Annotated in this window: 50 protein-coding genes, 1 tRNA gene, 1 rRNA gene and 1 pseudogene (1 of these 53 running past the window's edge); 35 read left to right on the forward strand and 18 right to left on the reverse strand. The window is 34.1% G+C overall.

The features are described from left to right. Positions 1–19 precede the first annotated feature (19 nt). Positions 20–129, forward strand: a 5S ribosomal RNA gene (gene rrf / locus A4F88_RS09375). A 107-nt stretch (positions 130–236) separates the two neighbouring features. On the opposite strand, the gene A4F88_RS09380 is transcribed toward rrf, so the two are convergent. Together A4F88_RS09380 and A4F88_RS09385 are read right to left on the reverse strand one after the other, a co-directional pair. Next, the gene (locus A4F88_RS09380; RefSeq protein WP_068842353.1) at positions 237–1,355 is read right to left on the reverse strand and encodes a hypothetical protein; all 1,119 of its coding nucleotides are present in this window, start codon (positions 1,353–1,355) and stop codon (positions 237–239) included. A 144-nt stretch (positions 1,356–1,499) separates the two neighbouring features. After that, positions 1,500–3,491 carry a glycosyl hydrolase family 18 protein gene (locus tag A4F88_RS09385; RefSeq protein WP_082815737.1) on the reverse strand — a complete coding sequence of 664 codons (1,992 nt, stop codon included), beginning with the start codon at positions 3,489–3,491 and terminating at the stop codon, positions 1,500–1,502. 296 nt (positions 3,492–3,787) lie between these two features. Between A4F88_RS09385 and A4F88_RS09390 the strand changes: the two genes are divergently transcribed. The 16 genes from A4F88_RS09390 to A4F88_RS09460 are packed head-to-tail and all read left to right on the forward strand — an operon-like array spanning position 3,788 to position 25,199. Continuing rightward, complete coding sequence (locus tag A4F88_RS09390; RefSeq protein WP_068842355.1) at positions 3,788–4,360, forward strand: Pvc16 family protein; 573 nt, start codon at positions 3,788–3,790, stop codon at positions 4,358–4,360. 8 nt (positions 4,361–4,368) lie between these two features. After that, complete coding sequence (locus A4F88_RS09395; RefSeq protein WP_068842356.1) at positions 4,369–5,199, forward strand: hypothetical protein; 831 nt, start codon at positions 4,369–4,371, stop codon at positions 5,197–5,199. A 17-nt stretch (positions 5,200–5,216) separates the two neighbouring features. Next, positions 5,217–7,157, forward strand: coding sequence for a phage tail sheath C-terminal domain-containing protein (locus tag A4F88_RS25665; protein WP_073075435.1), 1,941 nt, complete (start codon positions 5,217–5,219; stop codon positions 7,155–7,157). A gap of 33 nt (positions 7,158–7,190) precedes the next feature. Continuing rightward, positions 7,191–7,646, forward strand: a complete 456-nt coding sequence (locus A4F88_RS09405) for a phage tail protein (protein ID WP_068842357.1) — start codon at positions 7,191–7,193, stop codon at positions 7,644–7,646. Positions 7,647–7,650: 4 nt separating this feature from the next. Then, a complete protein-coding gene (locus A4F88_RS09410) occupies positions 7,651–8,106 on the forward strand; it encodes a phage tail protein (RefSeq protein ID WP_068842358.1) in 456 nt (151 codons plus the stop codon). Positions 8,107–8,128: 22 nt separating this feature from the next. Then, a complete protein-coding gene (locus A4F88_RS25400) occupies positions 8,129–8,293 on the forward strand; it encodes a DUF5908 family protein (RefSeq protein WP_156062657.1) in 165 nt (54 codons plus the stop codon). A 1-nt stretch (position 8,294) separates the two neighbouring features. Beyond that, positions 8,295–8,960, forward strand: coding sequence for a CIS tube protein (locus tag A4F88_RS09415; protein ID WP_068842359.1), 666 nt, complete (start codon positions 8,295–8,297; stop codon positions 8,958–8,960). Positions 8,961–8,966: 6 nt separating this feature from the next. Continuing rightward, positions 8,967–10,763: a type VI secretion system tip protein VgrG gene (gene vgrG, locus A4F88_RS09420; protein ID WP_068842360.1), complete on the forward strand. Its 1,797-nt coding sequence runs from the start codon at positions 8,967–8,969 to the stop codon at positions 10,761–10,763. A gap of 17 nt (positions 10,764–10,780) precedes the next feature. Next, complete coding sequence (locus A4F88_RS09425; protein WP_068842361.1) at positions 10,781–11,080, forward strand: PAAR domain-containing protein; 300 nt, start codon at positions 10,781–10,783, stop codon at positions 11,078–11,080. Positions 11,081–11,083: 3 nt separating this feature from the next. Then, a complete protein-coding gene (locus tag A4F88_RS09430; RefSeq protein WP_068842362.1) occupies positions 11,084–11,491 on the forward strand; it encodes a GPW/gp25 family protein in 408 nt (135 codons plus the stop codon). Positions 11,492–11,499: 8 nt separating this feature from the next. Beyond that, positions 11,500–15,357 carry a hypothetical protein gene (locus A4F88_RS09435; RefSeq protein WP_143155038.1) on the forward strand — a complete coding sequence of 1,286 codons (3,858 nt, stop codon included), beginning with the start codon at positions 11,500–11,502 and terminating at the stop codon, positions 15,355–15,357. Between the two features lie 5 nt (positions 15,358–15,362). Then, positions 15,363–16,208: a hypothetical protein gene (locus tag A4F88_RS09440; protein WP_068842364.1), complete on the forward strand. Its 846-nt coding sequence runs from the start codon at positions 15,363–15,365 to the stop codon at positions 16,206–16,208. A gap of 30 nt (positions 16,209–16,238) precedes the next feature. Beyond that, positions 16,239–19,211: a hypothetical protein gene (locus A4F88_RS09445; protein ID WP_068842365.1), complete on the forward strand. Its 2,973-nt coding sequence runs from the start codon at positions 16,239–16,241 to the stop codon at positions 19,209–19,211. A gap of 16 nt (positions 19,212–19,227) precedes the next feature. Next, positions 19,228–22,971: a contractile injection system tape measure protein gene (locus tag A4F88_RS09450; RefSeq protein ID WP_068842366.1), complete on the forward strand. Its 3,744-nt coding sequence runs from the start codon at positions 19,228–19,230 to the stop codon at positions 22,969–22,971. After that, positions 22,962–24,317 carry an ATP-binding protein gene (locus A4F88_RS09455; RefSeq protein ID WP_068842367.1) on the forward strand — a complete coding sequence of 452 codons (1,356 nt, stop codon included), beginning with the start codon at positions 22,962–22,964 and terminating at the stop codon, positions 24,315–24,317. Before A4F88_RS09450 ends, A4F88_RS09455 begins: the two co-directional genes overlap by 10 nt. A 30-nt stretch (positions 24,318–24,347) precedes the next feature. Then, positions 24,348–25,199, forward strand: coding sequence for a bestrophin-like domain (locus tag A4F88_RS09460; protein ID WP_068842368.1), 852 nt, complete (start codon positions 24,348–24,350; stop codon positions 25,197–25,199). Between the two features lie 324 nt (positions 25,200–25,523). On the opposite strand, the gene A4F88_RS09465 is transcribed toward A4F88_RS09460, so the two are convergent. Further along, a complete protein-coding gene (locus tag A4F88_RS09465; RefSeq protein ID WP_068842369.1) occupies positions 25,524–27,137 on the reverse strand; it encodes an eCIS core domain-containing protein in 1,614 nt (537 codons plus the stop codon). A gap of 235 nt (positions 27,138–27,372) precedes the next feature. On the opposite strand from A4F88_RS09465, the gene A4F88_RS09470 reads away from it, so the two are divergent. The 4 genes from A4F88_RS09470 (at position 27,373) to A4F88_RS09485 (ending at position 32,134) form a co-directional block, all read left to right on the forward strand. After that, positions 27,373–28,239 carry a helix-turn-helix domain-containing protein gene (locus tag A4F88_RS09470; protein ID WP_068842370.1) on the forward strand — a complete coding sequence of 289 codons (867 nt, stop codon included), beginning with the start codon at positions 27,373–27,375 and terminating at the stop codon, positions 28,237–28,239. 70 nt (positions 28,240–28,309) lie between these two features. Then, positions 28,310–29,362, forward strand: a complete 1,053-nt coding sequence (locus A4F88_RS09475; protein ID WP_068842371.1) for a hypothetical protein — start codon at positions 28,310–28,312, stop codon at positions 29,360–29,362. Between the two features lie 182 nt (positions 29,363–29,544). Then, complete coding sequence (locus A4F88_RS09480; RefSeq protein ID WP_068842372.1) at positions 29,545–30,264, forward strand: hypothetical protein; 720 nt, start codon at positions 29,545–29,547, stop codon at positions 30,262–30,264. A 118-nt stretch (positions 30,265–30,382) separates the two neighbouring features. Next, complete coding sequence (locus tag A4F88_RS09485) at positions 30,383–32,134, forward strand: alkaline phosphatase D family protein (protein WP_068842373.1); 1,752 nt, start codon at positions 30,383–30,385, stop codon at positions 32,132–32,134. 154 nt (positions 32,135–32,288) lie between these two features. Here the strand turns inward: A4F88_RS09485 and A4F88_RS09490 are convergent, their stop codons facing one another. From A4F88_RS09490 to A4F88_RS09540, 10 genes are all read right to left on the reverse strand, one after another. After that, positions 32,289–34,049, reverse strand: coding sequence for an alpha-keto acid decarboxylase family protein (locus A4F88_RS09490; RefSeq protein WP_068842374.1), 1,761 nt, complete (start codon positions 34,047–34,049; stop codon positions 32,289–32,291). A gap of 1 nt (position 34,050) precedes the next feature. Continuing rightward, positions 34,051–35,769 (reverse strand): flavin monoamine oxidase family protein, encoded by a 1,719-nt coding sequence (locus tag A4F88_RS09495; protein WP_068842375.1) that lies wholly within the window; start codon positions 35,767–35,769, stop codon positions 34,051–34,053. Between the two features lie 136 nt (positions 35,770–35,905). Beyond that, positions 35,906–36,700, reverse strand: a complete 795-nt coding sequence (locus tag A4F88_RS09500; RefSeq protein ID WP_162268792.1) for an HvfC/BufC N-terminal domain-containing protein — start codon at positions 36,698–36,700, stop codon at positions 35,906–35,908. A gap of 54 nt (positions 36,701–36,754) precedes the next feature. Further along, positions 36,755–37,669, reverse strand: coding sequence for an MNIO family bufferin maturase (bufB, locus tag A4F88_RS09505; protein WP_068842377.1), 915 nt, complete (start codon positions 37,667–37,669; stop codon positions 36,755–36,757). Further along, positions 37,659–38,246, reverse strand: coding sequence for a hypothetical protein (locus A4F88_RS09510; RefSeq protein WP_143155037.1), 588 nt, complete (start codon positions 38,244–38,246; stop codon positions 37,659–37,661). The genes bufB and A4F88_RS09510 overlap by 11 nt, the downstream gene beginning before the upstream one ends. An 11-nt stretch (positions 38,247–38,257) precedes the next feature. After that, positions 38,258–39,778: a ferritin-like domain-containing protein gene (locus A4F88_RS09515; protein WP_068842379.1), complete on the reverse strand. Its 1,521-nt coding sequence runs from the start codon at positions 39,776–39,778 to the stop codon at positions 38,258–38,260. 47 nt (positions 39,779–39,825) lie between these two features. Further along, positions 39,826–41,178 carry a heme-binding protein gene (locus A4F88_RS09520; protein WP_068842380.1) on the reverse strand — a complete coding sequence of 451 codons (1,353 nt, stop codon included), beginning with the start codon at positions 41,176–41,178 and terminating at the stop codon, positions 39,826–39,828. A gap of 681 nt (positions 41,179–41,859) precedes the next feature. After that, positions 41,860–42,513 carry a response regulator transcription factor gene (locus tag A4F88_RS09525; RefSeq protein WP_068842381.1) on the reverse strand — a complete coding sequence of 218 codons (654 nt, stop codon included), beginning with the start codon at positions 42,511–42,513 and terminating at the stop codon, positions 41,860–41,862. Positions 42,514–42,516: 3 nt separating this feature from the next. Beyond that, positions 42,517–43,290: a sensor histidine kinase gene (locus A4F88_RS09530; protein ID WP_068842382.1), complete on the reverse strand. Its 774-nt coding sequence runs from the start codon at positions 43,288–43,290 to the stop codon at positions 42,517–42,519. A 645-nt stretch (positions 43,291–43,935) separates the two neighbouring features. After that, entirely contained in the window at positions 43,936–44,571 is a 636-nt protein-coding gene (locus A4F88_RS09540; RefSeq protein WP_068842384.1) for a hypothetical protein, read from the reverse strand. Positions 44,572–44,886: 315 nt separating this feature from the next. Here A4F88_RS09540 and A4F88_RS09545 point away from each other — a divergent pair, with 315 nt between their 5' ends. Genes A4F88_RS09545 through A4F88_RS09565 form a run of 5 tightly spaced genes read left to right on the forward strand, consistent with a single transcriptional unit; the run spans position 44,887 to position 48,796 of the window. Then, the gene (locus A4F88_RS09545; protein ID WP_068842385.1) at positions 44,887–45,294 is read left to right on the forward strand and encodes a hypothetical protein; all 408 of its coding nucleotides are present in this window, start codon (positions 44,887–44,889) and stop codon (positions 45,292–45,294) included. A 60-nt stretch (positions 45,295–45,354) separates the two neighbouring features. Further along, the gene (locus A4F88_RS09550; protein WP_143155036.1) at positions 45,355–46,656 is read left to right on the forward strand and encodes a hypothetical protein; all 1,302 of its coding nucleotides are present in this window, start codon (positions 45,355–45,357) and stop codon (positions 46,654–46,656) included. A gap of 58 nt (positions 46,657–46,714) precedes the next feature. After that, the gene (locus A4F88_RS25405; RefSeq protein WP_068842387.1) at positions 46,715–47,830 is read left to right on the forward strand and encodes a matrixin family metalloprotease; all 1,116 of its coding nucleotides are present in this window, start codon (positions 46,715–46,717) and stop codon (positions 47,828–47,830) included. A 55-nt stretch (positions 47,831–47,885) separates the two neighbouring features. Beyond that, the gene (locus A4F88_RS09560; RefSeq protein ID WP_156062658.1) at positions 47,886–48,311 is read left to right on the forward strand and encodes a hypothetical protein; all 426 of its coding nucleotides are present in this window, start codon (positions 47,886–47,888) and stop codon (positions 48,309–48,311) included. Continuing rightward, entirely contained in the window at positions 48,308–48,796 is a 489-nt protein-coding gene (locus tag A4F88_RS09565; RefSeq protein ID WP_068842389.1) for a hypothetical protein, read from the forward strand. The genes A4F88_RS09560 and A4F88_RS09565 overlap by 4 nt, the downstream gene beginning before the upstream one ends. A 233-nt stretch (positions 48,797–49,029) precedes the next feature. On the opposite strand, the gene A4F88_RS09570 is transcribed toward A4F88_RS09565, so the two are convergent. From A4F88_RS09570 to A4F88_RS09585, 5 genes and pseudogenes are all read right to left on the reverse strand, one after another. Further along, positions 49,030–49,113 (reverse strand) — tRNA-Tyr (locus A4F88_RS09570). A 482-nt stretch (positions 49,114–49,595) separates the two neighbouring features. Continuing rightward, positions 49,596–49,982: pseudogene (locus tag A4F88_RS25170) on the reverse strand (peroxiredoxin family protein); the annotation flags it as partial. 18 nt (positions 49,983–50,000) lie between these two features. After that, positions 50,001–50,765: a DUF4369 domain-containing protein gene (locus A4F88_RS09575; protein WP_068842390.1), complete on the reverse strand. Its 765-nt coding sequence runs from the start codon at positions 50,763–50,765 to the stop codon at positions 50,001–50,003. Between the two features lie 259 nt (positions 50,766–51,024). Next, positions 51,025–51,465 carry a KTSC domain-containing protein gene (locus A4F88_RS09580; protein WP_068842391.1) on the reverse strand — a complete coding sequence of 147 codons (441 nt, stop codon included), beginning with the start codon at positions 51,463–51,465 and terminating at the stop codon, positions 51,025–51,027. A 316-nt stretch (positions 51,466–51,781) separates the two neighbouring features. Beyond that, positions 51,782–52,033: a hypothetical protein gene (locus tag A4F88_RS09585; protein WP_068842392.1), complete on the reverse strand. Its 252-nt coding sequence runs from the start codon at positions 52,031–52,033 to the stop codon at positions 51,782–51,784. A gap of 86 nt (positions 52,034–52,119) precedes the next feature. Here A4F88_RS09585 and A4F88_RS09590 point away from each other — a divergent pair, with 86 nt between their 5' ends. The 9 genes from A4F88_RS09590 to A4F88_RS09625 form a co-directional block, all read left to right on the forward strand. After that, positions 52,120–52,662, forward strand: a complete 543-nt coding sequence (locus A4F88_RS09590) for a hypothetical protein (protein ID WP_068842393.1) — start codon at positions 52,120–52,122, stop codon at positions 52,660–52,662. Next, positions 52,662–52,808, forward strand: a complete 147-nt coding sequence (locus A4F88_RS25625) for a hypothetical protein (RefSeq protein ID WP_089480430.1) — start codon at positions 52,662–52,664, stop codon at positions 52,806–52,808. The genes A4F88_RS09590 and A4F88_RS25625 overlap by 1 nt, the downstream gene beginning before the upstream one ends. A gap of 111 nt (positions 52,809–52,919) precedes the next feature. Further along, the gene (locus tag A4F88_RS09595) at positions 52,920–53,147 is read left to right on the forward strand and encodes a hypothetical protein (RefSeq protein ID WP_068842394.1); all 228 of its coding nucleotides are present in this window, start codon (positions 52,920–52,922) and stop codon (positions 53,145–53,147) included. Beyond that, complete coding sequence (locus A4F88_RS09600; protein ID WP_245179074.1) at positions 53,119–53,517, forward strand: YchJ family protein; 399 nt, start codon at positions 53,119–53,121, stop codon at positions 53,515–53,517. Before A4F88_RS09595 ends, A4F88_RS09600 begins: the two co-directional genes overlap by 29 nt. A 106-nt stretch (positions 53,518–53,623) precedes the next feature. Next, positions 53,624–54,742, forward strand: coding sequence for a vWA domain-containing protein (locus A4F88_RS09605; RefSeq protein ID WP_068842396.1), 1,119 nt, complete (start codon positions 53,624–53,626; stop codon positions 54,740–54,742). A gap of 168 nt (positions 54,743–54,910) precedes the next feature. Beyond that, positions 54,911–56,374 (forward strand): AAA family ATPase, encoded by a 1,464-nt coding sequence (locus A4F88_RS09610; RefSeq protein ID WP_068842651.1) that lies wholly within the window; start codon positions 54,911–54,913, stop codon positions 56,372–56,374. A 140-nt stretch (positions 56,375–56,514) separates the two neighbouring features. Further along, the gene (locus A4F88_RS09615) at positions 56,515–57,108 is read left to right on the forward strand and encodes a 2OG-Fe(II) oxygenase (protein WP_068842397.1); all 594 of its coding nucleotides are present in this window, start codon (positions 56,515–56,517) and stop codon (positions 57,106–57,108) included. 93 nt (positions 57,109–57,201) lie between these two features. Then, the gene (locus A4F88_RS09620; protein WP_068842398.1) at positions 57,202–57,639 is read left to right on the forward strand and encodes a MarR family winged helix-turn-helix transcriptional regulator; all 438 of its coding nucleotides are present in this window, start codon (positions 57,202–57,204) and stop codon (positions 57,637–57,639) included. Positions 57,640–57,644: 5 nt separating this feature from the next. Continuing rightward, positions 57,645–57,671: the start of a serine hydrolase gene (locus A4F88_RS09625; RefSeq protein ID WP_068842399.1), read on the forward strand. It continues 1,293 nt past the right edge of the window; the window shows 27 of its 1,320 coding nt (coding positions 1–27); the start codon lies at positions 57,645–57,647; its stop codon lies beyond the right edge, outside the window.

A 57,671-nucleotide genomic window follows, 5' to 3' on the forward strand; every position in this document is an offset into this window, starting at 1 on the left:
GACTTTAGACTAAAAACCTTAAGGTGGTTATTGCGGCGGGGCTCACCTCTTCCCATCCCGAACAGAGTAGTTAAGCCCGCCTGCGCAGATGGTACTGCAGTTATGTGGGAGAGTATGTCGTCGCCTTTCTTTTAAGAATCCTCATCATTTATTTGATGAGGATTTTTTTTTGTTTTCCTTTATCATGATTTTACATTCACTTTGTCTTTCATTTACAATGTTGGTTTTGCATTTCTTTATTTTTGTTTTACCATTTGATCTTCAACTAAAATAGGCAACTCTTTGTATTCATGATTGAACTCTTCTCTGTTTATTAATATATAGTTTTTAGTGTCGTTGTGTTGCATATCCTCTTTAATGTCCTTAACATGGTCAAAGCCTATTTTCCATACACCAATCCTATCATGTGCAAAATCGGCCGCATTATCCATTTCATAAGACCTTAATTTACTGGTATCTGTCCTGCTTGCACCACCTATTTGTGCGGCATATATATTTAGAATGTCAATATTAGAACCAAACACATTGAAAGAACTTAAGAACTTCTTTAAGATTAATTGTTCAAGGGTATAACTTTTCCAGGTTTCAACCAGTATAAGAAACAACTTTTCAGTTTCTGGCAATAACTTATACATTTGTACAATTTGGTCTGAAACGAATTCGGGAAGGGTTTTAAACTCTTCATTATACATATAGGCTTTGGCTAATTTGTTTGCTTCGAGTGTGTGGTTTTTACAGATTACCAACAAGGGTTGTAATTCGCCTTTTAAAATCGGCAATTCTTCTTTGTTCAGGTTTTGTGTAGTCCAATGTTTCCATTCTTTTTCAAAGTTATTTTTGGCTTCATAAACATATTGAATGCTTTCTACTATCCTTAAATATAAAGCATCCCCTAGGATTCTGGGATCTCCAGTAGTGTCTCTTACAGCATTTTCTCCAGGTGATTTTGTTTCTCTAATTCGAAAATTATTTTCTGTCCAATATTCCCCTCCAACTTCTCTTTCTGCTATATCAATTTCTTGCCCTCGTCTCTGGTTACTTTCAGAATGATGTTCACCAACTACATTCAATTTTCCTCGCTCTAGTTTTTGGAGCTGAAACACAGATTGAGTAGTAATCAAGTCTTTTTTTTGTATAGGAAGAGCTGCGTGAGCATTGGCTATTGCCTGCAGTTGAAAAGCTTGTTTTACTTGTGGGCTATTGTTGGCTATTTCTTGTAATTGCAATTGAGCAGCAACCGAGGACAGATGAGAATCTGTAACAGGCAAAGCAGTATCTCTGTTATCTTTTTTATGGATAGCAGAGGGTGTTTGTTGCTTTTTATTCTCTTTATTGTTGTCGGCGTAAGTATTCATCGTTTACATTTATTTTAAACTGCCATTACTTTTAACTCAAATCAATGAAGGTAAAAACGGCAGAATAATTATAACACAAATAATCTAACACATTAAAAAAATAAATAGGTTAGGAAGTAAATTCAAGTTTTACTGCCTTTAATCTTATGGAACTTCTCTGGGTTTTATGAGAGGAAAAATTAAAAATTTCATGGCAAGCAGACCAATGAGAAATCCTCCGCCTAATATCTTTAAAATAGTTATAAAACTGGTTTCGCATTTTCCTGATTTTGACAATCCAAATCCGGAAAATCCGGGATTAAGAAATAAACATAACACGACACAAATAGTAAGGAAAACGCTCAAGAAAGTTAATATACCATAAAACAACTTACTTTTTGTCCAGTCATCGCCTAATTGTTTTTTTTGTTTTAAACAATATAAGGCAACCAAAACTAATACTGTAAAGAGTATTTCTGTAATTATAATAATTAAATCATCAGAAAACATTTTTTTACTGTCTTCCTTAGTAAAATCACATGGGTGATTAAAAAGCTTCTTATACAATTCAATTTCTTGCATAATTCTTCTTTTCCAGGAAGCCATTCTTCCTTCTTTTACAGGTGGTTTCAATACTGTGGTTTTCACCTTAATATACATGGTTTTGTCTATAAGGGCATTCCACATTTCAGGCCTTCCATCATCAGAACCTAGTCCCCATATACCAATTCCTCCAACGCCTTTGTTTAAAATAAAATCATATTTTTCAGATATGGTCTGTACATCATCAAACCATAATTGGCTGATAGTGTCTTTTTTATTTTTTATAATGTTTATTAATGCCCCATTGTTTTTATTATACAACGGAGTATACTTATTTAAATAATCTTTTACTATTGTATTATAGAACTTAAATTCAGATTTTTTTGATTTATAATGCCAAAGTATTCCATCGTAGGTAAGGCAGGCGATAATTTTTTTTGGAGGTATGTTTTTGTTGAGATAACGATCAAGACCAGTACCCAAACTATAATCAGATCCTTTAAGAGGCACTATAGGACCATAGTTATTTTTCTTTGTAAAATCTATAATAAAACGATCTACTAATGGTTCTATTTCTTCTATATCATAATTATGATATTGATCCACTACAGGAAGTGTAATCGTTAGCTGATAGGAACGATTTGCCTCTTTTAGTTTGTAATGAAGCAGACTTATAAATTCAGTAAAATTATTACGGTTTCGATCTCCAAAATTTTCAAAGAATATATTGATTCCATCAGCATTTTTTTCTTTTAATAGAAATTTTGTTTCCTCAATCAGGCGTAATTGAGCATCTCTGTTATTCAGAAACTCATCTAAACTTTTTTGGCTTTTATCAAAGATACACAAAAACACTTTGCATCCTTCTTTTTTAGCTTTGGGTATTACTTCTGCCGTATCCCAGCCATTAAGCGTTTTGTAACTCCCTGTTTTTCCGTTTAATTCATAGCCATAATAAATTAAAGTATTTAAAGCTTTATAGTTGTAATTGAGATAATATTTATTCATCCAGTGAGGGTGAAATCCATATACTTCGCTGTTTCGGGCTACTTTTCTGTTTATGGTTTTAACGGGTATATTATTTACTCTTACAGTAGTGATAACACCATACGGATATTGAAGCAAATCGCGTATTTTCTTTATTTTAGCCTGTCTTTTTTCTTCTTCTTCTTCGAGGTCAATTTTTTTCTGGACCATCGGCAGCAGTTTATCTACTAAATTGTTGATATCAATATTTGAAATTTTGGTAGAATCTACAGAAGTTGTAAAATCCAGAAAGAGGCTGTCAATTTGTTTCTGTATTGTACTTATAGGAACAGTATTATGGTTGGTGATATAGGTATTATTTATTGTAGTATCTCTAGGCTGCTCTGGTTTTTGCAGTCTGTTAATAATGGCTATAATACGTTTTTCTTCGCCCTTTCTAAAATTGGCTCTAAACTTAAAAGCATCTGTAATTTTTTTAAGCAGTGATTTTTTTATTTTAACAGTATCTGCTGGAATCTCAGTACTTACATTTTTCTTACTTACAGGAGCATTGGTTTTTTCCTGTGCAAAAGAAATTGTACAGGTAAAGGAGCAAAACACGATAATTATTATATAAATAAGACGCATTGTTGGGGCAAAATAGTTGATTGTTTGTTATTGATGAATATTTAAAAATTTCTCAAAAATACACTTTAATATGCTTGTAAATTTGTAGTTATGTTATTTTTTTTATAATAAATTAACATTAAAATATTTAAATATCTGTAAATCAGTAAATTATGTATTTTTAATGTTATTTGTAAATAAAATATTATTTATTTTACCTGTAAAAATTTTTTTTTTGAAAAAGAAATACTACGTTTGTTAAAATTTGAATTGTATGTATTTGATTTGTAATATATTATAAATTACTAGAAATTGCTATGATTTACGAAGCTCTAACATGTCTGTCTGAAGAACTAAATGACTTCTTTAAGCTAAAATTGAGCATCGCCGAAGAGAAAGTGATACTATCCGGGTTAGTTAATGCCGATGGTACAGTTGCGATTCCGGGAGAAAATAAAATAGTAATTACACTTGTTAATTTAGAGAAAGAAACATTACAAATGTTACCCTCAAAAGCAGTAACAACAAACTCTTTTGGAAACCAGAATATACCCTTACAAATTAATATTTACGTTTTGTTCTCGGCTTATTTCAGCAGTAATAACTACGGAGAATCATTGCGTTTTATATCGTTTATAATAGCTTATTTTCAAGGTAAAAATGTTTTTACCAAAAGTAATACCCCCAATATGGACCCCAAAATGGAAAAGTTAAGCATTGAGATTGTAGATATGAGTATGGATGGATTAAGTAATTTATGGTCACTGCTGGGTGCAAAATATATGCCGTCAGTCTTGTATAAAATCCGCATGCTGCATTTTGATGAATCTGTAGTAAGAGAGTTTAGACCGGGCGTTTCAAAAATTGACAATCAAAGTAAAACTAATTAAGAGATATAGTGATTGCTGAATACGAAATATTAACACAAGTAGAATTTAAGCATCGCTATTTTTTAAGCAATAAGTTAGAATGTTTTAGTATACAGCCAGATCCTGAGACACATCATTTTTTTTTAAAGTCAGGGCTTCTGTTTAAACCATTTAATAATGGTTTTAAGCTGTTTTTTAATGCATTCAATAATCAGGAAACGATTAAAAGAAATGATATTCTGGATGATTTTGTTTTGCGATTTCATATCGTATTAAACGATCCGTATTTTTTTAATTATACAGATTGTGGAGCAAAAAATTGGGATTCAGACTTTTATCACTTCCATAATTTCGCAGGCAAAAAGGAAAGATTTAGTATTAAAAATTTACATAATGAAGAATTTGTATCAGTAGAAGATACTGTTGAGGAGCATACGTTTGGGCAAAAGTTTTTAAGAAAACCGTTTGGAATCATAGAGCTGCAATTGCGATATGATTTACAGACACAATATGTGGTACATTTTAGAGAGATAGAAAGTTATTGGCGTTATATAATTGTGGGTGATCATTTTAAAAATTTATCTCAATTAGCAATTATAGGAAAAGATGTTGCATTTGATGGTCCCGGAAATATTACACTTCCGGATAATCGGGAGGGAATAAGTTTTGTTTCTGTATTACCGATTGGTCATAAACAAAGACCTGACCAGTATTTTAAATTAGTTGATCATTATAAAGAGGACGAAAGCACATTTAATGTTTTAATTAAGGCGCTTCCGGTTCCGGACACAAAGCACATATCGTCAATAATAGAGAATAAAAACGATAAAAAGTATTATTCAGAAATTTTTATTTACTAAACAAACACATATATTTTATGATAAACAACCCTATGACCCCCGGTGTTTATATTGATGAAAAGAACGCGTTTCCTAGTTCTGCAGTATCAGTAGAAACTGCTATTCCTGTCTTTATCGGCTATACTGAAAAAGCCGAATGGAATGGTAAATCATTAGTAAATGTTCCAACCAGAGTTACCTCGTTTGCAGAATATGTAGAGCGCTTTGGAGGAGGATTTAAAGCAAAATTTAAAATTGTTGATGCGAATCCGGCTATCAAACAAGAAACATTTTCGCTTGACGGAAAAAACAAAGTAGTCGAAATAAACAAAGACAACACCCTGTATTTGTTTAATTCTATCCGCTTGTTTTATGCCAATGGCGGAGGCCCTTGTTATATCTTAACTGTCGATACCTATAAGGATAAAACAACATTAGAGATTAAGGCCGATGACTTTTTGGGCTCTACAACAAAATTAGATCCTTTTGAAATTCTGAAAAAAGAATTCGAACCTACACTTGTAGTGGTTCCGGATGCAATTGTATTAGGAGAAGCCTGCTACAATTCTATTTATACCAAAATTTTAAGTCACTGCGCTGCAATGCAAAGCCGTTTTGGACTTTTTGATTTGGTAAAACAACTGCCTTCTGAAGATACCACACCTATTGTTACAAGTTTCCGTGAAGGTATCGGAATGAACGATTTAAAATACGGAGCAGCTTATTATCCGTGGCTGAAATCAGGAGTAGTACAGCCAGGTGAAATAACTTTTGAAAACCTGGATGATTCTTTAGACCTTGCGACTATACTTCCTAAAAAAGAAGAAGCTGCTTTAAATATTATTAAAATATTCAAAACAGCAAAAGACTCGGCAGAAGATACTCCTCCTGCAGTATTCAAGGCTATAAAAGACGTTGAAAAAGCCGAAAAAGCATTGCAAGATGCCAAATTCGCAGAAGGCAACACCAAGAAAATAGCAATCGATAAAGCAAAAGCAGACTTAACAGCGGCACAAAGTGCAGATCCGGTTGATGATGCTAAAGTTAAAGAAGCCGAAAAAGCTGTAGCAGATTTAATCGCAGATACAGATCCAAGTGATGCTGTAAAAGCACTGGAGAAAGCAAAAACCGATGCTGATGAAGCTTTGGAAACAGCAAAAACAACTTCAGCAAAAGCCTTAGAAGCAGCAAAAGCAGAATTAGACGCAGCAAAAAATGCAGCTACAGTCGATGCTGATAAAGTGAAAGCTGCTGAGAAAAAAGTAGCAAAAGCAACTAATGATCTTTCAGAAAAAATACTTTTTCCTTCAGATAATGATAAACTAAATTTTCATCAATCCTTAAAAGCTACGAGCCCAACTTATACCAACATCCTCGAAGAAATCAGATCAAAATTAAACGAGTTGCCGCCAAGTGCAGCAATGGCAGGTATTTATACCGCTGTAGACAGCAGCCGAGGTGTTTGGAAATCTCCGGCAAACGTATCTGTAAGCATGGTAAATGCACCATCAATAAATATTTCAAGCGAGCAGCAAGAAAGTCTGAATGTTGATGTTGTGGCAGGAAAATCAATTAACGTTATTCGTTCATTTCAAGGGATTGGAACTCTGGTATGGGGTGCCAGAACTTTAGATGGTAATAGTCAGGATTGGCGCTACATTAACGTTAGAAGAACCTTAATCATGATTGAGCAATCTTTAAAATTAGCAACTCGATCTTATGTATTCGAACCTAACGATGCCAATACTTGGGTAACGGTAAAAAGTATGATGTCTAATTTCTTAACCAATTTATGGAAACAAGGCGCTTTAGCGGGAGCAGCTCCTGAGCAGGCATTTGACGTTCAGATTGGTTTAGGTTCTACGATGACACCTACCGATATCTTAGACGGAAAAATGCTAATTACTGTAAAAGTAGCAATTGTACGTCCTGCGGAGTTTATTATTATAACATTCCAGCAGCAAATGCAGCAATCTTAACTTATAACTATAATCAATTAAAATATATTTATTATGGCAGACGATGGTTCAACACAATCAGCGGCCACCTGGCCTTTAGTTAAATTTTCCTTTCAGGTAAAATGGGACGATGCAGAACTAATTTTTCAGGAGGTAACAGGTTTATCTTCTGAAACACAGGTGATAGAATATCGCGGAGGCAGCAGTAAAGTATACTCTACAGTAAAAATGCCCGGGATACAAAAATTTGGAAACGTAACGTTAAAAAAAGGGATGTTTTTAGGCGACAAAGCATTATGGGATAAGTACAATATTATTGCCATGAATACCTATAAAAGATCGACCATAACCATAAGCTTACTGGATGAAAAAAACGAAGTAGCAATGAGCTGGACTTTGGCCAATGCATTTCCGGTTAAGATTACCGTTACGGATATGAAATCTGACGGAAATGAAGTAGCAGTAGAATCAATAGAACTGGCACATGAAAAACTAACTATTGTGAAGTAATTAAATGGCATACGTTCCTAAAACACCACCATTTTTTCCTGCAGCATTTTCTTTTAAAGTAAATGTTGTAGGAATTACTGGTGTTTATGAAGGCAGTTTTCAGGAAGTAACCGGACTTGGAGCAAAATTGGGAGTAGAAACTATAAAAGAAGGCGGTGAGAACCGATTTGAACACCGTTTACCCAATCCTGTTAAATATGATAATTTAATTCTGAAAAGAGGAATGGTATTAAATTCAGGCCTCATTTTGTGGGCAAGAAGTTCTATCGAGTCTTTTAATTTTATTACAAAAACTGTAATAGTTAATTTATTAGATGAAACCGGTGCTCCAATTGCTTCATGGTCATTTAATGCCGCTTATCCTGTTGCTTTAAAAGTATCTGATTTAAAGGCTCAGGACAATGCTATTGTTATAGAAACACTCGAGTTATCTTATAGTTATTTTACGAGGATTTTTTAATTATAATTATAAAACTAAGGCCATGCCAATTGAAATTCGTGAATTAGTTATAAAAGTGAATATCGTTGAAGATCACAAAGCTACAGATACTGTAGATTCTCATAATTTATCAGATTTAAAAAGACAGATTATAAAGGAGTGTACAGAAAGAGTTATGGCTAAACTAGAGAAAAAATCAGAACGATAATATGGCATTACTTAAATTAAAAATTGAAGCTTTTTCTGATCCTGAATGCACCGCTTCTGTAGGCGATCCTATAGAAGCCATGTTTAATCCAAACACGTACACCCGTAAATATAAGGCGCAGTACAATGCCCCAAAAGTAATTGGGCAAAACGACAGAACCCTCATTTTTCAGGCGTTGGTAGGAAACGATATGACCTTAAAATTAATTGCCGATGGTACAGGTGTTGTGCCATTACCAAAAGGGATTTTAGATGTAGACGATTACATTAAAAAAATTAAGCAGCTTACGTATTCTTACAATGGATTAAAGCACAGACCTAATTACCTGACCATAGTTTGGGGAAGTTTATCTATGATTTGTGTTTGTAAAGCATTAAATGTAAGCTATAATTTATTTAAAGAAGATGGTACAGCGCTCCGGGCTTCAATTGAGCTTATGTTATCCGGAACATCTGATTTTGTTACCGTAGCCAAAGAAGCTAAAAAGAGTTCGCCAGACTTAACACATATTCGTACTGTAAAAGCCGGAGATACCTTGCCTTTAATGACTTTTAGAATATACGGAGACAGTTCTTATTATATGGAAGTAGCCAAAATAAATAACCTAACTAGTATAAATGCTATAAAACCTGGAGACCAATTGTATTTTCCCCCAATAAAAAAATAATAATAAATGCCAGCAAAATCACCATTAGATATTTCTGATCCTACTTTAAGGCTCACGATTAAAGCAAATGGAAGCCCTATAAAAGATTCGTACCCTGTAGAATCTGTAAATATTACCCATGAATTAAATAGAATATCATATGCCGAAATCAGTCTTATTGACGGAACTGTAGAATCTGCTGATTTTCCTATTAGCGAAAGCGCCGATTTGATTCCCGGAAATACAATTGAAATTACAGCAGGTTATGGATCTGATGCCGAAATATCCATTTTTAAAGGTGTAATTGTAAAACAAGCCATTCGTATTAATGATGGAGAGCCTTTTGCCTTAATTATTACCTGCAAACATAAAGCGGTTACCATGTGTTACAATAAAATGGAAGCACAATTTACCAGTAAAACCGATAGTGGTATTATGAATGTTATTGCCGGAAATTATGGTTTAAGTGCCACAATTGATGCGACTACACCAGTTTCTGAAGCCATGTTCCAAAAACTAGCTACAGATTGGGATTTTATCCTGGCACGTGCTGATTTTAATGGTTTTGTTATTTCATTAGATGGCGACGATATCACAATTGGAAAACCAAAAGTAGACGGATCTGCCGTATTGCGAATTGGTTTTGGAGAATCTATGTTTTCATTTGATGCCGAATTATCTGCAGAAAAACAACCTACATCTTTACAAGTAAGCAGTTGGGATATTAAACAGCAAAGCTTATTAGTATCGAGTGCAGCCGAGCCTGTTCTAAATGAGCAAGGCAATTTGAGTGCTAAAACATTATCAGGTAAACTCAATCAAAAAGAGTTAAAACTTACTTCAAATACACCTCTGACAAATGAAGATTTAACCGTTTGGGGAAATGCCAGTTTATTAAAAATCAGATTGGCTGCCATAAGAGGAATGGTTAGCTTTATGGGAAATGCAACGGTAAAACCCAATACTATAATCGAATTAGCAGGAGTAGGAGATCGTTTTAACGGAAATGCCTATGTAACGATGGTCAATCATGTTTTAGAAAGCGGAACCTGGACTACCAGAGTAAAATTTGGGCTTGATGAAAAGTTTGCTTACGAGAATAAAAATTTCTCTTATCCTAATGCTTCTGGTCAGCTGCCGCCCATTAATGGTTTACAGACCGCTACAGTAAAAAAAATATTTGGCGATCCGGATTCTCAATTTCGCATTTTAATAACATTACCCAGCAATGCCGAAAATCAAGACGGAATATGGGCAAGAATGGCCAATTTTCATGCTACAAATACAGCTGGGGCAGGTTTTTTGCCAGAAGTTGGAGATGAAGTTATCATAGGATTTTTAGAGAATGATCCGCGTTATCCTGTTATTTTGGGTTCATTGTACAGTACTGCTAAAGCAGCAGCAGCGACAGCTGCTGATAACAACAATTATATCAAAACAATTATCACAAAAAGTCAGCTCAAAATGACATTTGATGATGAGAAAAAGATACTCAAATTAGAAACACCAGCCGGAAATTACATCACGCTTAGTGATGATGCCAAATCTATAGAAATTAAAGACCAGCATACCAACTCGATTAAAATGGACTCCAATGGTATTTCTATTCAAAGTTTTAAGGACATTGTGCTGGATGCGAAAGGAAAAATTTCTTTAACCGCAGTACAAAATGTCGAGGTCGAAGCTAAAATGGATGTAAAAACAACGGGACTAAATATAAACAATAACGCCAGTATAGGGTTTGTTGCTAAAGGAGCTGCTACAGCAGAAATTTCTGCCAGCGGACAAACGACAGTAAAAGGCGCAATAGTAATGATAAACTAATTTAAAATATTAAAGATATGGGAGCCCCAGCCGCACGAATAACAGATATGCACACTTGTCCAATGGTAACACCGGGATTACCGCCAATACCACATGTAGGCGGCCCAATTGTAGCCGGTGCACCAACCGTTTTAATAGGTTCTCTGCCTGCTGCACGAGTAGGCGATATGCTCGTTTGTGTAGGACCGCCGGATAGTATTGTAAAAGGTTCTTCTACTGTACTTATCTGTGGAATGCCTGCTGCCAGAATGGGTGATACAACAGCACACGGAGGTTCAATTGTATTGGGCTTGCCAACGGTTTTGATAGGAGGATAAACAATGGAACTAAAATCATTTTTAGGAACAGGATGGAAATTTCCCCCTTCATTTAGCAAAGAAACTAAAAATGTAACATTGGTTTCGGATGAGACTGATATTGCAGAAAGTCTCCGTATTTTATTGAGTACAGATCCCGGCGAAAGATTAATGAGACCGGAATATGGCTGTAATCTTAGAAGATTTATGTTCGAGCGTCACGATACCTCTTTTGTTACAGGTTTAAACAATACCATTAGCAAGGCCATTTTAAATTTTGAAGCCCGTGTAGATTTTATTGATGCCAAAGTAGTAACCCGTAACGAGTTAGACGGAGTATTGCATATAGAAGTCAACTATAAAATCATTATAACAAACACAAGACACAATATCGTATTTCCTTTTTATCTTCTTGAGGGAACTAATTTATAATACTAAATATGAGCACCGAAATATTCATGACATCAAATCAAGGGCTTAGCCAGGCACAGCGCATGCTTGATACTTTGATGCCTGATTATTTTAAAATTGATTCAAGGGATATTCCGGAAATGATCAGCTATATTCATAAAATAGCACCTCAGTTTAATTATTATAATGCACAAACAAATGAAATAGATGGAACCTGGGAAGATTTTCTCTATAATGATCCTTATCTCGCCGCATTGTTAATCAGCAGAATAAATGTGGTAGATATCAGCGGTCAGTTCAGCACCCTGAAAAAAGCAATTGAACACGACAGTAATAGTAATCTGCTTTCTGAACGATTAGACAAATTGACTAAATTAATTGACTATCTATTTGATGTTATTGCCCAATTATCAAAACTACATTACTTATTAAATGCTTTGCCTTTGCCTAATGATATAGGAGAAGTATTAATGAATATTGAGCCAACAAATGATGAATCAGGTAAATTAAAAAATTATTGCGAAGAAGCTTCTTTAGTATTTATCAGCTTCAAAAATCCTGATCCGTCTCCAAAATTATCAGGGCATAAAAAAAAAGAAGACGTTGGTTTAGAAATACTATTGGAAAGTTCTAATAAGGAAAAAATAACGGGATCTATTCGTTATTTATCTGCTTTATTTGAATCTGTTATTGCAAAATTTAACGATTTAGTAAGAGCATCAAAATCGTATATTTCTAGAAAAAGCATAACAGAAGCTCAATTTTTACCACAGATCGCTTTATTAATCAGTTTTTTAGATTTATACAAATCGGCACAAGTAAAAATTAATGACTTTAACCGCAGGCATCTGGAGTATTATTATAAAGATGTTTTAGAATTAAAACCCAAAAAAGGATATAGAGATCAGCTCAACATAATTATTGAACCGGAAATAGGAATAAAGCGATTAGAAATTTCACCATCGGAATTATTAATTGCAGAAATTCCAAATGAAGAACAGCCTATAATTTATGAGTTAAATAATCCAATTACTTTATCGGCTGCCACAATAGCCGAGACCAAAACTATTTTTGTCAGTCAGTTTGCACAAGTAGCTTCTAAGAATATTGAAATTGATAATATTATTGAAAATCAGGTTTATCAGGCTTCTCCAAAAGTTTTTTCGGTAGCTGATTATCAAAAAAACAAAGACAATTATATTTCATGGCCTTGTCTTGGCGAAGATCAGCAGGGAAAGCTGGGCAATATGCGAACAATGGATAATGCTAATTTAGGAATATTCATTGCATCGCCTCTTTTGTATTTGCCGGAAGGAGAAAGAACCATCAGTATAAAAATCAAATTAGAACCTAAAAGTTTTGAAGCAGTACGGGATTATTTTTCTTCATATACAGATACTATAAATGAAAACAAATATCATTATGGCTATAAAACAGATGAATCTGAAAAAGGGGCAAAAACAATCGAAACGATTATTTATGAACTTTTATCAAGTGCATTTGTTATAACCTATACTTCAACAAAAGGCTGGGAAAACATAAAGAAATATTTTGTAAAATTTGATCCAACACCGGGCGGAGAAGAAGCAATTGAAATTATTTTGAAATTGAAAGCTATAGAAGAACCTATTGACAATTACAATAAGGGAATTCACAATCTCAATTTTGATTCTAAGTTTCCAATAGTTCGTATAGGGCTGAATAATTTCAGCAAACATTATGCGTACAGTTTTTTGCAGGACATCATAATAGAACGTATTACGATTAAAAGCGAGGCAAAAGGATTCCGTTCTTTACTCTTGCAAAATAGTATTGGTTTAGTAAGTCCTACAAGTCCGTTTCAGATATTTGGGCCGCAGCCTATCTTGGGTTCGTTTCTGGATATTAAGAATACCAATGTTTTTAATCGATACTTAACTGATTTCTCTATAAATATCAGCTGGTTGAATTTACCCAGAGAATACGGAGGTTTTGAAACCTATTATAAAGAATATCCGGAACCTTTTAGAAACAACTCTTTCGCCGTTAATCTTAAAGCATTAAAAACACAAAACTTATATTTAAATACCAAGAATGAACAGCAAAAAGAATTGTTCAGCATTAATAATAATGGTTTTTTAAGTGATTTTACGGTAATAGATAAAATAGATTTCAGCAAACTGGATTTTATTAATGAACCATCGCTGGTGCCTTCAGATAGTAATAATCCATTTGCTGTAGACGGAACTTTAAGGTTAGAACTTTCTTCTCCCGAAGAAACATTTGGACAAGAAGTATTTACTAAAATTTTTCCCGAAGCTGTTATGAGCCAGGCTAAAAAAAAAGTATTAAAACAAGCTTTGCCCAATCAGCCTATTATTCCCATTATAAAATCGATAGCATTAGATTATTCGCTTGAGTATTCAGAAATTCTTGATGGAGCTGCAAACCGCGAAAACTGTAAAATTCAGCTTATTCATGATTATCCGTTTGGGTATGATTACATCTATCCTAATAAGTATAAAAAGCAGACTAAATTTATGCCTGAGTTTTTAGACTACGACAACTTATGCATTGGTTTAAAAGATGTCGAACCTAAATCAGAATTGAATCTTTTGTTTAAGTTCGAAGATTCCAGTTTTCATTATACCTTAGAAAAAACAGAATTAATATGGAGTTATCTTAAAAACAATACCTGGATTCCCTTTTCAGACAAAGACATTATTTTTGATACGACCAATGATTTTATGGGCTCAGGCATTATCAGGCTTTTTGCTCCGTCCAGTATTCCATCAGGAAATACAATAATGAATCCGGATTTGTTTTGGATCAAAGCCACAACTTATAATGGCGTTGCAACGAAACCCAATTTATTAGGAATTGCATGTAACGGCGTTGTAGCGACAAGAAAATATTTACCCGAAAATCATTCAAAAAGAGGACTTTCTATTCCGCCATATTCCATTAAAGGATTTGAAAAAACAATAAAAGGCGTTAGTGCTTTATGGCAGTTGTTCAGCTCTATTAACGGAGAAGCGCCGGAAAGTACCGATAAGTTCTATACAAGAGTAAGCGAAAGATTAAGACACAAACAAAGACCAGTTCAAAACAGAGATATCGAACAAGTTGTATTAGAAAATTTTCCTGAAATAATGATGGTAAAAAGCTTTAATACAGAAATAGAAGGTTATGAAATTGTAGAAGGAACCAATTTACATTTAGTATTAATTCCTAAAGAATCCAGAAACAATCATCCCTTTAAAGATGTTCCCAGAGTAAGTTTATTAACGCTCTTTGATGTCAAATCATTTCTTGACAAGATCATTTCTCCTTTTATAACGATAGAAGTTGGAAATCCTATTTATGAAAGAGTCAAAGTAATTTGTGAAGTTGTTTTAACAGATAAAGCAAAAGAAGATTCCGGAAATTATTTACGCAAACTAACCAAAGATATTAATAATTATATAGCACCTTGGCTTTATGATAAATATGATGATTTTAAAATAGGAGATCGTATTTACAAATCAGATTTGTTATTGTTTATCAAAACACGTCCTTATATTGAGTATGTTACCGGATTTTCGCTGATTCATTTTTATAAAGAAAGACAATCATCAGATGATGTTTTGGTTTCAAAAATGACAGATAGTGCCTTGGGTGATATCAAATACATAGAATGTTCTTCTCCGGCTTCGGTATTTGTGCCTTCAGAATTTCATGTGCTAAAGGTGCTGGATAAACCCATTCATAAAACGGCGGTTCAGCTGGGTATTGCAGATTACATAGTAGGCGAAGAACTTTTGATAGAAGAAGATCCGGGTATAAGAATACCAAGCAGTGATGCTTCAGATTCTGAGTATGACGACGACGATGAACTTTTTAATTTTATTATTAATCCTAACATTTAAACGACATGGCCGACAACGAGATAAAAAAATTACATGGAAGAGCGGAGTTAATAGAATATTTTAGAAATGGAAGAATCCCTAACGAAACGCATTTTAAATCGCTTATAGATTCTGTAATTATTCAGCACGATGACGGAATATCTAAAGATGAAGAAAACGGGTACAGCATAACCTCTTTAGGAACATCATCCAGATTAATTACTTTTTACAAAAATATTGATCGTTTAGAACCTTTTTTCTTTGTAGAAAAGGATTTACTGGACAAACCAAGCCTAAAATTCCGCTCTGATACTGTCAAATCTACAGCAACAGAAGAAGAGAAAACATTTTTCTTTCATAACGACGGAAGTTTAGGAATAGGAAATAAAAGTAAAAACAATTTTAAACTGGATGTAAATGGTTTTACCGCTTCTAAAGGAAGAACCGGAACCTACAACACAAAAAAAGAAATTCCGGCCAATGGAGAATGGCACGATATAACTCCGGAATTAGATAACTGTCAGGCTTTTGAAATTGTAGCCCGCGCAGGGATAAAACATTCCGGAAAATTTTCTATGATGCATGCAACCGCATTGAGCACATTTGGAAAATCGCGATCAAAGATTAGAAAAACCCGAGCGTATTATGGATCATTCTGGTCGATTTGGAATAAACTGAATTTACGCTGGCATGGCACCACACATAATTACAAATTACAAATGCGTTCGAATTCCAATTTTGGTTCGGGAGCCATGATTTATTATACGATATGTGAACTTTGGGATGATGAACTTTTTGTACCCTTAAATTGTTATTATCCAAAAAAACAAGATGGTTTTGTTGATAAGGAAAGCCAGAATAAGAGAACTTAGTTACAACGTTAGAATAGAATACTTAACAATATGATTGAACCTCGGTTTATAAATAAAAACATAGACCCTACAGCTGATTTTGAAGTCATTTTAAAACAGGCAATTGATTTAGTTCAAAGGCTGACAGGACATCTATGGACAGACTATAATATTCATGATCCGGGCATTACCATTTTAGAACAATTATGTTTTGCATTAACCGACTTGCACTATAAAACAAAATTAAGTACCGAAGATATTTTAACCAATACAAGAGGGTTTATAAACAGAAATCAGCACTCTTTTTTCGAGAAAGAACATATCCTGACCTGTAATCCTGTAACGGTTAATGACTTTAGAAAAATTATTTTAGACAAAGTCAAAGAAGTAAACAATATCATGTTCAATCCAATTCTGTCTGTACACAGCAATCATTACATAAAAGGCTTGTATAGAATTGTAGTTAGAGCCAATGAAACCATAACCAACCAGTTTGTTACAGATAAAGAAGCAGAGGAGGAGTTTAAAGAAAAAATTAGAAAACTAACACTTTCTAAACGTAATATCTGCGAAGATATAATGGGAGATATTGTTATCCTGAAATGTCAGAAAATAGCAATTCATGCCAATATAAGTATCAAATACACCTCAGTTCCGGAGGAAATACTGCTTAGAATTTACAATAAGATAGAATCTCTGTTAAACCCAAAAATTCGATTTTATTCTAAATCCGAATTGCTGGATATGGGCTATACCATAGAGCAAATTTACGATGGTCCGTTATTAAACAACGGAATACTATTAGAAAGAGAGCTAAAACCAATTGCAACAGAAATAGATCCTATAGATGTTACCAATACCATTACGGTATTAGATGGCGTAAGCTATATTCAAAATTTAACAATAGAGAATATAGACAATTTTGATACTGAAGAAACAGCACTCAATGACGCTGATAAAGTAGAAAAAACAGATAGTTTTCCGTTTAAATTAAAGAAAGATCATTTTGCCTCTTTAGATAAAGATACTTTTCTGAAAAATGTAAAATTATATTCAGACGATTACCGTATTCCGATCAACGAAGCCCTTTTTTTAGAATTGTATGATCATAGAGAACCATTAAAAACGCAAGTCCGAAAAGATTCTGCAGGCAAGAAACAAGAGCGTAATATAAAAGCAGGTACTTACAAAGATGTAGGAACCTATTATTCGATACAAAACTATTTCCCTACCGTTTATGGCTTAAGAGAAAACGGATTATCTAAGTCGGAAACTAAAGAACGCAAAGCAGCGGCAAAACAACTCAAAGCTTATTTGCTTTTTTTTGAACAAATACTTGCCAATTATTCGGCGCAGTTAGCCAATCTGGGTAACCTTTATTCGACAGATTTAAGCACAAGCAATCAAAAATCATATTATACCCAAGATCTCTATAACGTTCCGGATATTCGCTATATATTAAAAGAATACAATCAAAATGGTGATAATCGCGCTTCGTTTGTAAATGAAATGAAATGGGAAAATTTTCAAAGCGACGAAGATAATGGTTATATGAAAGCATTACTAAGCGCTGTAGAAACTCCTGAAATCTATACCGACAGAAAGAATAAAATATTAGACCATTTGCTGGGACGCTTTAATCGCAAGCTAAGTATATATCCTATACTGCAGTATTTTAATAGTTATATTGGAGGAAGCAGTTTAGAGCGTGATACATTTGTGCTACAATGGAAAGCAAACGTTTTAAACCATTTACTCCATATAGACCAAGGCAAAATAAAAGGCTACGATTATTCTTCTCAAATAAACCTGATGTCTGGTTTTGAGTATAAAATATCAATATATCTCAACATTAATCACCTGGAATATCCAAGTCTGACAAAGTTTAAATCGAGAAAAGAAAGCCTGATGCGCCGAAGGCTGACAGATACTTTTAACAATACAGAAAAAAAGTATACCATTACACCAGTAAAACCAGCGCCTGCAGTTCAGGAAGAACAGGAAATAGATATTATCGAATTTAATGATGAAAATCTTGCCGTAATAACCAATTCAGCAGAAAATATAGAACTGGGCGAAAGCTTAGAGGCAGATACTATAGATCAATCGTATATATTCAATTCGCAGACAATATCGGTATTAGAATTTGGAATCCTGAGGGAGAACTATAAAATAATTCCCAAAGACGGTAAATACATTATTATATACAAACCGCCGCAAAAAGATATCATAACCCCAGAAGAAAAATGGCAGGTAATTGGCAGTTATCAAATAAAGAGTAAGGCTATTAATGCCCTGAATGAAGTAATAGAATCGCTGAAGAAACTAAGTGTAGAATCAGAAGGATTTCATTTGGTAGAACATTTATTGATGCGTCCTAAGCTCGATCAGCATAATTTCGGGTTCAGCTATTACGAAAGTGAAGACAGCATACTTTTTAAAAATGATGAATGGACCAGTTTTGAAGAAAGAGAAAACCGCCTGACAAAACTAAAAACCGCAGTACTGAATTTAGGAAAAAAAACGCCCGGAAACGATTTTGACTTTAAACTTAAATTTGCGGGCGACGATCAATTTAGTATTGTAAACACAGCGGTATTCAGTAAAAGAAAACAAGATTTAGATCCAAATCTTAAAAAAATAATAGCCGAAATTCATAAAATACAAGAAAACAAAATCTTTAGATATCCTCGTATTGAACTTTTGGCAAAACTATCCGGAAGAAAGGTTATTAATGAAAACTTTTACAGTCTGAAAGCAACAATAGTTTTACCTGCATGGCCAGCCCGTTTTCAGGACAAAGAATTTAAAATGTTTACCGAAGATTTAATAAAAGCGATTGCACCGGGTTATTTAACCTTAAACTTTAAATGGCTGGGAATTTCGAGAATGCAAAAGTTTGAAACGCTTTATTTTGAATGGCTGGAAGCAATTAAAACCAATTCTGATCCGAACGCAAGACTAGAATCATGTGAAGTTTTAACAAAATGGCTCCTGGAAACGGACATCAAAAATCAAAAATAAAAGAGCAAAATTTTAAATGAAAATCCAAAAACACATCATACAACAGCAGGTTGTTGAGGTAGAATTTTTTGATAAATCTGCCACACAAGATGTGTTTGCACAATTCAGCAGACTTTTTAAAACTAAATTAGGAGATATTACCAACACACTTTTAGATAATACCGTAAATGCTCATCATTTTATTAAGATAGACCAGTTAGAATTAAACATCGGTACATTGACCTATCCGTTTACCGATGATGAATTTGCTGAACTGTACGAGCAGGCATTAGAAAAAGCCTTATTTGATTATGCCACGCTGCACAGCATCAATAATACTGATGAAAAACCGGAAAACACTCAAGATTTCTTGGTAAGCTGTATCGAGTTACTGCATTTTTTTCTGAGCAATGGTGCACTGCCGTGGTGGGCGAGTGGTGACGTGTTTACAAATCCGGATAAAACTTTTTTAAAATTGTTTAGCGAAAACCCTGAACAGCTCAAAGATTTACTTTTTAAAACAGGAGCAGAGGAGCAGGTAAGAAAACGACTTTCGCAGCAATTTAATGATGAAATAATTACAAAAATCATCAAGCTTATAATACCGCTGCAAGTCAATTTTATCAGCCAGTATTTTGATAATGTATTGAAGATTCAGAAGCAGAAACAAATTATTAAAACACAGGAAAAAGTATTTGGACAAGCATTATGGTATTTTATTCTCACGTATTTGTTAGTAGATATGGGTGGACATTTTGAACGCAGGCTTTTTGTAAAAAGAACACTAACTCAAATGGCATCTCATTTTAATGTATCGTACGAAAGTATCTTAAAACTATTATCAGATGCTATTGAGACCCATCCTGATTTAATTCCGACAGATAAAAATTTTACGCTGTTTATAAAAGAGCTTACAGAAGAAACCAAAACAGGTTTAGAGACAAACGAATCTTTAAATGTTGAGGTTTATTTAGAAAAAGAAGTGACAAAAAATCATTTTGAAGCCCTTCATTATTACTTCTTCTTTGGATCATTGCCAGTTAAATATGATTATTATACGCCTCAAAAAATCAGTTTGCTGTTAGATACCATGATCAAAAAACATTCGGAGGAATTTATCCATGTATTTAGAAAACAGCAAAACATAACGCAATTTACAGAACGCTTAATGTTTATTGCACCAGAAACAGCTCTGTTGGACATCATTCGCATTATGGAACCTGCCAATTCTGATTTTATCATAAACTATTATAGAACTACGGTAAAAATTCAGAACAAAAAAAATGTTATTAAAACCAATGAGAAAGAATTAAAAAAAGCAATCCTTAAATTCATTTTTTCCTTTCTCTTTACTTCACATGGCAGTTTGTTTAGTGCTAAAATGTTTGTAGAAAATAATATTAAAAAACTGGCACAGCATTACAATATCGATTATCAGACCTTATTGCTGTTAATGGCGCAAGGTATGGCAGAAGCTCAGGCAATTGTAAAAGATCAGTCTTCGCTGTTTTTTATTTTCACCGAAATTCTGGGCGAAATACGAAACAGCACCATAAACAAACTTGATGTAGAAAATTTTCTATCAGAACATGAAGCGGTTCATAAAGACACAAAAAAAAGTACAAAAGAGAAAATAGATAAAACAGATACTGATAATCTTGTGTTACAAGATCTATTTCTGTTTTGGTTCACACAAGGCACTATACCTTGGTGGGCCAAAGAACAAAAATCAGCAGCTATAGCCGCATTATTTCAGGAACTGGTAATTGCAGAACCAGCTCTTGCTTTATTGGTTATGAAGCAAGCTGTTCAACTGGGTTTTAAAAAGCAGGAAATACTCAACAGCGTCTCAAAATCTGTATTACAGCTTTTGAATGTGTTGCCGCAAAACGAAAGCATTTTAAAAATATGGAACGAGTTGCAGCAATTAGGAGGAATATCGGAACTTGGTATTTCGGCAGACCGTTTACGTAGTCTTTTGCTAAAGTCAATATTAGAAACCTACCATCAATTACAATTTAATTCCTTTGATGTACTGCTTTTTTATGCCATTTTAATAAACTATCTGAAAAACGACATAGGAACATCAGAAACTAAATTAGAAAAATTCTTCGCAGTACAATTTAAAGAAAACAAATTACCTCATCTTAAAAGTTATATAAGCGACACTGTTAAGCAGAAAGATAGCCTTTTAGATATTTATAAATCGGTTTTGTTTCTGGATAGAAATGCATTGCTTACTGCCGACGATTTAGAAAGAAACGACCCATTTTCTTATGATGAATTTAAGCTGTTGACGAAATCAAACGATATGCTCAAAATGTCATTGGCTACCCTGATAGATAAGGCATATGACATTCTAAAATACTATCTACTTCATAACAAATTACCAGATGATATAAAGATTGACGATCAATCTGTAATGGCAAAAATTATAGAGAGATTGGTAATTGTAATTTTCGAAAAAGACCAGAATTTGCTGCATAACCTCATGCGTCAGGATAATGCATCGGCGACGGCCAAAATGACACTGCATACGAACTTCTCAAAACAAAGCAATCAGCAGGGACGAAATATTGCCAATCTGCTTAGCGAATATGAAGAGAAAGATTTTTTAGTTTATATAAAACAAATCTGGAAACAAGATCAGGCCTTTACAAACCTAAACGAAATTATCCATTTTATTAAACATCAGGGCAGTGATCTTGCAAAGCAGCAATTGCACAAACAAGTACTGCAATTAGCGAATACAACTTCACATTATGCCACTATTTACAAAGGCGCAGAATTTACTGCAATGATAAAATCATTGGCAGATAACACCTTACATGACCTCATCACCAGCCATATTTATATCCTGAATTTAGCCGTTAAAGATTCCTTTGAACGCGAAAAACTGTTATTGTATTTTAGAGAATTCAGCTTTTACTGGGCATCACAAAAAAATGCAGAAAATGTTAACCTGTTTTTTTATAGGTTTCTGGCATTTTTAAATTATAAAAAAAACTGGGATATAAAACACCTTTATCAACAGCTTACAAAAGTTTCTGATGCGATAAAACAGCTTAACAATATTTCATTAGAAAATAGAATAGCAGCTATGCAAAAAGATACACAAACCTATCTTACTCAGGATAAATACAAAAACGAAATCCTGTACCATGTTAAAGATGAGGTTTTAAAGAAGCTTGATTTTGAAGAATACGCAAAGCTAACCGAAGAAAAGAAAACCGAATCAGAAATAATCTACCAAGATGAAAACATAAAACTAAAAGAAGGGGAGAAGATCTATATCGAAAATGCCGGATTGGTCTTAGTACATCCGTTTTTAAGTACTTTGTTTGATCGTACCGGTTTAATAAAAAATGGTGAATTTGTTAATGATGAAGCCAAATTTAGAGCGCCGCATTTATTGCAATATCTGGTTAATTATGAGCAGGCAACTCCTGAACATGCTTTACTGCTTAATAAAATTTTATGCGGTATAGAATATCAGGAAGCTTTAACATTGGGCGTTATTTTAACCGAATTAGAAATGGAAACGGCAAATGAACTTCTTTATGTGGTAACACAACAATGGGAAAAATTAAAGAATACTTCGATTACCGGACTTCAGGAAAGTTTTTTACAGCGCAGCGGTTCTTTATGTTTATCGAGCGAAGGCTGGACATTAGTGGTAGAAAACAAAGCTTTTGATGTATTGCTTCAAACGCTTCCCTGGGGATTAAGTTTTATTAAAAATTCATGGATGACTGAACCAATATTTGTAGAATGGAGCTAGATATATTAAAACAAAACGCAGAGACACTTACTGCAGAATTGCAATGGTTAGAAGAAATAATCAATGTACGTATGAGATTATATTGGAACGAGGAGTGCAATTATAAAAGCATTGAAGAAATTCTTCCTCCTGATTTATCCAAAAATAATTCTCCATACGCCGGAATTTTAGACTATTATAAAATTAGTTTTTCAGAACGCATTATTTTATTGCTCGCCTTAGCAGTGCATATACAGCCCAAATTGCTGGATGTTTTCCTGATAAAAAATGCGGCTTACGATAAAGGTTTTACAGAATTTGGCGGTATAAAAGGCCAAAATTTTGGTGGTTTTATACCAACTGGAGAAACAGCAGTTTTCGTATTGGCGGCTAATAATCTTGAGAAACGTTTTAGAATTTCGGAGTTATTCTCGGATCATCATAAATTTAAAAAGTTTAATATTTTAAGCCTTGAATCCATTCCTGCAAACGAACCTTTTTTAAGCGGTGCGCTGACATTATCCTTGGAGTATTTGAGTTACTTTACAAAAGGAACTTCGCATAAACCCGATTTTAATGCCAATTTTCCGGCTAAACTCATTACAACTCAGGCCGTATGGGAAGACTTGGTTATCGAACAAAGCACGCTGACAGAAGTTAAGGAAATTGAAGACTGGATAATTTACGGACCAAAATTACTACACGAATGGGGTTTGCATAAAAAAATTAAACCAGGTTATCGATCTTTATTTTATGGTCCGCCCGGAACAGGAAAAACCATGACAGCCTCGTTATTAGGAAAATCAACGGAATTAGATGTTTACCGAATCGATTTATCTATGGTGGTGTCTAAATTTATTGGTGAAACCGAGAAAAACCTTTCCAATATTTTTGATCAGGCCGAACATAAAAACTGGATATTGTTTTTTGATGAAGCCGATGCACTTTTTGGTAAACGCACCCAAACCAGCAGTTCAAACGACAGATATGCCAATCAGGAAGTATCGTATTTACTGCAGCGTATCGAAGACTTTCCGGGAGTGGTAATTCTGGCAACCAATCTCAAAGCCAATCTGGATGAAGCCTTCAGCAGACGTTTTCAATCGATGATTCATTTTCCAATACCAAGCGCTCTGCAGCGAAAGAAATTATGGGAAAAAGCTTTTGCCGAAAATATTATTCTGGATAGCGATGTCAATCTTGATGAAATTGCTCAAAAATTTGAACTGGCAGGCGGCGCGATAATAAACGTACTGCGATACGTATCGTTAATAGCCATAAAACGAGGAGATAACAAGGTTACAAAAAAAGACATTATAAGCAGTATCAGGAGAGAATTTGGTAAAGAAGGAAAAATAGTCCAGTAAATAAATTATAAAATTTAAAATCATAAGAATATGAGTCTGACAAATTTATTGCTCAAAATGAATCCATTGTTAATGCTCACATTATTCATACTGTTATTTTCCGGAGCAGGAATAGTGGGAACTTATCTGGTACGGAAATACAGTAAACTGGGAGTTGGCAAATCGCATAACGAAGGCATTGCAAATGGTTTTGCAATGACCGGCGGATTGTACGGATTAATCCTGGCATTTGTTGTTTTTCTGGTTTGGGACCAGTACGACGATGCCCAGCAAAACGCCGACATGGAAGCAAGTTTGTGTAAAGGACTTTACAGAGATATTAAATTTTATCCCGCAGATAACAATCAGGAGGCACTTTTGCAAAAGAAAAAACTAACAGCGTCTTATATGTTTTACTTAAAAAATGTCATTACAGAAGATTCATTGCTAAATAACAAAGGGAAAGAATCTCCGGAATACATAGATTATCGATATACTAAAACGGTTAAATCATTTAATACTTTTTACAAAACGCTGGAGCAGATGCGCGACACCGTAACTTATAGAAATGAAAGAATAGAAGCGATGTTCAAACAGCTTAATGACTTGGGAACGTACAGAAATTTAAGAAGCCTGGCCGTCGACTCCGAAATTGATTTTTATATCTGGGTACCGCTTTGGCTTGGCGGTTTTATCATCATGTTGTTTGCTTATTTAATGAACATTGAAAACAAAACACTGCACATTATCATAAATGGATTAATAGGCGCCTTTATCGCACTAGTTTTTTATATTATTGTACTCTCAGATCATCCATTTAACGGCAGAATGCGAATCGACATTGGTAAAACTATAAACCAGATTATCGAATGGGAGAAAACCGGTATGATGGATGAGAAATGATAAAGAAATTTTACTAAACCTTTGTAGTTGGACTGGCGGTCATAAGGATTTGCTGTTTCAGTTTCAGGGTTGCGCTTTTGCGATTATTTGCAAACTGCGCGGTTGCAGTTTGCTGGTTCGTATTATTGTTCTACTCTAAAATATTGTTGCGAGTTTTGTAAGCCACAACTGACTCGATGATAATACCTTGTAAATTTATTTTCTTCATCGAGCGCTGTTTGCTAAATGACTCTAACCTCTTTAATTTTATTTGCGTAAAAATTAATTGAGAATCTGGTGCGATTAATTTCTCTTAAATAACTCTGAACCATTTAATTACTTTAATTAGTAATTTATTATCAAACTACCCAACGCATATTGCTCCCCCTCAAATTCTGCATACAAAAAGCCCTTATTATTAGCAGTATTAACTAACTCCTCATAAAATGGCCTGGTAATACGAGACATATGTCTAGCCTTTTCTTCAAGATTCATTTCTTTTGGATCTTTCGCATACAGTCCAGGGTTCTTTGCGTAATCCTCTTGAAGAATGAGATTGGCAGATTTAAGTTTTGTAACTATTTTTTCACCATATTTAGGAATATGATGCTTATAGCCGGGCTTCGTTAAATCCATTATTTCCGCATCAAAACCATACTTAATAACTATCTGATGCTGTAGTTTCATGTAGTTGTCTTTCTCATCAGGTTTCACAGCTCTTTCACCAGTAGATGGCGATGTCAGAGCCAAGCCCTTTTTCCCATCAACAACCAAGTCCAATCCTTTCGCACTTAAACCTTTCGCAATCGCTGCTACCAATGATGTGCTTTCATCCCCTGTGGTTTCAGGCAATCCGGCACTACAAGCAAGCACAGTGATTCCAGCGATGTGCGCTGGAACTGCTTTTCCATCAGCAGTCAATATATCAACTATTTGGCTTGCTGTAAAATTTTTAATTTTACCCGGTGCCCCATGTTCAAGAAGCATAAGGTCTTCATTAGATTCCATAGTACTAAAGTCCGCATTAACTCCAAAATCAACTACTGGTCCGCCAGCGTAGTCAAGAGCATATTTTAAATTAGTCATGATTACCAAATCATCCTCGGTATCTTTATCATCAAGAGCAAGGGCAACCATTCGCTGTACAGATCGTCCAGCTACCTCAGTCCTACTAGTATTGGTTTTGATAGTGTTATCCCCCGAATAACCTAGCGCTTTTGTCCCCATAACATCAGCTTCATTCTCTAATTCAGCGTCATCATTCACATTAATATTACCTTTCATCTGCAAAGTAGGTTGCACACGGCCTTGTTTTTGCTGCACGACATGCCAGGCTTCATGAGGCAAATGCTTTTCTTGCCCAGATGCGATATGAATATCAGTTCCCTGAGCATAAGCATGAGCCTGTAATTGGGCTGGTTTGTCGGAATTATAATGCACTTTTACATCATCCATTGCATAACCTGAAAGATTTTCAATACCAGATTTTAGATTATCAGGCAAGCCCGTGTTATTTTCTTTTTTTTGTATGGGTAAAGCAAATTTGCCTTGTAAAGGTTCTTCTTCCTCAATACCTTTTTTTTGAACAGGAATAGCTTTCATTTGGAGTTCTTCTTCCTCAACACCTTTTTTCTGAATAGGAATGGCTTTCATTTGCAGTTCTTCTTCTTCAATACCTTGTTTTTGAATTGGAATAGATTTCATTTGCAGTTCTTCTTCTTTAACACCTTTTTTCTGAATTGGCATCGAAAAATTAGCATTTGCCATTGTTTGCAGCTGCATGGCTTGTTTTACCTGCAGACTATTGTTGGCTATTTTTTGTAATTGCATTTGGGTAACAGCAGTTGAAGAAATATTTTTATAAGATAAAGCAGCGGTGCTGTTATTCTTCTTTTGAGTAACCGTATTTGGTGTGGTTTGTTTTTTGTTTTGCTGTATTTTGTCGGTATAAGAATTCATAGTCTGGTTTTTTAACTTTAAATATTTCTTTAACCAATTTCAATGCTTATAGAAGTTGTAGAAATAGGGGTTAACTGTGTCAAATATAATACATTACAATTGATTTTAACAATTGTAAGGTATTTTTTATTTGTTAGATTTTGTCACTTACGGAAATTTGTTTTTTGTGGATATTACAGACAATGGAAATTTGTATTTTTAACCCATCTGCAAAGCAACAAGAAATTATAAAGGAATGGCATTAGTCACAAAAATTAAAACCTATCATTTTCTTCCATACAAATATGGTTCAGAATTGTTGTTAGATATTGGACGCATCGAAACATTGGAAAATTATGTATTAGATAATACGTTACATCAACTTAGTTTTTACGAAGTCCTTTTCATTGAAGAAGGAGCGGGGACTATTACATTAAACGAAAATAAGATGTTAATAAGTCCACAAACGATTATTTTCACAAGTCCGGGACAAGTCCGTTGTTGGGAGATTGAGGAAGAAGTAAGAGGCTATACACTTTTCTTTGAAAAAGATTTTCTTCATCTTTTTTTTTCGGATGAACTATTTTTATATCGGTTTCAATATTTTCATCAATATTCGCATCCAACAGATATGCTGGTATCCGAGATATCATTTAAAAAGTGCCTTGAACTTTTATATGGAATTGAACTAGAGTTTAGGCAGCTTCAGAATGATAGCAGTCATTTGATCAGGTCGCTTCTATATCAATTATTGGTGATTCTCAACCGATATTATGGAGATGCTCACAATGTTCAAAGAGATACTTATGTTCATTTGGATTTTTATAGATTTCGATCTTTATTAGAAAAGAAATTTATAGAGGAGCATAATGTTGAAGCCTATTCGAAAATGCTTACTATCAGCTCAGGATTTCTCAATAAAATTTGCAAACAATTTAGCGGATTGTCAGCCCAACAGATGATTCATTACAAACTGATTTCAGAAATTAAGAAACAACTTAGCCAAAACAAATCTGCAAAAGAGATTTCTTATGAGTTTGGATTCTCAGATCCGTCGAATTTTAATCGTTTCTTTAAAAAATTTACAGGGACTACTCCTCAACAATATCGAAAGAAAATGTAAATGACCATTTTAAGAATAAAATGACCATTTTGGCAGGACGAAAGTATTCTAATTTTACAAAAAAAAGAATATGAAAAATATCACACTTACTTTCCTGTTGTTTATAAGTGTATTCTCCTTACAGGCAGAACAGTTATACGTTAATCCTAAAACTGGTCACGATTCAAATTCTGGCCAGAAAACCCATCCCTTAAAAACACTTGCAGAAGCGGCCAAACGAGTAAACTTAAGCAAAGAACCGGGAGCAACCACAATTTTTCTTTCAGAAGGTGTACACCTATTAACTGAAACAGTTCTATTTACGAATGACAAGTATACCTTAAAAAACCGACTTGTTATCCGTGCGGATATTATGCCTGACGATGCTGACTGGACTCCGCAAAAAATGCCAATTGTAGTAACGGCAGTTCCGCTTTTACCGGGAGTGGGAGGAGAAGAGGCAAAAGGTATACAACCTGAGGTTAGTCATGTAACCATTGAAGGTCTACGATTTACAGGTAGTCCGGATTACTCTTATATGGATGGTAATAATTTGCGTCGTTCCTATCCCATCTGGCGTAATGGGAAAAATTTAGACGATTTGCTCGTAACACAATGCCTGTTTGCAGGAGATCCTGATGTATTGCCGTTGCATGTGGGGGTTATAGCCAATGGTTATGGCCTGGTTATCGATCATTGCGTTTTTTTTAACTGCAAAAATCCCGTTGTTTTTTGGAAAACCGATGGAGGAACCGGTAGTCCTAATGTTATGCGTTATTCATTGGTATATGGTAGTTATTTTAGTGGTGTTTGGACTACACAAAGTACGGATGGAGACAACTTCGACTTTCATCATAACATAATAGCAAATAGCAGTACAGTATGGATAAGAGAAAAAGGAAGTACACGTAATTACAAAGCTTTTGATTGCCTTTTTACAGATTACACCAATCTGGCAGGATATGGAAGTGGACCATTAAGTGATAATGATGCGACATCGACAGATTTTCTAAAAATGAAAAATGTACAAACTACCGGAACTGTAAAAATTGAAAAAGATCAGAGTAAACGTAATTACCTGCAATTAGCAGAAGGTTCAATAGGTTCAAACTTAAAAGCCGGGCTTTTCAAAAAAGAGCAATAAGCTTTTTAAAATTTAATGCCAGGGGATTAGAAAAGTATTAGTTAAAGAAGAAATTAATTATTGCTTTGATAAAAATAATTCGAATTATGAAGTTTCAAATTTAGTAGATTTGTATGGTAGCCCGCTAGAATTAGTATTTACGTTTTTGAATTTTTAAAATGTTTTTTAACCATAATTAGTGAATGATTTATAACCAAGAAAATTTTCCTGAAGTAACTTCAGAACGTAATTTAACTACTACTATTTTTGTATACACATTGTTCGGACTTTTGTTTATCGCAATGCTTGCTTTATTAATAGCACTTCCTTTAAGTATTCAGTTGGAGTATAATAGCCCTATATCGACTGGTGAGATGATTTTCAACCTAATATATTTCCCGATTCTGCTTTGGGGACTTTGGGCACTTTACAAGAATTATAAGCGTCAAAAATTAAAAAAAATTATCCTCATTTCTGTAGATCGGAATGGTATACACCATCACCAGTACAATGGTATTGTTCAGAGTATTTTATACAAACAGCTCGAAAGCAGCAAAGAACCTTATGTAAGTGATATCGATAGAAAAATTGGAACAAAATATTCTCCGGGATATATTTTCGGTTTTCAGGAAGGCAAACAGATTCCGATTCATTTTTCTAAACCTGACAATGGAATGACTTATATCCCGAAAAATAAATATGATCTCATTGGTCATTTTCTGCAGGGTGTAACTTTATTTTGCCCTCATATAAAAATTTCCCAGGCTGTTTATGCTGATTATTTTATAAATCCTACCACTTTTGAATTCAATAAAAAAGCACAAATAATAACCTATATGTTAGTGTTTGTTTTACTTGTAATCATGCTGATTGCTGTCGATTTATTTGTAAAATATACCAAAGGCTTTTCTATATTATTTTGAATACAGATCAATAACTTATTGTAGTAATTAAATTGTTAATATTAATGTAAGGTAATTTTAAAAATGACATAACCTCTGTTTTAATAATACATTGTTTTTTTGATATAAAAATTTTTTTATGGAAAATAACAATGATTTAAGCAGAAGAAGGTTTCTTAGAAATTCTTTATTGGCCGCTGGAGGAGTTTTCATCGCCCCACTTATTGAAAGCTGTAGTAACGATGATAAACCGGATAACAGCGGTGCACCGGATGGACTGAAAAATGAAGGATTTGAGACTGGAGTAGCCAGTTTTGACCCGACAGAAACAGGAGTGATTATCTGGACAAGGTATTCAGTAGGTTCAGATGCTGAAATAACCTGGGAGCTAAGTAAGGATGCCGGATTTTCTCAAGTAATGAGAAAAGGGCAGGCAACAGCATCATCCATAAATGATTTTACAATAGCGGTAGATGTTCAGAATATTACCTCTAATACAAAATATTTTTATAGATTTTATAACGCCAAAACCAAACAGGTAACTGTTATCGGGGAAACACGCACACTGCCCTCTAAAGCAGATAGTGTAAATGATGTAAAAATGGCTGTTGTTTCCTGTTCTAATTTTCCGGCAGGACTTTTTAATGTGTATGGTGCGATCGCTTCCTCAGATGCAGATGTAGTGGTTCATCTTGGAGATTATATTTACGAATATGCGCCGGGACAATATGGAACAAATCCATTTACCAATTCTCTGGGTAGAGAACATAAACCCGCCAGAGAGATTTTAAGCCTAAATGATTACAGAGAGCGTTACAGACAATACAGAGGAGATAAAAATCTTCAGCTTCTTCATCAAAAAAAGCCTTTTATATGTGTTTGGGATGACCATGAGTTTGCCAATGATACTTATAAATCCGGTGCAGAAAATCATCAGCCTGCCGAAGGAGATTTTCAGATGAGAAAAATGGCCGCTTTTCAGGCTTACAGCGAATATATTCCTCTTAAAACAGGAAAAGATCTTAGAATTTACAGAAGTTTTAATTTTGGTAATATTCTTTCGCTTTATATGATGGATACCAGAGTTATTGCCAGAGATAAACAGATGAGTTATTCTGATTATATTGATAATGTCGGGAATTTTGACCAGACAAAATTTAGAACCGATCTTTTAAGTGCAAACAGAAAATTGATTGGAAGCGAACAAATGACGTGGCTGGGATCACAGATTAATGCAGATACTGCTAAATGGAAAGTATTAGGACAGCAGATCCTGATGACAAAAATGCTGATTCCTGCAGAGCTGCTGCTGCTTTTGAATCAGGTTTTAGCAGAAGTAGATCATTTTGGAAGTGCACAGCCGGCAACTATGCAGGCGCTTATTGGTGCAATCTCTGAACTTGTTGTAATTAAAATGAGATACAAACAAAGTGATCCGTCTTTAACTACTCAGGAAATTGCGAGAGTTACGACAACTTTGCCTTATAATCTGGATGCCTGGGACGGTTATTTTGCAGAAAGAGAACAATTGTATGCTATACTTTCCGGTAAAAATGTTGTGGTGCTGGCCGGAGATACGCATAATGCCTGGATGGGTAAACTGACTAATATGCAGGGGAAATTTATAGGTACTGAAATTGCTTGTAGTTCTGTTTCTTCGCCAGGATTAGAAGCTTATCTTGGAATTACATCCGATCCTAAAAAGGCGATAGAATTAGCACAAGCATTTACAGTTTTGATAGATGATTTAGAATATGCAAATTTATACAAGCGAGGATATACCTATCTTAAATTTACACCATCTGGTTCTGAAGCTGAATGGCGATTTGTAGATAGTGTAACAACTGAAACTACAACTACTATTACAGAAAAAAAATATACGATAGCATAGGAATTTCATTTAGTATTAATTGATTTTTTCAGAAGTTATTTCTTCACTTTTTAAATAAGTACTAAAATTTTAAAAGCCATCTTAGTAATGAAAACTGAGATGGCTTTTTTTGTTTATTCTGATGAAATGTTCTAAAAATTAATCCATTTTAAACCTAGCATAAACTCCAGTTTTTATCCAGGAATTCATCCTCTCCGGGCTCTTCTGTTTTATAAGCAATTGCTTCCGGAATAGACGTTTTAGGTATGTTTACATGTATAATGGTATTTTCTTTAATATCGTCAAGCTGCTTTATAACGTCCTCGAGTTCGTCGAGAGTATTGACTTCAAAACCTTTGCCTCCAAATACATCAACGAGTTTCGCATATTTCCAGCGATGCATTTCGTTGTAATCATAAACGTTGTTTAAATCGGGAACGCTATATTCAACTTTGTCCGCACCACGAAAGGGATTTGGATTAACAAGCATTTGTTCAATACCATAAATGCCATTATCCAAAACAAAAACAATGGTGTCGTGTTTCAGTTTATTCTGTGTAGATATAGCCTGACAAGTTTCCTGAAAAGCACCGTCCCCAACAAATACTACCGGTCTTTTATCAGGTCTGGCACATTTTATTCCGGTTGCTGCAGGAACAGAATAACCTATCGAAAGCCATGATGCCTGTGCTACGAATCCGTTAGGTTCTGCAATACGAATACCCTGAGCACCCAATAAAGGAAAACCCGCATCGGCAACTACTATATGCCTCTCGTCTATAAAACTATTGATTCGGCTGAAAAACGTATCATAAGTAAGCGCTGGTTTTCCTCTTTTTGTTGTACTGTTATTAGCCAGGAAAAATGACTCAGGCAGCTGCTCAGCATCATACATTTCGTATGCACTAAAAGTAACTTTGGTAAGTTCTTCTTTCAGGAATATCATAAAATCTCTTAGCGATACATTGGCCACATAAGAAGCCCCAATACGTACACCGCTATGATTAGCAAGTACAGTATCTTCTTTCCATACATCAAAACCACCCAGATTTTTGCCGGTCGTCCAAACACCAAGACCAATTTTTAGCTGAGCTTTTGAAAATTTTTCCATGACATCTTTTGGCGATGCCTTGCCATTAAAAACTCCTTTGAATTTAGGATGATTTTCAGAGACGATTGATTTTCCGAGTATAGAAGTTACAAATTCGGTATCGGTAGTTTCAATCAGATCCAGAAATTCTTTTTGGATACCATAGCGTTGAATCTCAATACCGCCCCAGAAAATAATTTCTTTTCCTTTTGCCATTGCAGCAACTCTTTGAGCAGCCTTGCGTGCACTTGTCTGACATTTAGATGCCTCTCTTTCTACTAATGGAGCGAAAGGCGGATTGCATTCCATTCGCCATACGTCTTCAAAAACTTCAAGATAAACAGGTCTTCCATATAAAATACAGGCATTTAAAACGGAATCAATTTTATAAGGAGCATCTGATGAGCCTGTAACTTGTTCTGCCGCAACGGTAACATTTCGAAACACATTGATATTACTGTACATATCACCTGTCATGTGTGATGCCAGCATACCCTGAACAAGGCTTCTTTGCTGGTCTTTATTAGTCGGAGCTCCATTAATAACAAGTACGGGACAATGTTCTACATAAGAACCCGCCACCGAATTAAGCAGCGTAAATGCTCCTACGCCATACGTTACCGCTACTGCAGCGAAACCGTTTTGACGTGCGTAGGCATCAGTGCAATGTCCGGCGTTTATTTCATTCGTGTCGTTAACAATTTTAATTTTTGCATTTTTGTCTTCTTGAATGGTATTCAAAAACGGCGCGGTATAATTGCCTGCAATTCCAAATAAATGAGTAAGTCCTAATTGTTCAAGACGTATCTGCAGGTATTTTGCAACGGTAATTTTTTGCTGTGACATCTTAAATTGGGTTATTCAGGTTACCAGTATTTTCGTTGACTTCGAGTGCAGTACGGATTCCGGACTCGATGGCACCTTCAATCCAGGCATGTTTTAGCGAAGTATGTTCTCCGGCAAAGTGTGCTTTTCCGTTCCATTCAGTTGAGATGATATGACGCTGCAATAATTGCAACTGTCCTGGATTAAATATTGCCGCTTCACCATAAGCATACGGGTCGCGCATCCAGCTTTGTGTTGCTGCACCAATTAATTTTCCGCCTTTCTTTTTATAGTCCTTAATGCTCGAGGTAATTACGGCAAGATCTATAATGCGCTGCTGTTCTTTCTCGTCATCAGAGTGCATAATGGCAAGATTTTTAAGTGCATAAAAATATCGGTCGTCATCATCCATAGAATCCCAGCGGCTTGCTTCATCAGACCAGCAATACGATGCCAGCACGACACCATGTCCTTTAGCTCCCAAATCATTACTTGGATAATAAGTGAAACGGTTTGAAAAATCAGTAATCGTACCGCCGCCAACAATATTATAAGGTGCTTCCTGCCACCATTTTTCACGAAATTCTAATAATATTTTAGTAGCAGAATCGTAGTGTAGTTCTCGGATCGCTTTTCGTTTTTGCTGTTTGAATTGAGGTGTTACATATACATGTCTTAGTGCCGAAAAAGGGATGGTGACAATTACTTCATCAAACTCCAGATCACTCACCGGCGTTTTTAATGCTTTAAATCCTGCATCTTCATAAAACTGAAAGTCCCGTTGTACTTCAATATCCACTTCTATTTTTACCTTGTTGTTAACGAGCATCATTTTGGTCATTCTGCAATCAAAATAGGTGTTTTCTTCAAGATTATGAGCTTTAAAGAATTCATTTGGCAGCAGGTCGCTTCCGCCAACAATTTCCAAAAATCGAGTAGAATCCTTGATGATATTTTGCTCAATAAAACTTTGTATAAAATCGTAAGACATTCTGGATTCCAGATTTTGCAGCACTCCAATCATTTCGATGGCATTCTCTGAATACATAGAATTTTCTTTTAAGAAACGACGCATCGAATATTCTCCGTAACGCTCGATCAGCAAAGGCCAGTTTTTCTCAGGATCTTCTGCAATAAAAGCCTTAAGCGGATTAATAATATTGGCCATTAATTGGTCGGCACGCATATTTTCGCTGCTGCCCAGATGAAAGTCCAATAGTTTGTTTACATCGACTTTAGTTCCATCTTTTCGGATATATTCATTCTGCACAACGCGTTTGCGGTTAACATAGAAAAGAGAATTTCTAGTAACCTCAGGCTCTGGTTTAGAAGGGTCTGCCTGATATGCGATAGCCTGTTTTTTATCGACAGACAAATAATAAAAAGGCTCAGTTTTGAGTCCGAGTTTATCAATGTATTTGAGCACCATCTGGTGTATGGTCGGGATACGCATTGCACCGGCTTCGCCATAAACAGTGTCGTCTTCAAAATATTTTTTGTTTTCAGAATTTCTGAAAGTCTTAATCCTACCGCCAACACGAGTGTTTGATTCGACTATCGTAACATTATGTCCGGCTTCTTTTAATAAAGCCGCGGCTACCATTCCGGCCATTCCGGCACCAATGATTAATACGTCTTTTGGTTTATCCGTACATGGGATTCCCCCGTCAATGTATTTTAAGTAGTCTTGGATAATGGCGTCGTTGTCTTCGTCAAGTAAGCCGTGTAAATAGTTTTCCATGATTAGGTAGTTTAGTTATTGGGTTATTGTTTTTGGGAAATGAAATTATTTATAAATTAACTCACTTAAATCTTGATTTTTAAGCGTAATTCTACCTGTTTTTGTATGTAGAATGTTTGATTTTTAATGTTTTAGCTTAAACTCGAAAAAAATGAGCAGTTATCCAGGATTCTTTCCAACTGTTCCAAACTTCATCAAATGAAGAGGCATTTTCTTTATATTGTGTTTTAAATAGTTCTTTAGCTTCAGCAATATTGGTTTGTTGTTTCAAATAAGTCAAAAACTCAAATTGTTCTTTATGCAAATCATAAATAGCTAGTTTAAATTTGTGTCGCAGGACTACAGAATAACTTTCATTTTCAGAAGGCAAATGGGGTTGTTTTTCATTTTTAAAATCAGAATAGTATTTTCGAACAGGAAACTTAAATTTAAACAACTCACATATTGGTACGAGTTGTAGATTATTTTCATCCTTATCGATCGTAGCTAATGGATAATCTTCTTCGGCTTTCATTTCAAAAATAACTCCGATGGCATATTCAAATCGGGCGAGTTCGATCATGAAATCAATCCAGTCTTCTTTGATATTTTCATGAGCATCTGGTCTGTTCTTTTCAAGATAGTCTGCAAAATGAGCTCCTAAATAGGCTAAGTTATAGTTCTGCGAAGGCTTTGAAGCGAGATAATCATCGGCGAAAGCGCAAAATAGAGCCTCGCCTAAGGCATATTCTAAGGCACTAAATTGCTGCGACATACAGTTTCGCAAACGTGCAATATAACTTCTTTGGTAAATGCCCAAATGTTCCTGTGCGGTAAGTTTTTCAGAATGACAAATCACATCTTCAATTGAAGCAGCATTTAATTGATCCGAAAGCAAATCACTGGGATTGATGCTCGTTTGTTGGTAAGGATCCAGTAAAAGTTGCTGCATCCAATGTTGGAAATTTTTTAATGGTATTTTGACCGTTTGCTGCATTTTTTGTGCTTATATAAATTTATTCATTTCAAAAAGATTCAATGGGTTTGAAACCTGTTCTTTATCCATAAAATGGACTTCATTTTGAACTCCAACAAAGGTTTCATCCATATATTGTTTTGATTTTAGTAACTCGGAATGATACACATCGAAGGACGGAATATTCCCATCCCATTCTAATAAAACCGATGCTTCATTTGCCAGTTGATAAGCCAGTTGAAATAATTTCCATACCTGAGAATTCACTTCTCGATCGTGTGTGTCAATAATATAATTGCCACAATTTTGATGACCGGCCAAATGCATTTGTACAATCTTATCATGCGGAATTCCTTTGATATATTCTACGGGATCAAAATCATTATTGAAAGAAGAGACATAAACATTGTTGACATCCAGAAGTAATCCACAACCAGTTTCTTCGGTCATTATTCGTAAAAATTCCCATTCCGGAAGCGTAGAATTATTAAAGGCTGCATAAGTACTTGGATTTTCGACAATCAATGGTCGTTCTAAATAGTCCTGCACCTGATTGATTCTATTACAAACGTGTTTTAATGATTCATCATTTAGCGGAAGCGGAAGTAAATCGTGCGAATTGGTTGTTAAAACTCCTGTCCAGCACAAATGGTCGCTAACCCAGGCAGGTTGTACCTCAGTTGCCAATTGTTTTAAACTCTTGAGGTATTCAAAATTTAACGGATCAGTACTTCCAATAGACAACGATACCCCGTGCATAACTACGGGATATCGTTCTGCTATTTGATGTAAGATGTATCTTGGGCGTCCATGCGAATCCATAAAGTTCTCAGAAATTACTTCAAACCAATCTACGGCAGGATTCTTCTTTAGAATATGCTCAAAATGCTGGCTTCTAAGTCCTAAACCCAATCCTAAATTGGGTAATCCGAGTCTAGTAGCCATTCTTTTTTGGTTTACAATTTGAAAGACTCTCCGGTAGTTTTTCTGCACTTTCCTGTTCCATCTTTAAAACTCTTTTCTCTGCTGCAGCCTTTCTTTCAGCAGGATTATTTATGTAAGAGCAAGATCTTGAACCACTTTGTCCACAAGAAGAATAATCCTGACCTGTTGTATGGCGAATGGTGTTTACGTAGTCATCACTTGGTCCATATGGTAAAGGGGCTGGGCCAAATTCCTCTCCATTTTCTTTTCTTTTTTCTTCGAAACGTATTCTGGCTAATTGCCAAACGCTAAGCCCTCTGTTGGGACCCTGAGCCATAAAACGAGAAGATAAAATGGGTACACCACAGCTTCCTTGATAGCGGCATTCATTTTGACCCGGATGACAAAATTCTTCGGTAGTTCCAAAAATTCCACAACCACCTTGACCTTTACAGGCATTTAAGGTGTGACAAGGATGACCAACTGCTGTTGAGCAATCGCCTGTTCCTGCACAATCATTATTTCCTGAATATCCTGCATTTTTGCATGAGTTAAGCCCCATACATACATGAAGTTCTCTGTTTACTAATTCTGACATAATATATTTTTTTAATGATGATGTGTATAAGGTGTATTTGGTACTTTAGGAATATCGGCTACAATGCTGTAATCTAATCCTACATCTGGCAGAGCAGGAAAATAATTTTCGCTTTTTGTTGCCCAGCCCCAGTTGACAGGATCTGCTTTAGCCAATTGATCGACGATATTCATAATTTGTGCTTTTGGTCTCACGAAACTTTGCTCAAACGAAAAAGGTTCAAATGTAAGGGCACCTCTGTAAGCTGCATTGCCTTTGTTGTAAGTGTACTGATTGATTTGGTTTCCAACACCACTCAAAAGCCAGATCATCGATTTATGAATACCGTACATAAATAAATCATATTGGGTACTTTCGTCTTTGTGATAGCAGGCTTCGATCATTAAAAGAATATAAGCAAAAACGGCATTACCCAATTGTGAACACAATGCCAGTGCCTGATTACCGGAAGCAACATAATCGGCTGTTTTGGGATTAGCATCAGTATCATAAACAAAATAACTAAAGAAATCGTCTAAGCCCTGAATCTTACGAAACTTTTCCTGATAGTAACCACCAAAAGAGTAGGCTTCCAGAAATTTGGCAAAATGAGCCAATTCTTTTCCTGTATCATCATAATCACCTGGCCAAAAATCTGCCTTTCCATCAATAATTTTCATTGGCTCAGGCATTTTATTTTCGCCCCATTCTAAGATATGTTGTGGTTTTTTGTCAGTACTTTGTCCTTCTCCCTGTTCGATAATACGATGTAAAGCTTCAATTGCCGAATCAGCATCATGTACTCCAACGAGTCCGCCACTGTCATCATGATTTGCGAACTGAGGATTGTGATCTCGGTCATAATGCACAGTGTTCATAGAATTTTGAGAATAGAATGGTCTTGGACGTCCTGAATCATCTGGAGGAAGCAATTGTGGTCTGTAATTATATGGCCCGGGAAAATCTTCTTTTACACACGCAATAATCATTTCATATAAGCGACCAATGGTTTGATAATCAATTGTATTTAGTAATTGCTTGTCTGCGTAAGGATCTTTAAATGGTTCAGGACTTTCTATCTGCAGGAAAGTAGTCAATTGCTTTAATGATAATTTTGCAGCATTAATTTGGAACTCAGGAATATGTCCGTCTAATTGTGTTGGAAATGACAATACTTTTCCAATTCCCATAAGATCCGGTGCAGTTTGACAAACAGCTTGTTTGACATTGCATGCGAGAGCCAGGTGCAGCATTTCTTCGATAACAACACTCATGATTAAGGCAGCTGACTTATTAGAGTATACCAATATGTCAAGCTTCAGTTCTTGTGCCAATTCATCAATTTCTTCGTCAGTACGTTCGCCGGCTTGAGAAAGCTGAGCATGAATTTTAGCATACAATTTGTCCTGATCCTGTGCTCTGTTTATCGAATAATAGGTAGATAAATACGTTGGGATAGTAGCAAGTTCAAGCGCAATTACCTGTTGCATTACATCTTTGATATTTTCCTTTGTTACCTTATTCGAAAGTGTAAAGAGTTTTTTGGTTTTCATGTAGTTAATTTTTTTTGGGGATAGGTTTATTTTGTGTCTTTGTTGTTTTAAACTTTTATGCGTACCTGTAAACTGCCAATATTATCAGCTAATCCGGCTCCGTATTCAGCATTCAGATCATCGTTGATGCATAATTTTAATGTACCGCTTTGTCCTGCAGGAGTATTAACAGGTCCGTTTCCAATTAAGAACGGAGCATTATTTCCTACTTGGCCAATAAGGGCTCCCATATTCACATTTTGAAGCGGATAACCTGATTGTGTTACAATAATGCCCGGGCAGCCATTTGCACCGTACAAATTACCATTGTTTGTTCCGGGATCAGCAGTCCATTGACCTGACTTGTAGCTTATAGTTACAGGGTTTCCAGGTTGTACGGTAATACCTGTATTTTGCCATGGTTGAGTTGCATTAACTTGTGCGAATGTTTCTACCAATTGCAAAGTATTGGCATCAATATGCAGAAATTCAGTAGCGACGCCATTAACTAAAAACTGTAAAACAATATTTTGAATGTATTGTAACTGAACTGTTCCGTTACTCAAAGTTTCAACATACCAGGTGGTGTTCATTGAAATCACTTTTCCAAAAGAATTTTCAAAATTAATGTTGGTTACTCCGCCACCTTGATTAGTGGTACTTACCGTAATGCTGGAAAAGTTTGTAACTGTTATCCCATTGGCATTTAAAGCATTCAATTGTTGGGTTAAAACTGTTGATGGATCAATAATGGTAGGGTCGATAAAGGGTAATTGAGTTCTGTCGGCAGTTGGAAAAATCGGATTGCCTGTTCCGGTAACAACTGGTCCTCCCACCATCAAAATGGAAACGCCGTGTGGTACCGAAATTTGTTTGTTGTATTGAGTGGCTGGATTTTGTGTGGGAATTAAAGTATTGTCAGGAACTGTACCCGGCCCATAAGGTCCTTCCAGTTGAGGTTGTATAGCGTGGTAAAGCCAAGTGCCGTTTTCGGCATGAATTAAGGTGTTTTCTATGGGTTGAGCCCCGTTTGGATCGGCATTGTTAGCAATGTACACTCTTTGTTCATAAAAGAGTACACCACTTGTTTGTGTATATCGACCCTCGCGATTTGGTGCTCCACCCGCTATAGCTGAAAAAGAAATTTCTTCAAAATAAGGGAAGTTTTTAGTGATATAACCATTTATAGTATCTGCCTGAGGCAATGGCATAACGTTGTAACCCGTAGCTTCGGCTCCCGTGGGACTGTTCCAGGTACCAATAAAACTATTTAAAAGCCCGATATTGGAAGTACCAATAACTGGTGGCTGATTGGTTGTTGTTACAATTGGAGTTGTAATGTCAGGTATTACAGCTGCTGTAGCTGTTTGTTGCGCCAGATAAGGGCAAGTTTGTTGTTGTAGGTTAGTTGAATTTTCCATTTTATTGATTTTTGTTAATAGTGCTTTTTGGGGCAATTAAATCTCATTTGTTAAAGTGATCACGAGTTCCACTTTTGCGTTATACTACGATACTCTAACTCGTAAGAGTTTACAACTACTATACGATAATTAGAGGATTGATTAAAAAACATATTTGAAAATAGATCTGGTTAGGATTTTATTTATTCATAAAATTACTACGATGAAAAAGTTTAAATTAAAAAAAAGGCATGAGTGCCGATTTTTTATGCATAAGAGACCTAAATAGGAGTATGGGCTCCTTTTTTACATTTTAAAGTATACATTATTGAAATCAGATTTAGTTCATTTAATGTATTCGAAGTTAAGCTTATCGGATGCTTATTTGTGTGAGGTATTATTTGTGAAAACTGACCTGTGTCGCAATTTTGCTACAAAAATGGAGATAGTAAATAGGAACAATTAGATGCGAAAATGAAGTTTTGAACGACTTATTTTTAGCGTCGCAGCAAGAAGCTTTTCAAAATTATATTTTAGACAGTTTTAAATAGGTTTCACAAGTGCTTTTCAGTATAAAATGCAGAACAGAAAAGAGTACTTTAAAATTAAAAGAATATGTGATAAAGATAAAAGATATAGATAGTAGTTTAATTTTTCCTTTTAGAATTGTGTGGAGCTTATTCCTAATCAAAGTTTTCTAGATTACAAAAATGGTTCAGTCAACTGGTGTTTAAAAGAAAATAATACAAGTCCTACTTTTGATTTGATATTATACTTCTCAAATAAAGCAGCTCTGTAAGCCTCAATTGATTTTATTGACAGATTCATAATTTCTGCCATCTGTTCATAAGTTAATTCTCTTTCATCACAAACCAATCTAAGGAAATCTAATTCCCTTTGAGTTAAAACAATATTCCTTTTTTTCTCATTGTTGCTATCATAATTTCGCACTCGTTTAAGAATTTCGGAAACGTTGTTATATCCTATTTTAATAATGTTATCAATAGCAAATTTCAAATCGTGGGCCGTACAATTTTTATGCAAAAAACCTCTGGCTCCATGGTGATAAGCTGCATCGATTATTTGCTCATCAAGATGTTGTGTCAACAATAATATTTTGTATTCGTCCTCCTTTTCTTCAAGTGACTTTAATACTTCAATACCATTCATATTAGGCATGGAATAATCCAAAATATAAATATGCGGAGAAGGGTTTATTGGTAATGCCTGCAAGAAATCATCACCATTATCAAACTCATTAATTACCTTGTAGTTGCCAATTTTATGCAGTAATTCTTTTAGACCCTGTCTTACAATAGCATGATCATCAATTATACAAATAGTAGTCTGTTCCATACTTTAAGATCTTTTATTTTCTAAAAGGGTAATTTCGGTGCCGGATCCGATCTTACTTTTTACCGTAAAATTATAAGCTATACTATCGGCTCTATTTGCCATATTAATCAATCCCAAAGATAGTTTGTCTTTTTTGTCGGTAGAATCAAATCCTTTACCGTTATCTGAGATTATCATTTTGAAATCAGGACTGGTCGTTATAAAAATATTCATTTTAGAAGCTTTGGCGTGTTTAAAAACATTATTGATGCATTCTTGAAAAATGCGATAAATGATTATCTTTTCATTATCATCAAATTTCTTCACTTCGATTTCTTCAAAGGAATATGAAATGTCAATTTTACTGTTTTTTTTCAACCGCTTTATTTCTGTGGCTATAGCTTTTATCAGATCTTGCTGCAATAACAATTGGCTATTCAAGGCATGACTGATGCTCCGTATAGATTTTGATAAATTTCCAAGCGATTGTGATACAGGTTCTAATGTTTCTCCGAGCTCAGGTGAATCCAACTTTATATTTTCAATTTGAAAATTGATGTATGTCAACTGCTGTCCGGCATCATCATGAAGATCTTGAGAAATATTATTAAGTACCTGCTCCTGAGTTTCGATTACAGTTTGAGTAATGGCTTTTTGGAAATTGAGATCTTTCTCATGCAGAAGTTCTGTATATTTTTTTATCTTATTAAAATAAAGACGAATTAGAATAACAAAAAAAAACAGTATTAAACCAATAAAAATAAAGGCGATTATTATTCCTATGACGATTTGATTCATTTGTAGTTATTATTTTCTCTGTAGATGTAAATATTGATTAAAGAATAATAGGCGATACAAACTATATTAACAATGAAAACATATAGTGTAACCTGACCAAATAAAAGTATTTTTGTAACTCCTAATGGTTTGAATCCCAGTAACAAACCCATTCCGAAAAAGAAATACACTGGCGCGAATAAAAGAAGATAATTATTAGATAAAAAATACATTAAATTTTCTTCTTTTAATTGCTTATAACTTTCATAAATGAAAAGTGAGACATATAATAAGGCGCCAAAAACGAAGGTGTAATAATTATATTCGTCTGCTATTTCTATAATTATGAAATTAACAACAGAAAAAAGCACAAAAAGACAGAGTGTAACATTGTACATTTTTTTGCGATTTATTGTTTCTCTAAACGCGAGCATCCAAAAAATATCATGAAAAATAATGCTGATATTAAAAGGTATCCGAATTGGTCTGTTATTATATACCAGAATAGAATTTATCAATTCCGTAAAAAAAACTACAAAAAGAATATACAGTAGATAGCGATGCATTTTAATTCTCCATCGTAAGTTCCATAATGCAAAAAGCAGCGTTATTAAAACGCATGCTTTTATTGGATTAATAATATCTAATAGATTCATTTGTTTTTATTTACAATGGTATATTAAGATTAGGATTCTTATCCTTTTTTGAAGGATCAGTTGAATAATCAAAATATGTTTCATTGACCGATCCTCTGTTACTAGGGTCGTTAACCTGAATGATAACAACAGGTTCTACAGATTTATCTAGTATAGCAAAACTGAAATGAAATTCGGCATTATCATTTTTAACATATCTTTTAGCCAGACTTCTTATTAAAGCTGTGGAGAAACAATAAGCCCCCTTTTTGTAGTCTGATACCATGCTCAGTCCCAAGACTTCTTGCTTTTCATTATTAACTTCCAATCTGAGATATTTATTGTATCCGTAATCTTTAATAGTATCTTTAAGTTGTGCCCAACTTATAGAATATTTTCCTTTTTGATTAGTAACTTTACCTTTTACTTGATGAATCTCTAAGACAACCTTCTCTAGTATTTCTTTACAAACACTATCTCCTTTTTCTTTCAGCCATGCTATTTGTCCATCTAAATTAGTTATGGTATTATAATCCTCTAAAGTAATGCATTCAACATTTAGCATTTTCTGATCTGCATTATTATTTGCCTCTGGACTGCCTTCCTTTTCTTTTTTACACGCTGCAATGGTTAAAATAGCCATTAAAATTAGGGTACATTTTTTCATGATTAAAGTTATTTAAGGGTTAATAATTTATTCTTCAAATTTTATAATTATGCTCACCTACATAGTAGGGTAAAACCCTATTTTATCAGATTTTACCCCTATTAATCATTTCTTTAGCTAAAGTAGCGATTTTCCTGTAAATAAAACACAAATTATTAAAAGCTAAATGATTAGTTAAAAAACTACATTTTTCTTGGGTATTTACCCAAGTCACGAAATTGTAGATCGAAGTACTTTTGGAATGCATATTAGAAATAATGCAACCAGGCAGCTGAAAATGGTGTTTAGAGTAAGCAGAATTAAAATCAAAAAATTATGCCTAGAGAAATTAAATCAGTCCAACAATTGCAAGCGCAAAATGTAGTCACAAATGATTTTAAAGACCGATTAATAAAGCTGATTCCAGCAGAAATTATTGCTGCTTATGTTACGATATCAGGTTTAATAATAGGTTTTGCAAAGCATAAGCCAAATGCAGACCAGTCTAATTTATTATGGATTATCATCCTTATTCTAATGATTCTTACGCCTGTTTACTTGATGAAAGTCTCTGGAGTTTCAAAGAAAGGTCAACTCCTGTTTTCAACAATTGGATTTTTAATTTGGGCCTTTGCAACAGCTTCACCTTATACAAATGATGTACTTGGTTTTTCTTTTGAATTAATTACTTCTGTGATCTTGATTCTATATACTTTATTGATACCTCTTTTCTATAAAGGATAAGTAAAGAATATCACATAATTGATATCAAATCTAATTAACTAAACCTTTAATATTCTAACTATGAAAAAAATATTTACCCTTTTGTTGCTTTCTTTCAGCCTTTTAATGTTTGCACAAAATGATCCACCCAAGTATATAAAAGATGCCGTTGATAAATATTATCGAGATATTGGTATAAATGAAAAGGATAATAGTATCAATAAACTTATAGATAGTACGATTATTCCTCAAGTCATTATGATCACAGGCGCGAAATCAAATTTCATTACTGCACTTGTAAGGCAGCAAAATGATAAAGGCAGTAAACTACTATTAACACCCTCTGCATTAAATCAATTTTTTGCCTCAGAAATATCAAGTTATGTGACATCTTCAAAAGATCTTACTTTCCAAAAAGCTTATGCGGTTTTAAGTACTGCTGATGAAACATTGTTTTTGGGAGGCACTTTTGATACCAGGAAAGATGAAACAGATGCTGTACGTTTTTTGATTACTACTGGAGTCAAAGGCAAAGTTGATGATGATTTTACATCAATTTATAAAAATGGGAAGTTGCAAAACGATTTAGGATTTAATATAAAGTTCCATTATATAGGTAATGGTAGCATTTATTATGAGGGAGAACAAGAAGAAAAAATGAGCACTTTCCGAGAAAATGCAATTGAAAAACTCATTAAGGAAGCAGTTTATGATAATGTCTCAGATGATAAAACTACTAAGGAAAAACAAACCGATTTCTATAAAAAAATTGCTAAAGAAGAAGTGGATTATATGCGGAAATTCAGGTTGTATAATCTCAGTACAGATCATTGGTATTCAGTTGAAACGTATATACCTGTTTCAGCACGTCAGTATGAAATATTAAACGATATATCTACAACTCAGGTCAAAAAAGAAAATTTTTATCCTTGGTATATTACTGCTGGAGCTACAAAATATTGGAAATGGAGTAGTGGACAGTCATGTTACATCAGTGGATTTGGGAATATCAAAAATAATAATAATGTAGAAACAGAGACGCTTACGAAATATACTCTTCCTGTATATAGCCCTCAGAATAGTTTTCTTATTGAAGAAAATAAAACGGTTTATGGAGGTGATTTTCAAAAATTCATAACACCTTCTTTAAGTGCCGAATTTGTCAGCTTTTTTATCCTAGATGGTATATTTGGCTTTAGTTCTGGGATAGATAAGACTTTTGGAAAGTATGATACCTTAAACTGGAAACTTGGAATACCTTTTAGTTTAAAAGATAAGGAAGGAAAGCCGTCAGTTAATTTTGAACTTGTATGGAAAGAAGTCAACAAGGATCATTTTGTAGGAATTAATATCGGATTTACTTTTGGAAAATTCATACAGTAATTTTAAATGAAGCTTAATAGAATAAAAATACTTTTAATTGTAAAATAAATAAACTAAAATGGAAACAAAGAAAACAACTAAAACTGAGTCAGCTTTTGATTTAAATACATCAACATTTTTGCCAGCTGAAGAATATCGTCATGTTTACAACAATAAGGTAATTTGCGTTACTGATTCTAAAGGTTATCCAGAGCCAGATAATATGAATCCTAATAAAATTAGGGTAGGTACGGGTGGATTTATTCCTCTTTGGGATGTAGGTGTAAGTTTGAACTGGCGATTCAGTAAATCTTTTGATAGTTATTTTAAAAATCCTGAAGCTGCAAAAAATGGTGTACGAGAACTTTTTGTGCAAGCAACAATGGGTTGGAAAGATGCATGGCCTGTAAAATTTCATGAAGTCAGAGACGGGTGGGATTTTGAAATAGATATGCACACGGAGGATTGTGATAATTCAGGCTGCGTATTAGCATCGGCATTTTTTCCCGGTGCAGGACAAAATACATTTTACATTTATCCAACAATGTTTAAACAGACCTATCAGGAACAAATAGAAACTATTGAGCATGAAATGGGACATATTTTTGGACTAAGACATTTTTTTGCTAACATTAGTGAAACCAAATGGAAAAGCGAATTATTTGGAACAGATACACCTTTTTCAATTATGAATTATGGTGAAAAGAGTAAGTTAGAAAACACTGATATTGAAGATTTAAAAAAATTGTATCAATTAGTATGGAGTAATCAATTGACCGAAATTAATGGAACTCCTATTAAAAAGTTCGTTTCTTATCATATGAGTAAGAGTAAAACAATTGATTTTGGCGCAACGCCTGGTTTACAACTTTTACAAATCAATGCTGAACCTTCCTCAGACGGGTCTGTAAATTACTTAAGGGCTGATAATTATTATGCAGATCAGTTTTCATGTGTAGTACATGGATACAGCTATTACAGACTCACAAATATACACAGTGCTAACACCATCACGGGTTGTGTCACAAAAACCTGGCTCTATGAGGGAAGAGAAGTTTTTGAATATATACCTTTTACTTTAGCTCCAGGCGCCTGGAAAGTATTTGGATGTTTTTTTGTAACAATGAGTCAGCCTATAACTTTTAAAATTTGTTCTTTTTATGGAACTGTGCAAAAATGCACATGTTCTGCTTAATAGGTTAAATAGAGAAACTAAAGAAGAAATTATAAAAATAAAACAATTAATAATCATGGAACAAATAGGTTTAAATTCAAAAGCTGAATATCAAACAGCTATATACACGACAGATCCACTTAAGATTGGATTTATTTTGAACAAAGTTATTCATAATCCGGAGACGTCTATCCTTGTGGAAACTGGTAAAAATGAATATTGGGTCTTTTACACGGGAAATGCCTCGCTACCAGAAAAAGATACTAGGATTAAAAACTTTAAAATGCAAAATAAAGAAAGTAAAAATATAAAACTAGAAGATGATTCAGTTTTAGGACCTGATCGTTGGGTGTCAGAAATAGTTAAAATCCAGCGTGGTGATTTCTTTTTTGTGGACATCTGTAATGCGATCAACAAGATACGAAATAAGAATACTATCAGAATAGTTGTTGAACAAGGTGAAGAGGTGAACCGTAAACTATATTTTTATTATAAAACATGAAAAAGTTAATCTTTATTTTATATTTTCTAATATTTTTTCAATCAAAATCTATTAGTCAAAATACTGTTCATGGGCCTTCTGTGAAGTTTGGATATAGCACACTGGAAAAATATTCTTTTGGGGTCGGATATAATTTTTTAAAGTTTAAAGACAATTGGGGTTGGTCCAGACCAGCTCATAATTATTATTTAGAATATATTCCTGAATATAAAGCGATTGGTTTATCAGCAAACTTGCAGTATACTCTAATATTTGTAGAAGCTGGAATAGAAGCGAGTTTCCGTTCAAAAAATGAAAACAATGATTCTTATTTTTCATTTTATCCTCATATTGGTTTTGATTTGATCAATGTAGATTTATCATTTGGTCCAGAATTGTTAACATATAAATCAAATGGTAACAATATTGGTTTTAAGATATCTCTTAAGATTCATCCCAAGCTATTTAATCAGGGCACAAATAGATTAAAATTTAAAAAAGATTAAAAAATAGCATAATAAATATTTGAATCTTGTTTTTGTTAACCTTGATTTCATTGAGTATTTGTTTCTTTGATTAGCATTGTGTCACAACTCTGCCAGACAGATTTAGTTCGGTTAAGAAAATGAAAAGCAGTTTAAAATAAAAAACCTGTAAATCTAATGATTCGCATGTTTTCCATATTTATTTTCGAGTTTTTGAACATAAAAAAAAGTCCTAATTTTCATTAGGACTTTTTTGGTGGGGAGAGCAGGATTCGAACCTGCGAAGTTCACACAGCAGATTTACAGTCTGCCCTCGTTGGCCGCTTGAGTATCTCCCCTTAAGCTTTGTTTTGTTGTGCTTTGTTGTTCTAAGCGGTGGCAAAGATAGGAACTCTTTCTACATTTCCAAACAAAAAAAGTACTTAATTTTAAGTTATTTTAAAGTTATTTTTTAATTCGTTGGAATTGAATAAAATAAAAAAAGCTTATTTATGTGGTTTTTTATAAAAGTAGGATTATTTGTATGGTATTTTTGTCTTTTTTACTTTCAATTTAGGACTCTTAAAGTCGCCAGCCATTGCTATTATTCATGTATTAGAATTAAAAATGAAGAAATAACTTCTATTTGATAGTACTTAGAAATTGTATTATTTTAAAAATATTAAATATCTCTACAGATTAAATCATCTTTGCAATAGTTCCTTTTCAGGCTGTATTTTTATTCCTGTTTTGAAATAATATACTTTTCTAGATATTGGCTGTCTAAAAACAAAAAAATCTCCACCAGGGAGATTTTTTTTGTTGTATTGAATACTTGGTATTATTTAGCTAAAAGCTCTAAGATTTTCGCTTTCAATTCAGGTCCTCTTAAGTCCTGAGCAACTACTTTTCCTGATGCATCAAGAATAAAGGTTGCCGGAATAGATTCTACTCCGTATTGCTTAGCAATTGGCTCATCCCAGAATTTTAAGTTTGATACCTGAGTCCAGGTTAAACCATCTTTGGCGATAGCCTCTTTCCAGGCAGCAGCTTCTTTATCTAAAGAAACACCAATAATATTTAATCCTTTTGCGTGTAGTTCTTTGTAAATAGCTACAACGTTAGGGTTTTCTTTTCTGCATGGTCCGCACCATGAAGCCCAAAAGTCTACAATAGTAACTTTACCTAAACTTTCTTTTAGAGAAACTACTTTTCCTTCAGGATTAGGAGCTGAAAAATCTGCTCTTCATTTAGCGCTACCAACAGGAGGAGTAGCTGATGCTCCAACTGCAGGCATTTTCATTTCACCTAATTTTGTTTTAATTTCTTTACCAGTAGTACTGTTTTTTAATGACTCATCTAATGAGTTGTATAAAGCCTCAGCTTTTTTAATATCAGTACTTGGATCATTAATCATGCTTTGAACAATTAAAGCAGAGATAAATGCTTTTGGATGAGTTTCAGCGTAAGCTAAATATTTCTTTTTAGAATTAGCCTGAACTTCAGTTTGTAAAGTCATGTATTGTTTCATCAAGCTGTTGATTGTAGCAGTATCCTGAGCTTGTTGAGCTTGTTGCATTTTTTGAGTGTTTTTTTTCTGAAAATCGATTAAACTTTTTTGAGTTTTTGTCATATCTTCATTAAACTTTGTATACTCATCGTTATTGTAAGTTCCTGATATTTTAGATTTGTGAATACTATCTTTATCAATTGCGATAGTAATTTCTCCTGTCTCTAATATAAAAGGAATTGGACCATTAGCATCCTGAAGAATTAAAGTATGAAAAGCTGGCTCAGTTACTTTTCCTTTTATTTCGAATTTTCCATTTTCCACTTTTACAGTGTCAAGGGCTACAGGCATTTTTGTTTTAGGATCCTGACCTTGAAGAATGATTGTTTTTCCGTTTTCAATTCCTTTTGCAGTTCCGGTAATTAAGTATTCTCCGTCTTTAACTTTGCTGCATGAAATAATCGCTACAGAAGCGGTAAGTAAAAAAAGTATTTTTTTCATTATAAAAAATTAATTAGTTAATTGATTTGTGCAACAAAAGTATCTAAAAATATAAAACAGAAAGAATTTTGTAACCTAAAATTTTGTTATAGTTTTTTTAAGCTTAATTCTCATGTAATCAGGGTGTTTGTTGGTATTATTTGATTAAAAACTCTTAATTGTATTATTATAATGAGTATAAATTGATAATTTTTTAAATTTTACGCATAAAAAAAGCACTCTGATGTCAGAGTGCTTGTAGGAATATTTTAGAAGAAATCTATTCTTGATTTGTTTTCTTTCTCCACGTAAAAGAGTTTAAAATATGTCTTTTTGCGAATCTTCCAGGAGAATCAGCATTTACCATTTTTACGTAAGTAGCTTTAGGAACACTGATGTATTCGTAAACGCTTCCGTTAGAGAAATCAATAATTAAACGGCCTTCTACAAATTTATAATCTGTAATAGAACAAGTTGAAATTGTTTCAGTGTATTCAGGTAAATTAAGTTTGATAGTATCAGGGTGAATGCTTACTAAAAAGTGATAAGCTTCAATAATAGATTTACTTTTTTCTTCTGCAGCTTTTAAACCAGCATCATCACCTTGAAATTTATCAGGATGTGATTCTTTCATTGCATTACGATAAATCGTTTTTAAATCTTTTAACTCTGCAGTTTTGTCTACTTCTAGTAACTTACGGTATTCAACTATTTTTTTCATAAATAAAAGGTAACTTATTGTCTGTTAGTTTGAAATGGGTGTTTTTTATTTCAAAACGACAAATTTTTTGCAAAGGTACACTTTTTTTTAACTTTTCAGTTTTCATCGAAAAAATATTCAGAAAAGTTATTTGTAAATACATATTTAGCCGCAAAGCACTTTAAGTTTTACATACAGGCTTTTATAAAGCACAAAGTTCGCAAAGCCTCATGCAGATATAGCTTTGCGAACTTTATATTTCATTATTACTAAAGTAAAAAACTTAGTGTGCTTTGCGGTTAAATCTCCTCATTTCAAATTGAAACCTGAAACAACACTATTTATCCTCAGGCTTATTATTCGCTTTATTAAAGTTTTTTGATTTCTTTGGATATTTATCATAACTAATATCACTTGGATTTTCAATTACAGATTTTATGGTAATCCAGTCACCAATCTCAAAATTAGTGTGAGCTATCTTATAATCTAAAAGATATTCACCACAAAAATAATTGTTGTTTTCATCTTTTTCTATGATGCCGGTATAAACTCCTTTTTGCAACATTTTTTCGTGTGAATCTTTAGACATGATTTTTTATTTTAAAATTGAAGGTACAAAGTTAATCAATTTATCTTTGTTTTAGGGAGTTCGTGACAATCTCAGTATATTTGCACATGCAAAAAAACTTTAAGCCACATCCTAATTCGTTCAAAAATACCTTTTGTGTTTTTCATGAGGTGCTTTCAGATAAAATTGAAGGTCTGAAGAAACAGTTTGAAAGTAAAGCCGGAAGTACCTATTATTATACCGAAGCCGGAATGTATCGTGTTTCAAATCATTGGGGAAGATTGGCCAACAGCAAGTGGCGTTTGATAGCAATGGATCCGGAAACACCTTCTAAAACTAAAATAGGTTTTGCAGCCTGGAATGAGTTTTATCCTGATAATGCCGAAGATAAGTTATATTATATAGAGGCAGATTTTAATAAAAACACAGCAAATTATCAGCATAAAAATAATCCACAATATGATAAAAAAGCAATCTTGAGAACCAGTTTTGAAACTGCAAAAAGATTAAAACAAATCAGAAATTTGCAGCAATTAACCTCTTGGGCAAAATATTTTGATTATGATGATATTGAGAAGTTAAGAGAACAAATTATCAATGAATTGATATTTACAGAGAAGACTTTAGACGAAATTAAAAGAGAAATATAATGGGACGCAACAACGAAAGGAATATCAAAAAGCATAATGACAAATTGCATAAAGCCCAAAACAAAGTAAAACAGGCTGAAATTGCGCGTAAGGAAAAGCTAAAAGAAATCATTAAGAAATTCAACGAAGACAAAAAAGAGCAATAAATAATAGGTTTACCACGAATTTTCACGAATTATTTTTTTAAAATTTATGTTCAATAGAAATTAAAAATTAGTGGCAATTGGTGAAATTCGTGACAAAAAATATATATAAATATGAAATACGAAGACTTAAAAGCAAACGTACAGGAAATCATTGATTTGATTGCTGCAAAACAAAATAGAGAAGCTAATAACAAATTGCTTGAAGTAAGTGAAACATTAGACGATATGCTGGATCATGCAGAAGAAGATGAAGATCTGAGAGAAATTAGCAGATATCAGGTTCTGTTAAATCAGTTACATGTAAAAATTAATGGAGAAGAACAGGTTGATGAAGAGTAAAAAATGCTATTGCGATACCGGTTTACAGTTCGAAAATTGCTGCGGACAGTACCTGGAAAAAGATCAAAAAGCACCAACGGCATTAGCTTTAATGCGTTCAAGATACTCAGCTTATGCAACTCATCATGCAGATTATCTTGTAGAAACCACTTATGTTTCAGAACGGAAATATTATTCAAAGTCAGAAATTCTAAAATGGGCGACAAGTAATCAATGGCAAAAACTGGAAATCCTAAGTTTTACCGAAAATACAGTTGAATTTAAAGCCTATTTTCTAGATTCAAATTCAAAACCCCAGGTTCATTATGAGTTTTCGACCTTTAAATTCGAAAATAATGTCTGGTATTATCTTGACGGAAAGTTTGAATAATTAATATACTTCTTACCAATTTTAGTTCATTTATTTCAAATACTTTAACTAAAAATTAATAAACGTTTCTTTTTTCGTAATTCTAAAATAGCTTAATTTTAGAATTATGAAAAACGAATTTAGAAAAGGTTTTTATTTTAAAACATACGAAGCCCCATTTCAGTCTCCGTTTGAAAAACTATTTGGCATTTTCAAAGAGTTAATCACCCATACTTCGGGCGATTTTGATGAAGCTATAGACTGGCTTCGGGAGTTGGATAAAGAATATAAACTTACCGACGAAAATTATACCATCGATGATTTTATCGAAGATTTAAAAAAGAAAGGTTACATAAAAGACGAGGTTAAAGAAGACGGAACAGGTGGTTTTGGAATCACTGCTAAAACAGAACGCGCTATTAGGCAACAAGCTTTAGATCAGATCTTCGGAAATTTAAAGCGTTCCGGAAACGGAAATCACAAAACCAAACATGCCGGAAATGGCGATGAACATACAGGAGAATTTCGGGAATTTAGTTTTGGAGATGGTTTAGAGCGTATTTCGTTGACAGAAAGCCTGCGAAATGCCCAAATAAATAATGGTGTTGAAAGTTTCATGCTGACCGAAAATGATTTGGTGGTAGAAGAAACACAATATAAAGCCCAAATGAGTACGGTTTTGATGATCGATATCAGTCACAGTATGATTTTGTATGGAGAAGACAGAATCACTCCTGCTAAAAAAGTAGCAATGGCTTTGGCTGAATTAATCACAACACGTTACCCAAAAGACACACTTGATATATTGGTTTTTGGAAACGATGCCTGGACAATCCCAATTAAAGATTTACCTTATTTACAAGTGGGTCCTTATCATACCAATACAGTTGCAGGTTTACAATTGGCAATGGATATTTTGCGTAGAAAACGAAATACCAACAAGCAAATTTTTATGATTACTGACGGAAAACCGAGCTGCGTTCGCGAACGCGATGGTTCATATTACATGAACAGTAACGGACTCGACGAGTATATTGTAGACAAATGTTACACCCAGGCACAACAAGCCAGAAAATTACACATTCCGATTACGACCTTTATGATTGCAAACGACCCATATTTACAGCGTTTTGTCAATCATTTTACCGAAGCCAATCAGGGAAAAGCATTTTATACCGGATTGAAAGGTTTGGGCGAAATGATTTTTGAAGATTACGAAACGAATAGAAAAAAAAGAGTTCGTTAACTTAAGGTTCAAAAGTGACAAAGTCTCAAGGCAACAAAGACTTAAAAGCTTAAGTATCATGCTGAGCGGAGTCAAAGAATTTCTTTAAAACATCGAATGTCGTAAACAAGCACATCAGTGCATTTTACATCATCCAGATTAAATAACAAATTAGATATTTCAATAAAAATGGAAATAAAAAATATAAACACATTAGGTCAGTTAAAAGCCGCAGGATATCAAAGTATAAGTATCAAAGACGAATTACGTAATAATCTTCGCGAAAAAATAAAATCAGGGAAACCGGTTTTTGAAGGTGTTCATGGTTTCGAAAATACAGTAATTCCGGAATTAGAACGTGCGATTCTATCCCGTCATAATATAAATTTACTAGGACTTCGTGGTCAGGCAAAAACACGTTTGGCGCGTAAAATGGTTGAATTGTTAGACGAATATATTCCGTTTGTAACAGATTCTGAAATCAATGATGATCCATTGAATCCTATTTCGCGTTTTGCAAAAGATCTGATAGCTGAAAAAGGGGATCAAACTCCAGTTTCATGGTTGCACAGAAGTGAACGTTTCTTTGAAAAACTAGCAACTCCGGATGTAACTGTAGCTGATTTAATTGGAGATGTTGACCCGATAAAAGCGGCGAATTTAAAATTATCTTATGCAGATGATCGTGTGATTCACTTCGGAATGATTCCAAGAGCGAATCGTTGTATTTTTGTAATTAACGAATTACCCGATTTACAAGCCAGAATTCAGGTAGCGTTATTTAATATTTTGCAGGAAGGAGATATTCAAATTAGAGGATTCAAATTAAGAATGCCACTTGATATGCAATTTATTTTTACTGCAAATCCTGAAGATTATACCAATCGCGGAAGCATAGTAACACCGTTAAAAGACAGAATTGGTTCTCAAATCCTGACACATTATCCGGAAAGCGTTGCAATTGCCAGAACAATTACAGAGCAGGAAGCTAAGCTGGACGAAACACAACATAAATTAGTTTATGTACCAGGTTTGGCCAAAGATATTCTGGAACAAATAAGCTTTGAAGCTCGTGACAGTGAATACATCGATAATAAAAGTGGCGTAAGTGCGAGAATGAGCATTACTGCTTTTGAGAATTTAATGAGCACAGCAGAACGTCGTGCTTTAAAAGCAGGAGTAGATAAAACTACTTTAAGACTGTCTGATTTTATGGGAATTATTCCTGCCATTACCGGAAAAGTAGAATTGGTATATGAAGGAGAGCAGGAGGGAGCTGCTGCAGTAGCACAAAATCTAATAGGTTCAGCAATTAGAACGTTATTCCCGACACTTTTACCAAAAATCGAAAAATTAGAGAAACCGGGTGAGAAAACACCATATACAGATTTGATAGAATGGTTTTTTGCCGAAAGCGGTTTCGAATTGCTGGACGATGCATCAGACAAGGAGTATCAGGCCATTTTGGATGAAGTAACTCCGCTTGACGTATTACTAAAAAAATACCAGCCACAACTGGATAAAAAAGACCAATATTTCATGAAAGAATTTATTTTGTGGGGATTAGTCGAATATAAAAAATTGAGCAAAGATCGCTTTGCGCAAGGACATCAGTTTAAAGATATGTACGGAAGTTATATCAGTAAATTGTAGTTTTTTAACTTTAATAAAAGAGCCTGACTGAATTTTAAAATCTGTCAGGCTTTTTTTATTTATGATAAAATATGGTCTTTCCATTTTTATTTCGTCTACCTTGCTGCGTTAGCTGTATTTGCAGTCTTTCCCAAAGTAAAATGGAAAATGGTTTCGAGGATTTGATTGCGAGTTATATTGAGAATAATGTTGGAATATCCGAGCATTTTTTAAGCCCGGAATTAGCGAATCATTTAAAACAAAACTTACTCGATTTAAATAGCAAAAGCTTGTTGATGGCTGCAGGAATAGGCAATTCAGAAAAACTGTCTTATGATGGTGCTATCAGAAGTGATTCTATTTATTGGCTGGATAAAAAGCATAACAATGTTTTCGAAAATGAGTTCTTTGCTCAGATAGACGCTTTCATTATTTACTTAAATCAAACTTGTTACGCCGGAATCACCGGTTACGAGTTTCATTACTCTTTGTATGAAACCGGAGATTTTTATCTGAAACATTTAGATCAGTTTAAAAATAATCCGGGTCGTAAATATTCCATGATTAGTTATCTCAACAACAACTGGAAAGAAAGCGATGGAGGAGAACTGATGATTCATCAGGAAAATAACAATCAAAAAATTTCGCCTACACAGGGTAAAACAGTATTCTTTAAAAGTAATGAATTAGTTCACGAAGTACTGGTAACACAAAATACAAGAATGAGTATTACAGGCTGGTTAAAAAGCGATTAAAAACTTTATGCATAAACTAATTTGATACAGTTTTGTTATTTTTTTTAAATTATATTGATATATCAATTATATTTGCATCAAATAAAAAAAGATATGAAACTTGAAAATCCAACCGGAACTGCCCTTTATTCTATTGAAAAGGCAATTAAAGAATATCGAAAGCTGGCACAAAAAAATATTACCAAAGTGGTCGAAGACATTACGGTAGATCAGTGCCTGGTGTTGATTATACTAAATGATAATCAGGATATTTCTCAAAACGAACTAGCAAATCTTGTTTTTAAAGACAACGCTTCCATTACGAGAATGATCGAATTAATGGTGAAGAAAGAATATCTAACCCGAACAATCCATCCCGAAGACAGAAGAAAATTCAATCTTGAAATCACAAATAAAGGAATAAAAACACTTGAATTAATACAGCCGGTTATTAAGATCAACAGACAAACTGCACTTGATGGTTTATCGCTGGAAGAAATAACATTGCTGGATCAAACACTGAATAAAATAATCATTAATTGTAAAAAATAATTCGCATGAAATCAAAATTTACCCTAATCGTA

This window comes from Flavobacterium chilense (genome assembly GCF_001602525.1).
Lineage (GTDB): Bacteria > Bacteroidota > Bacteroidia > Flavobacteriales > Flavobacteriaceae > Flavobacterium > Flavobacterium chilense.

Bases quoted from the DNA above. Each gene is read 5' to 3' on its own strand.
- vgrG (WP_068842360.1), top strand. From the start codon at position 8,967: ATGCCAGCAAAATCACCATTAGATATTTCTGATCCTACTTTAAGGCTC.
- A4F88_RS09415 (WP_068842359.1), top strand. From the start codon at position 8,295: ATGGCATTACTTAAATTAAAAATTGAAGCTTTTTCTGATCCTGAATGC.
- A4F88_RS09500 (WP_162268792.1), bottom strand. From the start codon at position 36,700: ATGCAGCAACTTTTACTGGATCCTTACCAACAAACGAGCATCAATCCC.
- A4F88_RS09445 (WP_068842365.1), top strand. From the start codon at position 16,239: ATGATTGAACCTCGGTTTATAAATAAAAACATAGACCCTACAGCTGAT.
- A4F88_RS09490 (WP_068842374.1), bottom strand. From the start codon at position 34,049: ATGTCACAGCAAAAAATTACCGTTGCAAAATACCTGCAGATACGTCTT.
- A4F88_RS09590 (WP_068842393.1), top strand. From the start codon at position 52,120: ATGCAAAAAAACTTTAAGCCACATCCTAATTCGTTCAAAAATACCTTT.
- A4F88_RS09440 (WP_068842364.1), top strand. From the start codon at position 15,363: ATGGCCGACAACGAGATAAAAAAATTACATGGAAGAGCGGAGTTAATA.
- A4F88_RS09390 (WP_068842355.1), top strand. From the start codon at position 3,788: ATGATTTACGAAGCTCTAACATGTCTGTCTGAAGAACTAAATGACTTC.
- A4F88_RS09480 (WP_068842372.1), top strand. From the start codon at position 29,545: ATGATTTATAACCAAGAAAATTTTCCTGAAGTAACTTCAGAACGTAAT.
- A4F88_RS09470 (WP_068842370.1), top strand. From the start codon at position 27,373: ATGGCATTAGTCACAAAAATTAAAACCTATCATTTTCTTCCATACAAA.
- A4F88_RS09460 (WP_068842368.1), top strand. From the start codon at position 24,348: ATGAGTCTGACAAATTTATTGCTCAAAATGAATCCATTGTTAATGCTC.
- A4F88_RS25625 (WP_089480430.1), top strand. From the start codon at position 52,662: ATGGGACGCAACAACGAAAGGAATATCAAAAAGCATAATGACAAATTG.
- A4F88_RS09565 (WP_068842389.1), top strand. From the start codon at position 48,308: ATGAAAAAGTTAATCTTTATTTTATATTTTCTAATATTTTTTCAATCA.
- A4F88_RS09430 (WP_068842362.1), top strand. From the start codon at position 11,084: ATGGAACTAAAATCATTTTTAGGAACAGGATGGAAATTTCCCCCTTCA.
- A4F88_RS09620 (WP_068842398.1), top strand. From the start codon at position 57,202: ATGAAACTTGAAAATCCAACCGGAACTGCCCTTTATTCTATTGAAAAG.
- A4F88_RS09615 (WP_068842397.1), top strand. From the start codon at position 56,515: ATGGAAAATGGTTTCGAGGATTTGATTGCGAGTTATATTGAGAATAAT.
- A4F88_RS09530 (WP_068842382.1), bottom strand. From the start codon at position 43,290: ATGAATCAAATCGTCATAGGAATAATAATCGCCTTTATTTTTATTGGT.
- A4F88_RS09605 (WP_068842396.1), top strand. From the start codon at position 53,624: ATGAAAAACGAATTTAGAAAAGGTTTTTATTTTAAAACATACGAAGCC.
- A4F88_RS09450 (WP_068842366.1), top strand. From the start codon at position 19,228: ATGAAAATCCAAAAACACATCATACAACAGCAGGTTGTTGAGGTAGAA.
- A4F88_RS09485 (WP_068842373.1), top strand. From the start codon at position 30,383: ATGGAAAATAACAATGATTTAAGCAGAAGAAGGTTTCTTAGAAATTCT.
- A4F88_RS09405 (WP_068842357.1), top strand. From the start codon at position 7,191: ATGGCAGACGATGGTTCAACACAATCAGCGGCCACCTGGCCTTTAGTT.
- A4F88_RS09540 (WP_068842384.1), bottom strand. From the start codon at position 44,571: ATGAAAAAATGTACCCTAATTTTAATGGCTATTTTAACCATTGCAGCG.
- A4F88_RS09610 (WP_068842651.1), top strand. From the start codon at position 54,911: ATGGAAATAAAAAATATAAACACATTAGGTCAGTTAAAAGCCGCAGGA.
- A4F88_RS25405 (WP_068842387.1), top strand. From the start codon at position 46,715: ATGGAAACAAAGAAAACAACTAAAACTGAGTCAGCTTTTGATTTAAAT.
- A4F88_RS09410 (WP_068842358.1), top strand. From the start codon at position 7,651: ATGGCATACGTTCCTAAAACACCACCATTTTTTCCTGCAGCATTTTCT.
- A4F88_RS09550 (WP_143155036.1), top strand. From the start codon at position 45,355: ATGAAAAAAATATTTACCCTTTTGTTGCTTTCTTTCAGCCTTTTAATG.
- A4F88_RS09515 (WP_068842379.1), bottom strand. From the start codon at position 39,778: ATGAAAACCAAAAAACTCTTTACACTTTCGAATAAGGTAACAAAGGAA.
- A4F88_RS25665 (WP_073075435.1), top strand. From the start codon at position 5,217: ATGATAAACAACCCTATGACCCCCGGTGTTTATATTGATGAAAAGAAC.
- A4F88_RS09580 (WP_068842391.1), bottom strand. From the start codon at position 51,465: ATGAAAAAAATAGTTGAATACCGTAAGTTACTAGAAGTAGACAAAACT.
- A4F88_RS09575 (WP_068842390.1), bottom strand. From the start codon at position 50,765: ATGAAAAAAATACTTTTTTTACTTACCGCTTCTGTAGCGATTATTTCA.
- A4F88_RS09475 (WP_068842371.1), top strand. From the start codon at position 28,310: ATGAAAAATATCACACTTACTTTCCTGTTGTTTATAAGTGTATTCTCC.
- A4F88_RS09585 (WP_068842392.1), bottom strand. From the start codon at position 52,033: ATGTCTAAAGATTCACACGAAAAAATGTTGCAAAAAGGAGTTTATACC.
- A4F88_RS09510 (WP_143155037.1), bottom strand. From the start codon at position 38,246: ATGTCAGAATTAGTAAACAGAGAACTTCATGTATGTATGGGGCTTAAC.
- A4F88_RS09455 (WP_068842367.1), top strand. From the start codon at position 22,962: ATGGAGCTAGATATATTAAAACAAAACGCAGAGACACTTACTGCAGAA.
- A4F88_RS09560 (WP_156062658.1), top strand. From the start codon at position 47,886: ATGGAACAAATAGGTTTAAATTCAAAAGCTGAATATCAAACAGCTATA.
- A4F88_RS09545 (WP_068842385.1), top strand. From the start codon at position 44,887: ATGCCTAGAGAAATTAAATCAGTCCAACAATTGCAAGCGCAAAATGTA.
- A4F88_RS09435 (WP_143155038.1), top strand. From the start codon at position 11,500: ATGAGCACCGAAATATTCATGACATCAAATCAAGGGCTTAGCCAGGCA.
- A4F88_RS09425 (WP_068842361.1), top strand. From the start codon at position 10,781: ATGGGAGCCCCAGCCGCACGAATAACAGATATGCACACTTGTCCAATG.
- bufB (WP_068842377.1), bottom strand. From the start codon at position 37,669: ATGGCTACTAGACTCGGATTACCCAATTTAGGATTGGGTTTAGGACTT.
- A4F88_RS25400 (WP_156062657.1), top strand. From the start codon at position 8,129: ATGCCAATTGAAATTCGTGAATTAGTTATAAAAGTGAATATCGTTGAA.
- A4F88_RS09385 (WP_082815737.1), bottom strand. From the start codon at position 3,491: ATGCGTCTTATTTATATAATAATTATCGTGTTTTGCTCCTTTACCTGT.
- A4F88_RS09495 (WP_068842375.1), bottom strand. From the start codon at position 35,769: ATGGAAAACTATTTACACGGCTTACTTGACGAAGACAACGACGCCATT.
- A4F88_RS09525 (WP_068842381.1), bottom strand. From the start codon at position 42,513: ATGGAACAGACTACTATTTGTATAATTGATGATCATGCTATTGTAAGA.
- A4F88_RS09600 (WP_245179074.1), top strand. From the start codon at position 53,119: ATGGAGAAGAACAGGTTGATGAAGAGTAAAAAATGCTATTGCGATACC.
- A4F88_RS09520 (WP_068842380.1), bottom strand. From the start codon at position 41,178: ATGGAAAATTCAACTAACCTACAACAACAAACTTGCCCTTATCTGGCG.
- A4F88_RS09465 (WP_068842369.1), bottom strand. From the start codon at position 27,137: ATGAATTCTTATACCGACAAAATACAGCAAAACAAAAAACAAACCACA.
- A4F88_RS09595 (WP_068842394.1), top strand. From the start codon at position 52,920: ATGAAATACGAAGACTTAAAAGCAAACGTACAGGAAATCATTGATTTG.
- A4F88_RS09380 (WP_068842353.1), bottom strand. From the start codon at position 1,355: ATGAATACTTACGCCGACAACAATAAAGAGAATAAAAAGCAACAAACA.